A 53,228-nucleotide genomic window follows, 5' to 3' on the forward strand; every position below is an offset into this window, starting at 1 on the left:
GCACCGCCGTCGTCCTCGACGAACTCGTAGCACAGCGGGCGGGCGTTGGGGATGTTGAGCGCGGTCAGCTCGGCGTCGGTGAGGCCGTCGAGGATGGCGCAGAGCGCGCGCAGGGAGTTGCCGTGCGCGACGACGAGGACGTCGTGGCCGGCGCGCAGCTCGGTCCACAGGTCCTCCATCCACGGCTCCAGGCGTGCGACGACGTCGGCCAGGGACTCGGTGGCGACGAGCGCCTCGGCGGGGAGCCGGTCGAACGGGGCGAGCCTGGCCCACAGCTCGAGGGTGCGTCGGTCGAGTGCCGGCGGCCGGCCGTCCAGGGAGCGGCGCCAGTAGCGGAACAGCTCCTCGCCGTGCCGGGCCCGGATCTCGGACTTCAGGTGCCCCGAGAGGGCGCCGTAGCTGCGCTCGTTGAGCCGCCACGTGCGCATGACGGGCCGGTCGGGCCCGAGCGCCTCGACCACGAGCTCGGCCGTGCGCCAGCCCCGGGCGAGCTCCGAGGTGACGACGAGGTCGGGCACCATGCCGAGGCCGGCCAGCCGAGCGCCGGCGTCCCGGCTGGACTGCTCGCCGTCGGGGGTCAGGTCGACGTCGAGCACGCCGGTGAACAGCTCGCGCGCGTTGCCCACGGACTCGCCGTGCCGCAGCAGCACGAGGCTGCCCGGGATGGCCGCGCGAGCGGGGACGTCATGCACGGCCCCACTGTCGCACGCCCCGACCGTTGCCGGGACCGGCCCCACCGGCGAGGATGGGGCCCATGGTCAGCCCGACGTCGACGTCCGCCGTCGCCACTGCCACCGGCCGTACCTGGCCGGAGTGGGTGTCACTGCTCGACGACGCCGGTGCCCGCCAGATGAACCACACCGAGATCGCGCGCCTGGCGCTCGAGCTCATGCCGGAGGGGGCGCGGCAGAAGGAGTGGTGGGCGCAGGGCACCGCGGTCGCGTACGAGCAGCACGCCGGCCTGCGTGTGCCGGGTCAGACCTGCGACGGCGACTTCCAGCTCTCCACGACCCGGACGGTGCAAGGCGACAAGGACGACGCGCTGGCGGCGTGGCTCGACGCCGTCGCCGCCGGCGAGCAGCTCGGTGGCGTCCTCGTCGAGGGTCTGGCGACAACCTCCAGCACCGAGAAGTGGCGGTACTGGCGGGCGCGCCTGGCGGACGGCACCCGCGTCGCGGTGAGCATCAGCGACAACGGCGCCGGCAAGGCCTCGGTGGGCCTGGTGCACTCGAAGCTCGATTCCGCGGAAGCGATCGAGCAGTGGCGGCCCGTGTGGAAGGACCTGCTCGCGCAGCTCTGAGCGGCGGTCTGCTCATCGGCTGACAGCCGTGGGCGAACCGACCGCCGTGGCTGCCGTTTTGCTCGTCTGCTAGCATGCTCGCATGCCTGACAAGACGCAGTTCAACGTGTACCTACCGCCCGAGCTGGTGCGCGCCGTCAAGCACCGCTGCATCGACGAAGGCGTCTCGCTGTCCGCGTTCGTCGAACGCATCCTGACCGACTACCTCGCGGAGGTGGAGGAGAAGTGACCGCATCGCCGACCTACTCGGGCCCCACGCCGATCGTGCGGCCAATCCAGTTCGTCACCGACGTCGCAGCCTGGCGGGCGTTCTACGAGGACGTGGGGCTGGTCGGGACCGGCGTCGACGCGGACGGGTGGACCGTGCTGGCGGCCGACTCGGGCCGGCTCGCCCTGCACCACGCAGCGGCCGACGACCCCCTCGCCGGCAAGGCGAAGCTCAGCCTCGAGGTGCCGGACCTCGAGGAGTACCGCAAGGCGGTCGCCGCAACCGGCCTGGAGCTTCGGCCGGTGACTCTCGGACACGGCGAGGCACTCGCCGTCGACCTGCCGCACGGCCGGCTGCACATCGACTCCGCGGGACCCGGCGAGGGCGGGCGCGCCCCGGTCTCGACCGACGGGATCAACCTCCAACCGCTCGTCTACGGGCCGGTCGAGACGGTCCGGGCGGGCGCCGACGTCGCCGCCATGCTCGGCCTCACCCCGCGAGTCTTCAGCGATCGCGGCACCTGGGCGGACCTCGCGGCCCACGGCCTGATCGCCTTCCACGACGGTCCGATGTCCACGGTCGACGGCGAGGTCGGATGCGAGGTCGGCCTGGAGACCGGAAACGTCGAGGCAGTCCAGAGCAGGCTCGAGGCTGCCGGTCGCACGTCGCGGATCATCGACGAGGCATACGGCCGCACGCTGCGGGTCGACACCCCGGGCGGCTTCGAGCTGTGGGTGAACGAGTGGCAGGACGACCTCTACGGGTACCACCTGGCGCAGGCCTGACCACGCGCACCGAGCCTTCGACCCGAGTGGCCCACCCCGGGCCGCCGCGCGACGATGGTGGCGTCACCCAGTCGAGGGGGTCAGCACCATGCGCACCGGTCTCGGGCACCGTGGCAGCGGTTCTCGATCGACGGTCGACCGCGTCCGGGCGGCGATGTCCGCCGTCGACCGCCGGGCGTTCCTGCCGCGGGACCAGATCCGCTTCGCGCACGCCGACATGCCCCTCCAGATCGGGTACGGCGCGACGTGCTCGCAGCCGAGCACCGTCGCCGCCATGCTCGAGCTGCTCGATCCGGAGGTCGGCGACAAGGTCCTCGACGTCGGATCCGGATCCGGCTGGACCACGGCGCTGCTCGCGGAGCTGGTCTCCCCCGGCGGCTTCGTGCTGGGCGTGGAGATCGAGCCCGCGCTCGTCGAGGACGGTGGGGGGAACCTGCGCGCCTGGGGCGGCGCCGATGACGTCCGGGCACGGATCGAGCAGGCCGAGCCGGGCCGGGTGGGGCGCCCCGAGGAGGCGCCCTTCGATCGGATTCTCGTCTCGGCCGCTGCCCGGCGCATGCCGGAGGGGCTGCTCGCCCAGCTGGGCGACGGCGGCCGGATGGTGATCCCGGTCCGCAGCCGCATGATGGTGGTGGACCGGTCGGGCGACGAGGTCACCACGCGCGAGACGGGCTCGTTCAGCTTTGTCCCGCTGCGGGCGACGGGCGACGAGTAGCCGCGCCGCGCACGGCCTCGCCGAACCGGTCCGCGAACCGTTCCAGCGCCTCGTAGACCGCCGGGTCGTCGCAGATGACTTCGTACTCCATCTCCGGAGGGATCCACAGCAGGCCCATGAGCATCTCCGGGATACTGGCTCCGCCGAAGGGCCAGTCGACCGTGCCGCCAGGGCCTTCGGTGGCGTTCTGCGCCCACACGCCGAAGTAGTCCTTCGCCTCCGGCAGCGTGGTGTGCAGACGAGCGACGGCGGAGTAGCGCACCGAGCTCAGTGACGCATGGGCGGCCATCACGAAGTCCGCCGCATCCTCCGCGGGCAGGTCGCGGGGCTCGACCCGCACGCCGATGGCCAGGACGTTCGCCATGCGGTCCACCCGGAAGGTGCGCCAGTCCTCGCGGTTCACGTCCCAGGCCACGAAGTACCAGCGCCGATCCCGCGGCACGAGCGAGTGCGGTTCCACCAGGCGCGCGGTCTCCTCCCCCGAGCGAGCCGTGTACCGGAAGCGCAGCCGCTCGTGGTCGCGGCAGGCCAGCGCGAGCTGAGCGAGCAGGTCGGCGGCCACCCGGGCGTCGTTGCGGACGGCCGGGATGGTGTGCTCCTGCAACGCCGAGACCCGACGGCGGAGGTTCCGTGGCAGCACCTGCTCCAGCTTGGCGAGCGCGCTGAGCGAGGTCTGCTCGCCGTCGCCCACCCCCTGGACCGCCGCGGTGCGCAGACCGATGGCGATGGCCACGGCCTCGTCGTCGTCGAGCAGCAACGGGGGCACGGTGGAGCCGGACTCGAGCTGGTACCCGCCGGCGACGCCGGGCTGGGCGACCACCCGGTAGCCCAGCTCACGAAGCCGGTCGACGTCCCGGCGCAGGGTGCGCTCGGACACGCCGAGGCGGCCGGCAAGCTCCGGTCCTCCCCAGAACCGATGGGTCTGCAGGAGGGACAGCAGCCGGAGTGCACGGGCGGTGGGATCTGACATGCGTCGCAACCTAGCGAGAAAAGCGGTCAGGATCTGGCCGCGGAACGTCCTACCGTGCCGTCATGACACCAATCATCAGGACCGAAGGGCTCCGCAAGGAGTTCTCGTCGAAGGGCCAGACCGTGGTCGCGGTCGAGAACCTCACGATGGACATCGCGGCCGGTTCACTCACGGCGTTTCTCGGCCCCAACGGTGCGGGGAAGTCCACTTCGCTCCGCATGCTCACCACCCTGCTCGAGCCGACCTCGGGCACCGCCAGCGTGTGCGGGTTCGACGTCGCGCGGCAGCCGGCCGAGGTGCGCGCGCGGATCGGGTACATCGGGCAGAAGAACGGGGCCGGGCACTACCAGCGCATCCGGGACGAGCTCCTGAGCCAAGGCGCCATGTACGGCCTCGGCCGCACGGAGGCGCGGCGGCGCACCGAGGAGCTCATCGACCTCCTCGACCTCGGTGAGGTCGCGAACCGGAACACGATCACGCTCTCGGGCGGGCAGCGCCGTCGTGCCGACATCGCGCTCGGGCTGATCCCCGCGCCGAGCCTGCTGTTCCTCGACGAGCCGACCACCGGCCTGGACCCGCAGTCGCGCGCGAACCTCTGGGAGCACATCCTGAACCTGCGCAAGCAGCACGGGATGACCCTCTTCCTCACCACGCACTACCTCGACGAGGCGGACCAGTTCGCCGAGCGCGTCATGGTCGTCGACCACGGCAAGGTCATCGCGGACGACACGGCCGCCCGGCTCAAGGCGACACTCGCCGGGGACCGGATCACGGTCACGGTCGACGGCGACGCCGTCACAGCCACGGACATCGTGCGCCGCCTCGCCGTCGACTCCGGCGCGGCGAACCCCGAACCCACCGCGACCCCCGACGGCGAGGCGACCCGGATCGTCGTCGCCGTGAACGGGGGCGAGCACGTCCTGCCCCGGCTCATCCGCGAGCTGGACGCCGCAGGCTCGGAGGTCCGGACCGCCGACCTCGACCAACCCACCCTCGACGACGTCTTCCTCACCCTCACCGGCCGCAGCCTCCGCGAGGAGAACCAGGCCGCCGAGGACTCCGAGGCCGGCGCCGAGTCAGCCGCACCGAGTCCCGCAGGAGCCCCCCGATGACCACCGTCGCACCCACGACCGCCACCCAGGCACGTGCCTCCGGGCCGGTGACGGACTCGATCAACGTGTTTGTCCGCGAGCTCCGTCCGACGCTGCGGGACCCGTTCAGCCTGATCTTCTCCCTCGTCCAGCCGCTGGTGTTCCTCGCCTTCTTCGGCCCGCTGCTGGGCGGCATGATGGGCGTCCCGGTCGCCGAGGCGTTCCAGTGGTTCGTGCCCGGCCTGGTGGTGATGATCGCGCTGTTCAGCACCGGCATGACCGGCGCCAACCTGCTCTTCGAGATCCAGTCCGGCGCGCACGAACGGATGCTCGTCGCACCGGTCTCCCGCTCCGCGCTGCTCACCGGCCGGGCGCTGAAGGAGATGGTGCCGCTGCTCGTCCAGGCGCTCGTGCTGGTCGGGCTCGCCACCCTCTTCGGGTTCCGGCCCTCCGTGCCTGGCATGGTGGTCGGCCTGCTGCTGCTCGGCGTCTTCGGGGTCGGCCTCGGTTCGCTCAGCTATGCGCTCGGCATCGCCTCACGCAACCGGGACTGGATGTTCTGGGCGGTCCAGCAGGGCACGCTGTTCCCGCTGCTCATGCTGTCCGGGATGATGATGCCGCTCGAGGTCGGGCCGCGCTGGATGCAGGTCATCGCCGCGGCGAACCCGCTGAAGTACCTGGTGGATGCCGAGCGCGCGCTGTTCAACGGGCTCTTCACCGAGCCCGCCGTGTGGCAGGGCCTCATCGCCGGCTTGGCGACCGCCGTCGTCGGGCTGTGGGTCGGCATCCGGGCGATCCGGCACAGCATCTGAGCCGGATCGGCCGGTCGCCACTACCCGGCCTGCTCCGGCTGCGGGCCGTTCCAGTCGACCAGCTGGACGATGACGCCGTTGGGGTCGCGCACCTGGAAGGCGCGCTCGCCCCACTCCTCGACGGTCAGCGGCATCGTGATGGTGACGCCCTCCCCCTCCAGGCGGGCCAGCTCGCCCTCGAGGTCGTCGACGACGAACGCGAGGATCTGCCCCTGGGCGTGGACGTCGCGCTGGTCGTCCGGCAGGGTCGGCAGGCCGACCCGCAGGAAGATGACGCTCATGCCGGCGTCCGGCCGGCTGAGCGAGTGGAAGCCGTCGGCGGACATGTCCTCGGTGAACCCGAAGTGCTCGACGAGGAACCGCGCCGAGCCGGCGGGGTCGGTGACGTTGAGGCTGACGGCGGACGCGCTGATGTTCATGGGGCTCCTCCTGACTCGGATGCCGGCCTTTGCCGTACATCGTACGGCGTACAACGTACGGCGTGGGAGGATATTCCCATGAGCACCCCGACGTCGGGTGGCGGAGACCCGGCCCGCACGATCGCGCTGCTGTGGCGGCACACCGCCGCGCCGCCGTCGGCACGGCGCGGGCCGCGGCAACGGCTCGACGTCGACACGATCGTCGAGCGCGCCGTCTCCCTGGCCGACGCCGAAGGGCTGGAGGCCGTGACGATGCGGAAGGTCGCCACCGCCACCGGGACGGCACCGATGACGCTCTACACGTACGTTCCCAGCAAGGCCGAGCTGGTGGACCTGATGCTCGACCACGTCTACGGCCGCATGGCCCGCAAGGACACGACGGGCCGCCCGTGGCGGGAGCGGGTCCGGGCGGTGGCCGAGGAGAACCGTGAGCTCTTCGAACGGCACCCGTGGGCGGCGTCGGTCGTCACCACGCGGCCGACGCTGGGGCCGGGGGCGACGGCGAAGTACGACCACGAGCTCTCCGCGCTCGAGGGCCTCGGTCTCGACGACGTGACGATGGACGCCGCCGTCGACTGGGTCCTCGCGTTCGTCCAGGGCTGGGCACGTTCGGCGGCCGCCGCCGCGGCCACCCGGCGGGCCACCGCGATGGACGAGGAGCAGTGGTGGGCGGCGGCCGGGCCGCTGCTGGAGCAGGTGCTGGACGCGGACGCCTACCCGCTGGCCACCCGTGTGGGTGCCGCGGCGGGTGAGGCGCAGTCCGGGGCGTGGGACCCTGCACAGGCGTTCGCGTTCGGGCTGGGCCGGGTGCTCGACGGGTTGGCGCCGCTGGTCGAACCGGGGTAGGCCCGGACCTCAGCAGTCGAACACCGACCAGCAGATGTCGTTGCGGGCCCGCTGATCCTCGAGCACCAGCTCGCGGACCTCCGCCGGGAGCCGATCGCGCTGCCACCGGCACTCGGCCCGCCCGGCGGCGACCGCCCGTTCCGGCGGTGCCGCCGCACGGACGGCCTTGATCGCGTACGCGGCCGCGCCGAGGTCGTGCTCGGCCACGTGCGCGACCGCACCCGCCTGCCCGGCCGCGTAGGCCGCGAACCGTGCCGGCCCGCGCAGGTCGCGGGCCGCGCCCATCGCGTGACCGCCCGCCGCGCGGGACTGCATCATCCGGACCTCGCCGCGCACCCAGGCCCGGACGTGCTCGATCGCCTCGCGCGGCCGTGGGTCCTGCGGACGTTCGGCCTCGAAGAGGTCCAGCACGTGCTCGGCGCACGTGGCGGCCCAGAGCGCGAGCAGATGGTGGTCCGCATCGGTGAGCGTCCCGCCACGCCGGATCGTGACGAGCCGGGGGTCGCGGACCTTCGGGAGGATCACGACGAGGGCCCCGCCGCGTCCGGCTGCCGCAGCGACTCATCGAGCGCACTCATCAGTCGCGCCACCCGACTCGTGCCGCGATCCGCGCGCGGGTAGCGGCTCAGCACGTCGCGGAGCACGGGGCCCGCCCACCGCCGCGACCGCTCCAGGAGAGCCTCCGCGACGTCCGGGTCACCGTCCGCGCCGAGCTCCCCGACGCGTGCCGCGCTCGCGGCGGCCCGCAGGATGTGCCCCACCTGACCGGCCTGGGCGAGCGGATGAAGGTACGCGGCCGACGCGGCGTCGCCGGCCGAGCGCGCCGCCAGGCGGGCGGCCTCGGTGGGCGCGGACCGGGCCGCTCGGTGCGCGTCGAGGGACGCCACCCGCTGCCGCCGGGTGCGCCGCTCGCCGTCGATGAACGCGCGGGCGGCCTCGATCGCCTCCCGGGGTCGCGGATCCTCCGGGACGGACCGCTCGAAGACCGGCAGGACCTCCTCCGCGTGCCGGGTCACGAACCTCGCGACGGCGCGCAGCTCGTCCATCGTCAGCTCGAAGTCCCCGGACACGACCGATCCGCTCGGTCCCATGCCGGGATCGTATCCGCGGCCGGCCGCCCCGGAGCCCACGCGGGAGCACCCGGGCTCCGGCCTACGCGGTCGTGTGAAGACCTTCGTGCGTTCAACGCAGGAGTCTTCACACGAAGGGCAGGACAGCCTGGTCAATGTCACCCGGACACGAAAGGCTTGGCGCCATGGGCATCGAGTTCCGCGCCGTCGGCAAAACCTACCCGGACGGCACGGTCGCCGTCGGGAGCTTCAACCTGAGCGTGCCCTCGCACCGGACCGTCGCGCTGCTCGGCTCCTCCGGGTGCGGCAAGACCACGCTGCTGCGCATGGTGAACCGAATGGTGGAGCCGACGTCCGGCGCGGTGCTCATCGACGACGAGGACGTCCGCGAGCGGGACCCGGTCAAGCTCCGCCGGTCGATCGGCTACGTCATGCAGGCGGGCGGCCTGCTCCCGCACCGCACCGTCGAGGACAACGTCGCCACGGTCCCCGTGCTCGACGGCGTACCCCGCCGGCAGGCCCGCGACGCGGCGGCCGCGCTGCTCGAACGGGTCGGCCTGGACCCCGCGCTGGCCCGGCGCTACCCCGCCCAGCTCTCCGGCGGTCAGCAGCAGCGCGTCGGCGTGGCCCGGGCGCTCGCGGCGGAGCCGAACATCCTGCTCATGGACGAGCCGTTCGGTGCCGTCGACCCGATCGTCCGGCGCGAGCTGCAGGACGAGATGCTGCGGCTGCAGCGCGAGCTCGGCAAGACGGTGCTGCTCGTCACGCACGACGTCGACGAGGCCTTCCGGCTCGGCGAGCAGGTGGTGCTGCTCAAGCGGCACGCCGAGGTCGCGCAGATCGGCACGCCGGTCGAGCTGCTCGCCCACCCGGCCGACGACTTCGTGCGGTCCTTCGTCGGCGGGGACCGGGCCGACCGTCGCCTCACCGTGCAGGACGTCGACGGCCGGCGCGTGGCCGTCGACGGCGACGGCCGGCCCGCCGGGGTGCTGGCCTGATGACCTGGCTCTCGCACGCCTGGCCGCAGGTCATCGACCTCACCGTCGCGCACCTCCTGCTGGCGGTGCCGGCGATCGCGCTGAGCCTGCTCATCTCCGTGCCGCTCGGGCTGCTGGCCACCCGCCGGCCACGCAGCGGCGGCGTGGTCCTCGGCGGCGCGACGCTGCTGTACGCCATCCCGTCCCTGCCGCTGCTGATCGTGGTCCCCGCGGTCCTCGGCACACCGCTGCGCTCGCCGATCACCATGATCACGGCGCTGACCGTGTACGGCGTGGCGGTCATGGTCCGCACCTCGGCGGACGCGTTCGCCGCGGTGGACACCCAGGTCCGTGACGCGGCGGTCGCGGTCGGGCACTCGCCGAGCTCCGCCTTCTGGAAGGTGGAGCTGCCGCTCGCGGTGCCGGTGCTGACCTCCGGCCTGCGGGTGGTCGCCGTCAGCACCGTCGCCCTCGTGACCATCGGCGCCCTGGTGGGGATCTCCAGCCTCGGGACGCTGTTCACCGACGGGTTCCAACGCGGGATCGTCGCCGAGGTGACCACCGGCGTGATCCTCACGATCGCCGTCGCGCTGCTGCTCGACGGGCTCATCGTGGTCGGCGGCCGGCTGCTCGCGCCATGGCAGGCGCAGCAGGCGCTCGCGGCGAGGGGCAGGTGAACATGCTGGCCTCGGCCCTGCAGTGGCTCACCGCCGCGGAGAGCTGGTCCGGTCCCGACGGCATCCCGGCCCGGCTGCTCGAGCATCTCGCCGTGACGGCCCTCGTGGTCGGCGTGGCCGCGCTCGTCGCGATCCCCGCGGGGGTCGCCGTCGGGCACACCCGGCGCGGTCGCACCACGGTGGCCGCCATCGCCGGCGGCGCCCGCGCCGTGCCCACCCTCGGGCTGCTCACCCTGCTCGGCCTGGCGCTCGGCATCGGCCTGGAGGCGCCCGTCATCGCGCTCGTGGTGCTGGCGATCCCGTCGCTGCTCGCGGGCGCGTACGCGGGGGTGGAGAACGTCGACCCGGCGACGGTCGACGGCGCGCGTGCGGCCGGCATGACCGAGATGCAGATCGTCCGGCAGGTCGAGCTGCCTCTCGCGGCGCCGGTGCTCGTGGGCGGACTGCGCTCCGCCGTGCTGCAGGTGGTCTCGACCGCCACCCTCGCCGCCTACATCTCCAACACCGGGCTCGGCCGCTACCTCTACACCGGGCTGAAGACGCAGGACTACCCGCTCATGCTCGGCGGCTCGCTGCTCGTCATCGTGCTCGCGCTGGTGCTCGAGCTCGTCCTCGCGGCCGTGCAGCGGGCGGCCCGCCGTCGCGCCGACCCGGTGGCCACCGTGTCACCGACCTCTGACACCATGCAGGTCCGGACTCTCATCCCGGAAGGATCGTCATGACTAAGCAGGGCACGTTCCGCGTCAGGGTCGCCGCCGTCGCCGGCGCGGCCGGGCTCCTCCTCGCCGCGTGCTCCAGCCAGGACCCGCTCGCGGACCCGACGGAGGCGGGCGGCGACGGGGGCGACGGCGCAGGGGGCTCGGAGAGCATCGTCGTCGGGTCGCAGGACTACTACTCCAACGAGATCATCGCCGAGATCTACGCCCAGGCCCTCGAGGCGGGCGGCTACACCGTGGAGCGCCAGTTCCGGATCGGGCAGCGCGAGGCGTACGTGCCCGAGCTCGAGTCCGGCGCGATCGACCTGTTCCCCGAGTACACCGGCCCGCTGCTGCAGTACTGGGTGCCCGAGGTGGAGTCCGGCGAGGCGGAGGAGATCTACGCGCAGCTGGCCGAGTCGACCCCGGACGGGCTCCGCGTGCTCGAGCAGTCCCCGGCGACGGACCAGGACGCGTACATGGTCACCGAGGAGTTCGCCGAGCGGTGGGACCTGACCACCATCGCCGACCTCGCAGGAGTGACCGAGCCGATGACGATGGGCGCCAACTCCGAGGCCGAGTCCCGGCCGAACGGTCCGCAGGGGCTGGCGGAGACCTACGGCGTCGAGGTCGACTTCACCCCCATCGAGGACGGCGGCGGCCCGCTGACCGTGCAGGCGCTCGTCGACGGTGACGTCCAGCTCGCCATCATCTACACCGCCGACCCATCGGTGGAGGAGAACAACCTCGTCCCGCTGGAGGACACCGAGGGCCTCTTCCTCGCCTCGCACGTGGTCCCGGTGGCCAGCGACGCCGTCGACGAGGAGGCGGAGGGGATCATCAACGAGGTCAGCGCGACCATGACCGGGGACGAGCTCATCGCGCTCAACGGCCGCAGCGTGAACGAGGAGCTCCCGGCCGCCCAGATCGCCTCGGACTGGTTGGCCGAGAACGACCTCGCCTGAGGACCGGGGACGGGCCGGTCACCCGCTCAGCCGGTCGGACACACCCGCGGCCAGCCGCGGCCAGTGCGGGATGGGGCGGCCGTCGACGTTCCCGCCGGCGGAGTGCCACTCGCGCTGCGGCGAGCCCGGAAGCGCGTCCTCCCAGGGCTCCTGGCGTCCGTACGGCGTCAGGTCCATCAACGCGTAGCTGTTGTCGAGGGTCTCCACACCCCGCCTCGTGGTCCAGTACGTCTCGAAGACGCGGTCGCCGTCGCGCAGGTAGCAGATGAGGTACATCATCGACGTGTCACGCTCGACGAGGAGCGACTGCTGGGAGGCCGGCGGGACGCCGTACCAGGGGGTCTCCAGGCCGAGGAAGTCGCGGTAGCGCACGCTCTCGTCGTACGGGCCCTTGCAGAAGACCGCGAAGGTGATGTCCCGGGAGTGCAGGTAGCCCAGCTCGCGCACCTGGCTGCTGCACCAGGTGCACCCGCCGCACTGCTCGCTGGCCGGGCGGCCCGGGTGCCACATGAAGTAGTACGCGAGGAGCTGTCTGCGCCCCTCGAAGGCGTCGATCAGCGGGGTCGTGCCGTTCGGGCCCTCGAGGGGCGTCGCGGCGTCGACCTCGACCATCGGGAGGCGGCGCCGGGCCGCCGCGATCGCGTCGCGCTCGCGCGTGCTGGCCTTCTCCCGGGCTCGGAGCTCGTCGATCTCGGCCTGCCAGGCGGCACGGTCGGCTATCGGGGGCGACGGCCAGGTGGTGTCGGTCAAGGTGATCCCTCCAGGTGGTTCTTGAGCTGTTCGAGGCGCGCGTCCCAGTCCCGGGCCATGGCCGCCAGGAACTGCTGCGCCAGCTGCATCGGTGCGGTGTGGACGCGGTAGCGGATGCGCCGGCCCTCGCCGGTCTCCGCGGTGGTGAGCCCGGCCTCCGTCAGCCGGTCCAGGTGCTTGGCGACTCCTTGCCGGCTGATCGGGAGGCGGCCGGCCAGGTCGGTCGCGGTGGCGGGTCCACGGGCGGCGAGCTCGGCCAGGATGGAGCGCCGCGTGGGGTCTGCGAGTGCCGCGAACACCCGCGCCGCGGTCTCCTCGCGGTCGTCGGTCATCCCGTCGCGCGGGCGTCGGACAGGTACTCGACGAGCTCGCCGAGCTCGTTCGTCCAACCCTCGGAGTGGCTCCGGTAGGCGGACTCGTACGTCTCGTCGGGCAGCTGGGCGAAGCCGTGCTCGACCACCCGCAGCTCCGTGCCGCCGTCGACCGGGCGCAGGGTGAACTCGACGTAGGTGCGTCGCGGGTCCCCGCTCGGCAGCCCTTCGACGGGCCAGGTGAGCGCGAAGAGCGTGGGCGGCTCGACCTTCTCGACGCGCATCTCGACGGCGTCGCCGCTGCTCCACCGCAGTGTCAACGTGCCGCCCGTCCGCAGGTCGATCTCGGCCTCCTCGCCGAACCAGCTGGTCAGTCCCTCGGCCGTCGTCAGCGCCGCCCAGACGGCCTCGACGGACCGGGTGATCTGGACGGTTCGTTCGATCCGGTCCGGAAATCCCATGGCCTGCCCCTTCGCTTGTAGCAACTGAACGGTTGCAATATATCGCAACCGTTCGGTTGCGTCAACGGTCATGGGGCGACACCACAGGCACGGGCCGTCGCCCGCCGCGGTCAGCGCGAACGACTGCGGACGGCGAGTGCCGCGGCGGCTCAGCCCCTGAGGCGCTGCAGCCCCGCCGCGGCGCGCTCGAGCACGGCCGGCGACTTGACGTACGTGAACCGGACCCACGAGCGCAGGGTCCGGGACAGCTCCGAGCCCGCCGTGCAGAACGCCGTGATGGGAATCGCCACCACGCCTGCCCGCTCGGGCATCTCGCGGCACAGCGCGACGGCGTCGTCGAAACCGAGCGGTGCCGCGTCGGCCACCAGGAAGTAGGTCCCCTCGGGCACGAAGGGGGCGAACCCGACGTCACGCAGGGCGCCGAGGAGGAAGTCACGCCGTTCCCGCAGGGAGTCGCGCAGGTCGGAGACGTACGCGGCGGTACGTCCGTCGTCGTCCGCGAGCGCGTGTGCGACGGCCTTCTGCAGCGCGCCGGGCCCCACGTAGGTGAGGAACTGCTTGACGGTCCGCACCGCGGTGACCAGCTCGGCAGGCCCGTGCAGCCAGCCCACCTTCCAGCCGGTGAAGCTGAGGGTCTTGCCCGCGGAGGAGATGGTCAGCGTGCGCTCGGCCATGCCCGGGAGCGTGGCGACGGGCACGTGCTCCGCGCCGTAGGTGAGGTGCTCGTACACCTCGTCGGTGACGACCGTGACGTCGTGGGCGATCGCCTGCTCGGCCAGCAGGGTCAGCTCCTCGCGGCTGAGCACGGTGCCGGTCGGGTTGTGCGGGCTGTTGAGGAGCAGGACGCGGGTGCGCTCGGTGAACGCGGCGGCGACGTCGCCGGGGTCGAGGTGGAAGCCGGCCTCGGACGGCCGCAGCGCAACCGTGCGGTGGGTCGCTCCGGTCAGGGCGATCGTGGCGGCGTAGGAGTCGTAGAAGGGCTCGAGCGTGAGGACCTCGTCGCCCGGTCCGGCGAGCGCCAGGATCGAGGCGGCGATGGCCTCGGTCGCGCCGACGGTCACCAGCACCTCGGACGTGGGGTCGACCGCGAGGCCGTAGTGGCGCTTCTGGTGCGCGGCCACCGCCTCGCACAGCTCGGGCACACCCGCGCCCGGCGCGTACTGGTTGGGCCCCTCGCGCAGGGCGGCGACGGCGGCGTCCTTCACGTGGTCCGGGCCCTCGACGTCGGGGAAGCCCTGGCCGAGGTTCACCGCACCGGTGTGGTTCGCCAGCGCCGTCATCTCGGCGAAGATCGTGGCGGCGACCGTGCCGTCCGGTCCGAGGAGCCCGGTCGCGCGGGCGACGTCGTGCCAGCGGGACATGCCGGCCATTGTGCCCGGGCGCGCCCGGGGACGTCCGGTCCGTCTCGCTCCTCGGCGTGCCCGCCCACCCCGCTCAGCCGGCCGGGCTCGGCAGCCCGATACGGGCGCGAACCCCCGGCGAGTAGTGCACGAGCGGGTCACCGCCGACGCCCGGCAGGCCGTCCGCCGCGAGAAGCGCCCCGACGTCGACCCGTGCCTGGGCGCGCCGCAGCGGCCACGGCTCGTGCTCGACGCCGACGCGCCAGAGCCGGCCCAGCCGGCGCGTGTACGCCGCCCAGCGGCCGGTGAGGAAGTCCGTCAGCGGGTCCGGTGACAGCGGCGCGCCGAGCGTGACGTCGGCCCGCATCCCGGCCGCGCCACGACCGCGGTGACTGAGTACCCGCACCCGGTCGGTGCCCGCCAGGATCCGCGGCTGGGCGAAACGGTAGGGCAGCCCGACGGCCCGCAGGGCGGCGACCACCGGCAGCCGGGGGCACTCCAGGGACAAGAACCACAGCCCGTCGGAGCCGTCGGGCGCACGCACGTAGGTGCGGACGTTGACCTCCGGGAAGTGAGACAGGTGGGGCACGGCGGGCCCGAAGGCGGGCCGGACCTGCATGCGCAGCGGGGTGACCGTCACCCAGGCCGCACCCTCGACGACGTCGAGGACCAGGCCCGGCGGCAGCAGCGGCGAGAGCACCGGCGGCGCCACCGGCCAGTGCAGGAACACCACGTGGTCCCAGCGCTGGTGACTCACGGCGGCCCGGACGGGCCGGTCGGGGCGTCGGCCGGACATGGGCACCACATCCTTCGGGCCTGGTGCTCCTCGTGCGGTCCGAGGAATGCCTCGTGATACTGGCACGATGCCGAGGTCATCGCCCGCCGGATCGACGTTGCCCCGCCTCTCGTTCGCCGACACGGCCAGGGTGGCTGCCGGGGTGTTCGGCCCGATCCTCGCGCAGGGCGTCATCGTGCGGCGCCCGGCCGTCGTCGGGCTGGCCGAGCGGCTCGACACGCACCGGCAGGCTGCCCGCATCCTCGGCGACCTCCGCGAGCGGTACGGCCGCGGACCCGTGCTGCTGGCGATCCCTGGCCGGGACCTCGCCGTCGTGCTCGACCCCGACGACGCGGCGCGCGTCCTCGAGGAGTCCCCGCACCCCTTCACGCCGGCGAACCGGGAGAAGGTCACGGCGCTGCGGCACTTCGAGCCGCACGGCGTGCTCATCTCCGACGCGGAGCACCGGATGATCCGGCGGCCGTGGAACGAAGAGGTGCTGGACCACCGCGAGGAGCTGCACCGTCTGCACCAGCACGTCGTCCGCGTGGTGCGGGAGGAAGTGGCAGGACTGGAGGGCCTCCCGGTTCTCGACTGGGACGCCCAGGCGGCGGCGTTCTGGCGCGTGGTGCGGCGCGTGGTCCTCGGCGACGCCGCACGCGACGACCACGAGCTCACCGACCTCATGGTCGACCTGCGGGCACAGGCGAACTGGGCGTTCCTCCGACCGCGCAGCACCCGCCGGCTCCGTCGCCTCGGCGAGCTCCTGCGGCGCCACGTCGCCGAGGCCCCGCCGGAGAGCCTGGCCGCCGTCGTCGCCCGCACGCCCGGTCTGCCGGGCACCGCGCCGCTGGGCCAGATGCCTCAGTGGCTGTTCGCCTTCGACGCCGCCGGGATCGCGACCCATCGCGCCCTGGCCCTGCTCGCCGCGCACCCCCAGGTGCTGGCGCAGGTCCGCGCGGAGGACCCGTCCGCGCATCGCGGACTGCGTCCGACGGCGCGGGCCACGGTGCTCGAGTCGCTCCGGCTCTGGCCGACCACGTTGACCATCCTCCGCGACGGCGTGGCCGAGACCGACTGGTCCGGCCGCACCGCGCCGGCCGGCACGGGCTTCGCGATCGTCTCGAGCTACTTCCATCGCGACGCCGGCCGGCTGGCGTGGGCGGACGCCTTCGCGCCCGAGATCTGGCAGGACGACCGCGCGCAGACCTCCCGCGCGATCGTCCCGTTCAGTGCCGGGCCGGCCCGTTGCCCCGGCCGCACCCTGGTGCTGGACGTGACCAGCGAGCTGCTTGCCGCGACCGTGGGCCGGTTCGACGTCACGGCCGTGCCGCCGGTGCGGGTCCGGACCGGCGGTCCCGTGCCGCGCACGCTGGCGCACACCGGCCTGAGGTTCCGGCTCACGCCGGGCGCCTGAGTCCGGACGCCGCACCGGTCATATGCGGTTGCGGACCGGTGAACGCACGTTTACCATGGTGAACATGCGTTCACAGGAGGAGCTCGGTGGCACTCGGGGTCGCATCCTCGAGGCGGCGATCGAGCGCTTCGGCCGCGACGGTTTCGGCGCGAGCGTGCGGGCCATCGCGGCGGACGCCGGCGTGAGCGCCGCACTCGTCATCAAGCTCTTCGGGTCCAAGGAGGCCCTGCACGAGGAGTGCGACGAGCAGGTGCTCGCCGCCGTCCGGGACGCCAAGCGCTCGACGATCAGCAGCGCGAGCCTGAGCACGACGTTCCTGAACAACCTTGCGCTCATCGACGAGTACCAGCCGATCCTGCGGTACTGCCTGCGCAGCTTCATGACCGGTGGCACGGTTGCCCGGCACCTCATCGACCACATGGTCGCGGACGCCGTGGAGTACAGCCGCGATGCCGTCGAGGCCGGCATCATCACCCCCAGCCGGGACGAGGAGGCCCGCATCCGCTTCCTGGTCGGCGCTTGGCTCGGCAACGTCATGCTCTCGGTCACCACCGAGGAGCGTGACCTCGGCGAGGTCGGGGCGGATTTCTGGCACCGTCAGTACTTCGACATGGCCTCCCCGATGCTCGAGGTCCTCACCGAGGGCTACTTCACCGACCATTCGATCCTCGACCAGTACCTCCTCTACATCGGCGATCCCCCCGGGGCGGAGGGGCGTCCGGCCTGAGCGCCGGGTGCCCGCGCCGCGCGTGACGCCGGCACGGCGCACGCGTTCCAGTCCCCGACCACGGAAGGTCCACCATGTCCACCAGCTCCACCCGGGCGGCGACGCCCAGCCGCACCGCCACACCCGCCATCGAACTCGCCGGCGTCACCAAGCGCTTCGGCACCGTGACCGCCCTGGACGGCCTGGACCTGCAGGTCGCCCCCGGTGAGGTGCACGGCTTCCTCGGCCCGAACGGGGCCGGCAAGTCCACGACCATCCGCATCCTGCTCGGCATCCTCAAGAAGGACTCCGGCCGGGTCACCATGCTCGGTGCCGACCCCTGGTCGGACGCCGTCGCCCTGCACCGCCGCCTCGCCTACGTGCCCGGTGACGTCGAGCTGTGGCCCAACCTCACCGGCGGGCAGGCCATCGACCTGTTCGCCCGCCTCCGCGGCGGGGTCGACACCGCGAAGCGGGACGAGCTGCTGGACCGGTTCGACCTCGACCCGACCAAGAAGGGGCGGACCTACTCCAAGGGCAACCGGCAGAAGGTCGCGCTCATCTCGGCCCTCGCCAGCGACGTCGAGCTGCTGCTGCTCGACGAGCCCACCGCGGGTCTGGACCCGCTCATGGAGGCGGTCTTCCAGCGGTGCATCCGCGAGGCGAAGGCCGAGGGCCGCACCGTGCTGCTCTCCAGCCACATCCTCGCCCAGGTGGAGGTGCTCGCGGACCGGATCTCCATCGTCCGGCAGGGCAAGATCGTCGAGACCGGCACGCTGGCGGACCTGCGCCACCTCACGCGGACCACCGTCACCGCCGTCACCGACGAGCCGGTCAACGGCCTGGCGGAGATGAGCGGCGTGCACGGCCTCCACCAGGAGGGCGACCACGTGCGCTTCGACGTCGACGGCGCGGCGCTCCCCGCCGCCATGCGGGAGCTCTCCGCCCGCGGCGTCACCTCCCTCACGGCGACGCCGCCCACGCTGGAGCAGCTGCTGCTGCGCCACTACGGCGACGAGATCGACGGGAGCACCCCGTGAGCGCCGCGACCGCCGCCCCGCACCGTCCGGCGACGACCCGCCGCGCGGGCCGCGGTGGCGGAACCCTGACCGGGACCGGGACCCTCCTGCGGTTCATGCTCCGCCGGGACCGGATCCGCTTCCCGGCCTGGGCACTGAGCATGACCGCGATGGGCGCCTACTTCGGCAACCTCCTGCCGGAGGTCTGGACGCCGCAGACCCTGGAAGAGTTCACCGTGACGTTCGCCAACAGCCCCATGGCGGCGCTGCTCGGCGGACCCGGCTACGGCTTCGACGACATCACCCTGCCCCGGTTCATGGTCGACCTGTACGGCCTGTACCTGCTGCTCGCGGCCGCGCTGATGACCATCCTCACCATCTCCCGGCACACCCGCGTCGAGGAGCAGTCCGGCCGGGCGGAGCTCGTCCGCGGCAACGTGGTGGGCCGGCACGCCCAGCTGACCGCGGCCGTCATCATGGCCGTGCTGCTCAGCCTCGTCACCGGGCTGCTGGTCGGCGCGGTGCTGACCGCCTCACGGATGGCGCCGGACCCGGCCGGGGCGTTCCTGTTCGGCATGGCGTTCGCCGCGGTGGGCCTGTCCTTCGCGGGCGTGACCGCCATGACGGTGCAGCTCTCGGCCTTCTCCCGTGCCGCCTCCGGCATGGCGGGTGCGGCGCTGGGAGCCGCGTACCTGCTCCGCGCGCTCGGCGACATGTCCGAGAGCGCCGACGGTTCGCTCGGCTGGCTCTCCTGGCTCTCCCCGATCGGGTGGGCGCAGCAGACCGCTCCGTTCACCCTCGACCGCTGGTGGCCGCTGGGGCTCTGCGTGGGCTTCGCCGCCGTGACGACGGCGGTGGCCTACTGGCTGGAGTCACGCCGGGACCTCGGTGCAGGCCTGATGGCGTCCCGGACCGGGTCCGCGCGGGCTGCCGGCTGGTTGAGCAGCCCGCTGGCGCTGGCCTTCCGGCTGCAACGGTCCTCGCTCGTCGGCTGGTCGATCGCGCTGGGCGTCAGCGCCCTCGCGTACGGCGCGTTCGCCGACGTCCTGCTCGACAGCTTCGACTCCGCCCCGGACATCGTGCTGACCATGATGGGCGGCGCGGAGAACCTCCTGAACGGGTTCCTCGGCCTCATGGGGCTGATGTACGGGATCATCGTCGCGGTCTTCGCGATCCTGTCGATCCAGTCGCTGCGCGGCGAGGAGTACGGCGTGCGGGCCGAGCCGGTGCTGGCCACCGCGGTCGGCCGTCCGACGTGGCTGCTCGCGTGGACCACCGTGACGGTGCTGGGGTCGCTGTGGCTGCTCCTCGTGGCAGGGCTCGGCGACGCGCTGGGCGCCTCGCTCTCCACCGACAACTGGGAGATCTTCGGTCCCACGCTGCTCGGGCACGTGGTGCACGCCCCGGCCGCCTGGCTGCTGGCCGGCCTGTGCGCGCTGCTCTACGGGGCGGCCCCCCGCCTGCTCGGCCTGGCGTGGGCGGTGTTCGCCTACGGCGCGTTCATGAGCTTCTTCGGGCAGATCCTGGAGATGCCGGAGGCCGCGTTGGATCTCTCCGTGTTCCAGCACATCGGGCAGCACCCGCTCGAGGACGTCTCCTGGGGCGCGGTCGGCGTGCTGAGCGCGATCGCCGCCGGGCTGGTCGCCGCCGGGGCGGCGACGTTCCGGCGTCGGGATCTCGTCACGGCCTGAGCGCCGCCGAACCCCTCCCCGCGGGTAGGACGTCACCCGGCCTGGCGACGGCGGTCTCGGCGGCTTCGATGAAGCGGGTCACGGCCTCACGCTATGCGCTCGGGCCGCGCGGCGGTTGAGGTAGCGCTGCTCGGGGATCGAGGTCGTCAGGCTCGCCGCCCTCGCGAAGTCCGCGGCCGCCTCCGCAGGCCGCCCGGCCATCTCGAGGAGGTGCGCGCGGACGGCCCAGGTGCGGTGATGGCGCCGCATCGACGCGTCCGTGGTCAGCGGATCGACGACGCCGAGACCCGCCTCGGGCCCGTGCGCCATGCCCACGGCGACTGCCCGGTTGAGCGTCACGGCCGGGCCGGGGGCCACCTCCTCGAGCATCCGGTACAGCACGGTGATCTGCAGCCAGTCCGTCTCGGCGGCGGTCGGCGCCTCGGCGTGCACGGCGGCGATGGCCGCCTGCAGCTGGAACGCCCCGACCCTGCCGTGCGGCAGCACCTCCTCGACGAGCCGCACGCCCTCCTCGATGGCGGCGCGGTCCCAGCGCGACCGGTCCTGCTCTTCCAGCGGCACGAGGTCACCGTGCTCGTCGGTGCGGGTCGCCGACCGGGCGTCGGTGAGCAGCATGAGCGCGAGCGCCCCGGCGACCTCGTCGTCCTCCGGGACCAGCGTGCGAAGCTGCCGGGTGAGCCGGATCGCCTCGCGGGTGAGGGCGACGTCGACGAGCTGCGGCCCGCCGCTGGCGGTGTGGCCCTCCGTGAACAGCAGATAGAGCACCTCCAGGACCGCGGCGAGCCGGTCGGGCAGGTCGCCGGGAGCCGGCAGCTCGAACCTGGCCCCCGCACGCCGCAGGGTCGCCTTCGCCCGACTGATGCGCTGGGCCATCGTCGACTCCGGGACGAGGAAGACCGCGGCGACCTGCGCCGTCGTGAGGCCGACGACCGAGCGGAGCGTGAGGGCCACCTGGGACGGCGGGGTCAGGGCCGGGTGGCAGCACAGCAGGAGCAGCCGGAGCGTGTCGTCGCCGGCGGGATCGCCCTCGGTGAGGGGCGCGTCGGCAGCCGGTGCGAGCTCGGCATCGTCGGGCCGCGCGACGCCGACGGCCTCCTCGCGGGCGGCGCGGGCCGACTCGCTGCGGAGGTGGTCGACCAGACGCCGGGACGCCACGCGGATCAGCCAACCGCGCGGGTTGTCCGGGACCCCTTCGGTCGGCCACTGCCGCGCCGCCGCGAAGAGAGCCTCCTGGACGGCGTCCTCCGCGCCGTCGAAGTCGCCGTACCGGCGTACGAGCGCACCGAGGACGTGCGGCGTCTCGCGGCGCCACACGTCCTCGAGCTCGGTGGTCACATCGGGCCCGTCTACTGGTCCTCGCCGCCGGGCCACATGGCGGGGCGCAGCTCGACGGTCTCCCCCGGCCCGGCGAACCTCTCGACGATCTCGTGCGCCCGCTCGGGGCTCTCGACGTCGATGAGGAAGAAGCCCGCGAGATGTTCCTTGGCCTCGGAGTACGGACCGTCGGTGACGACGGCGCTGCCGGCCTCCCAGCGGTACAGGCGCGAGGTGGCGGGGTCGCCGAGCGCCTCGCCGCCGAGCAGCTCGCCGCGCTCGGACATCTCCTGCATGGCGGTCTCGAAGGCTCCGTTGACGCGGTCGCGCTCCTGCGCCGGAAGAGCGAGGTTCTCGGCGACGTAGTCGCCGGTCGGATGACCCCACGGCTGAGGGTTGGAGTGGATGAGGATCACGTACTTCACGAGGGTCTCCCTGATTCGGGATGGTGGCCCGAGGGCCCTGTCACCGGAGACGTCGGAGCGGTCGCCGCCTGCTCGACATCGTTGCCGATCCGGCCCGGGCTCCGGAAGCGTGACCCGTGCGTCCGGCCTTAGGGTCGCGGTGGACGCTTCGTGGAGTCGCTTCGTGAAAGGGGCATGGATGCACACGGTGAGAGCAGTCGTCGCACGGGCCGAGGGCGAACCGGTCGAGCTCACCACGATCAACGTGCCGGACCCGGGTCCCGGCGAGGCGCTCGTGCAGGTGCAGAGCTGCGGTGTGTGCCACACGGACCTGCACTACCGCGAGGGCGGGATCAGCGACGACTTCCCGTTCCTGCTGGGGCACGAGGCCGCCGGCGTGGTCGAGGCGGTCGGCCCGGACGTGACCGGCGTGGCGCCCGGTGACTTCGTGGTCCTCAACTGGCGCGCGGTGTGCGGCGAGTGCCGCGCCTGCAAGCGGGGCGAGCTGCAGTACTGCTTCAACACCCACAACGCCACCCAGAAGATGACCCTCGCCGAGGGGACCGACGCCGGCACGGAGCTCTCCCCCGCGCTCGGGATCGGTGCGTTCGCCGAGAAGACCCTGGTCGCCGCGGGTCAGTGCACCAAGGTCGACCCGTCCGCCCGCCCCGCCGCCGTCGGCCTGCTCGGCTGCGGGGTGATGGCGGGCATCGGCGCGGCCATCAACACCGGCGGGGTCACGCGCGGCAGGTCGGTGGCGGTCATCGGGTGCGGCGGCGTCGGCGTGGCAGCGATCGCGGGAGCCGCGCTGGCCGGCGCCAGCCCGATCATCGCCGTCGACATCGACGCGAAGAAGCTGGAGACGGCGAAGCGGCTCGGGGCCACCCACACGGTGGACTCCTCCCAGGTGGACCCGGTGGAGGAGATCCGGCGGATCGCGGGCGAGACCTACGCGGGTGCCGAGGGCGCCGACGTCGTCATCGAGGCGGTCGGCCGGCCGGAGACCTGGAAGCAGGCGTTCTACGCCCGGGATCTCGCGGGCGTGCTGGTGCTCGTGGGCGTGCCGACACCGGACATGACGGTGCCCGATATGCCCCTCCTCGACCTCTTCGGGCGCGGCGGGGCGCTGAAGTCCAGCTGGTACGGCGACTGCCTGCCCAGCCGCGACTTCCCGATGCTGGTGGACCTCTACCGGCGCGGCCGGCTGGACCTCGACGCGTTCGTCAGCGAGGAGATCGGCATCGGCGACGTCGAGGCGGCGTTCGAGAAGATGCACCGCGGTGACGTCCTGCGCAGCGTGGTGGTGCTCTGATGGGCGGGAGCACAGTGCGCATCGACCACGGCGTCACCGCCGGCACCTTCAGTCTCGACGGCGAGACTCATCAGGTCGACAACAACATCTGGGTGGTCGGCGACGACCGCGAGTGCGTGGTGATCGACGCCCCGCACGACGTCGAGGCCATCCTCGCCGTCGTCGGCGACCGGCAGGTCCGCGCGATCGTGTGCACGCACGCGCACGACGACCACGTCCGCGTGGCGCCCGAGCTCCGGCAGCGGACCGGCGCACCGATCCTGCTGCACCCGGCCGACGAGCCACTCTGGCGGCTCACCCACCCGGAGACCCGGTGGGACCAGGACCTGGCGGACGGCGAGACGGTCGAGGTCGCCGGGACGACGCTGACCGTCCTGCACACGCCGGGCCACGCACCCGGTGCGGTGTGCCTGCACGCGCCGGCGCTCGGCTGCGTGTTCACCGGTGACACGCTGTTCAACGGCGGTCCCGGCGCCACCGGCCGCAGCTACAGCGACCTTCCGACGCTCGAGGCGTCGATCGTGGCGAGGCTGTTCGTGCTGGCGGAGGAGACGGTTGTGCACACCGGGCACGGGGACGACACGACGATCGGCGCCGAGCGGAGCCGCTAGGACGACGGCGTCACTCGGGCACCACCGCTCTGCCAGCCGGACGACGTGGCCGAGCGGACGTGGCCCAGCCGCCGAAATCCCGTTGTCAGGACCGGTCGCACGCGCTGGACTGCTCCGCATGCTCACCCTGGAGGAGATCTGGCCGCCGTACGCGGTGCGCCTGACGTGCGGTGACCTCGAGCTGCGCGTCGTGCGCGAGTCCGACGTCCCGGAGCTCGTGGACCTGGTGCTCGACGGCGTGCACCCGCCCGAGGAGATGCCGTTCTACTTCCCGTGGACGGATGCCCCGCGCGAGGAGCTGCCCGCCAACTATCTGAAGTTCATCTCGGGGCTCAAGGCGAACTTCGACCACAGTTCCCCGTCGCTGGAGTTCGTGGTCCGCCGAGGCGGCGAGGTGGTCGGCATGCAGGGGTTCGGCGGGAAGGACTTCGCGGTCGCCCGCACCGGCGAGACCGGCTCCTGGCTGGCCATGCGCCACCAGGGCCAGGGCGTCGGCACCCGGACGCGGCAGATGATCTGCGCGTTCGCCTTCGACGTGCTCGGCGCGCAGGAGGTCACCTCGGCCGCCTTCGTGGACAACCCCGCCTCGCTCGCGGTGAGCCGGAAGGTCGGCTACCGCGACAACGGCACCAGGCGCCTCAAGAGGCGCGACGAGCTGGCGGTGGTGCAGGACCTCGTGCTCACGCCGTCGGACTTCGTGCGCGGCGAACCGGTGACGGTCGAGGGTGCCGAGCCGCTGCTGGAGTTCCTGGGGCTGACCGGCTGAGAGGCTGACAGCCCACAGGGAGGCGGCTCAGGCGGTCTTGGTCATCCTGGTGAGGATCCGGTTCACGGTCAGCCAGGTGCGCGTCGTCATGTCCTTCCCGAGCGTCCGCTCGAGCCAGACCATGTAGTCCGGGCTCCCGGTCGCCGTCGTGTCCGTGACGGTGAGGATGGCGCGTGCCCCGGCGTCGTACCCGATGACACGCACGCCCTCGAAGCCGGGGTCCGGTACCGTGCCCGGATCGTCGAGCGGACGCTTGAGGAAGGTGACCGTCAGGTAGGTCTCCCGACTGTGCGGCAGATCCCCGAACGGCGCGCGGTCCACGAGCTCCTGGAGCTCGGCCCGGCTGCGCACGATGGTCCCGCCCGGGATGCCGAGGTCCGCGCGGAGCGCGGCCTGGATCCGGTCCTCGAGGGCGGCCGCGTCCTGCGCGTCCGTGGAGAACACGACGTTGCCGCTCGAGATCACCGACGCGACGCCCTCGAAGCCGAGGCGCTCGAGCACGCCGCGCAGCTTCTCGTTGCGCATGTTCGGGTTGGTCGGGCCGATCCCGCGCAGCAGCGCGCAGTACGACGTCATGGCGGAACGGTAGCGGTCCACCAGGCGGCCCGCTTGGATCCGCTCGCGGCCGTCGTGCCAGCATGGCGCCCATGACTGTTCCGACGATCACCCTCAACGACGGCAACTCCATCCCCCAGCTCGGCTACGGCGTCTTCCTCGTCGAGCCGGACGAGACCGAGCGCATCGTCTCGGACGCGCTCGAGGCGGGCTACCGGCACATCGACACCGCCGCGGCCTACCAGAACGAGGAAGGGGTCGGCCGCGCCATCGCGAAGTCCGGCATCCCCCGTGACGAGCTCTGGGTGACCACGAAGCTCTGGAACGACGACCAGGGCACGCAGTCCGCGTTCGACGCGATCGACCGCAGCCTCGAGAAGCTGGGCCTGGAGCAGGTGGACCTGTACCTCATCCACTGGCCGAGCCCGCACCGCGGCAAGTACGTGGAGACCTGGCAGGCGCTCGAGCAGATCAAGGCGGCCGGCAAGACCCGGTCGATCGGCGTCTCGAACTTCCAGCCGCACCACCTGCAGGAGCTCTTCGACGCCTCCGAGACGATCCCGGCGATCAACCAGATCGAGCTGCACCCGAAGCTCGCGCAGCAGGAGGCCCGCGCCTTCGCCGCGAAGCACGGCATCGCGATCGAGTCCTGGGGCCCGCTCGGCCAGGGGAAGTACCCGCTCTTCGAGATGCCCGAGGTCACCTCCGCCGCGGAGGCGCACGGCGTCACGCCGGCTCAGGTGATCATCCGCTGGCACATCCAGAACGACCTCATCGTCTTCCCGAAGACCAACAGCCCGGAGCGGGCCCGGCAGAACTTCGACGTCTTCGGCTTCGAGCTCACGGCGGACGAGATGGCCGCCATCGACGCCCTCGACGACGGCACTCGCGTGGGGCCGGACCCCGACACCGCGACCTTCTGACGGCGCTTCCGACTCGCTCACGGGCCCACCCCGACTGGGGTGGGCCCGTCGCGTTGGGCGACGGCGCGACGTGGCCCGTCGCGCTCCGTCCCGAGGGTGACCACGGATCAGCCTTTGGGCGGATGGCAGGGCGCCCGCAGCCGCCTAACGTCGTGGCTGTGAAGGAAGAGGATCTCCCCATGGAGCGGGGCGCGGCCTGGGGCGTCGGGATAGCCGTCGGGGTGTGCGTGGGCGTCGCGGTGGGTGCCGCGGCGGACAACTTCCTGCTCGGCATCCCTCTGGCCGCCGGCATCAGCGTGGCGCTGGCGAGGATCTTCGGGCCCGCGCGGACGCGGGACTGACCCTCACCCGGCCGGAGTCCTGCCCCGGCCAGGGTGACCGCCCGGCCGCAGCCCGCTCCGAGAATTCCGTTGAACGCCCGCCGCACCCGGCACCACAGTGTCCCTGTGCCGTGAGGAAGCCCGCCCCGACCCGCCGCCACGCGCGGCATCCTCGGCGACCCCACACGGAGAGCTCATGTCCTACGGCACCACCCCTCGCCCCATCTACCAGCACCCCCTGGCGTACCTGCTCGGACTGCACGGCGTCGCCCTCATGCGCGCCTTCGCCGGTGAGCACGACCGCGAGTTCGTCCACGACCGCATCGCCGAGATGCGCCGGCTGCTCGACGCGCCGGACCACCTGGGCGACGGCCACGAGGTCCCGCCGCTGCCCGTGACCCGCGGATACGCGCACTGGGCGCCGCGGTACGACGGCCCGAACGGCTTCTGGGGCTTCGAGGAGCCACTGGTCCGGCCGCTGATGGCGAAGGTCCCGCCGGGCGTGGCGGTCGACGCCGCGTGCGGCACGGGCCGGCACACCGAGTGGCTGGTGGAGCGGGGCCACGAGGTGCACGCGTTCGACCTGTCGCCGGACATGCTGGCGATCGCCCGGCAGAAGGTGCCGGGCGCCCGGTTCGAGCAGGCGGACTTCCGCCGGCTGCCGATGCTGGACGCGTCCGCGGACCTCGTGGTCAACACGCTCGCGCTGTGCCACGTCGAGGACCTCGGGCCGGTGTTCGCCGAGGCCGCCCGCATCCTCAGGCCGGGCGGGCACCTCGTGGTCTCCGACACCCGCAGCCTCTACGTCGGCTCACCGCTCTACCCGCTCATCGAGGGCGCGGACGGCGAGATCGGGTACATCCCCGGCTGGAGCCACGAGACCAGCGACTACCTCCGGGCCGCCCTCGACCACGGCCTCAGCCCCACGTACTGCCACGAGCCGCGCAGCCGGTCCGGCGGCGGCGTCGAGCCGGCCGAACCGGCCGAACCGACCGAGCCGCGGGGGCCGGCCGACGCGAGCGACCGGCCGCCCGACGTCTGGGAGCTGATGACCTGGGCCGCAGCCTCGGCCAACGCCGCCTACGCCGGGCGACCGGTCCTCGTCATCTGGGACTTCGAGCGTCAGTAGACCGCCGGGCAGCCGCTACGCTCAACCATCACCACCGGCACCACGGGACGCCGGGGATCGGCTGGTAGTCGCCGCCGTAGGAGACCACGGTGGCCGGGAGCCAGCCCCAGCCGCTGTCCTGGTACTGCTCATCTCCCTGGGTGTAGAGCCAGATGTCGTTGCGGGCGCCGCCGTGCTGCGGGTTCTCTCCCCCGCGCTGCTGGCACACCACGAAGTTGTTCCCCGCGTACAGGTAGCCCGTGTCCGTGCTGCCGAACCCGACCACGCTGCCCTTCCAGGTCGGGCAGATCGAGGTGTCGTAGGTGGACCCCTGGTAGTCGGTGACGTTGGGCCCGTCCCAGCACGACGCCGTCGCCGTGGCCGCCGAGGCGGTCGCACCGACCGTCGGACTCGCCAGCGCCACCATCCCGGTCACCGTCGCCGCCGCCGTCACCGCGGCCGTCGTCACGAACGTCTTCAGCTTCCTGAGCATCGTCGACCTCCAGATCGTTGTGCTTCCGCTGTCACCGCCGAGTCCAGCCGGTGGAGGTTGCAGGCCGGTTGCAGCGCGGTTGCGCCCGGTGGGCGGCCGGGCTGGCGTGGCCCCGACCGGGCGGGCACGATCGGGTGGTGTGCCGCCGACACCGCCCGCCGAGGCCCCGCTGGAGGTGCAGCTGCTCGGACCGATGACCGTCCTGCGCCGCGGCCGGGACGTGACCCCACGGTCGGGCAAGCAGCGGATCGTGCTGGCGGCGCTGGCGCTGGCGGGCGGGCGACCGGTCTCGACGGACCAGCTCGTCGACGACGTCTGGGGCGAGGAGCCGGTCCCGTCCGCACCACGGACGCTGCGGGTCTACGTCGCCCGGCTGCGTGAGCTGCTCGGCGACGGCGTCATCCTCACCGCGCCCGGCGGGTACCGGCTTGACGGCGCCCGGGTCACCCTCGACGTCGAGGGGTTCGACGCCGACACGGCGGCCGCGGCCGAGGCGGAGGGCGAGGGTGACCTCGAGCGTGCCGTCGAGTCGCTGCGCGCCGCCCGCGCCCGGTGGCGCGGCGAGCCCCTGGTCGACGTGCGGTCACCGGCTCTCCGGGAGTCGCACGTGCCACGACTGACCGAGCGGCGGCTTCAGGCGACCGAGCGGCGGTGCGACCTCGAGATCACGCTGGGCCGGCCGGAGACGGCGGTCGCAGACCTGCGGGACGTCGTCGCCGAAGCCGCGTACCGCGAGCACGCGTGGGCGCTGCTCATGCGGGCGCTGTACTCCGCCGGACGGCAGGCGGAGGCCCTCGACGCCTACCGTCAGGCGGCCGGGATCCTCGTCGAGGACCTGGGGACCGATCCCGGGGAAGAGCTGCGCCGGACCCACCAGGCCGTGCTCACCGGCGAGCTGCCCACCGCTCCCCGCGCACCTGAACCACCTCCGCACCCCGCGACGGAGGTGCCGCACCAGCTCCCGGCGCGGCCCGGCGGTTTCGTGGGCCGCGACGGACAGGTCGACCAGCTGCTCGCCTGGCTCGCCGAGCCGGACGGCACGCCCGTCGTCGTGATCTCCGGCCCACCGGGCGTGGGCAAGTCGGCACTCGCGCTGCGGGCGGCCCACGAGGCCACCGACGCATTCCCCGACGGACAGCTCTTCGTGGACCTGCGCGGCTTCTCTGGCGAGCAGCGCCTCACGGCCGCCGACGCGCTGCCGCGGTTCCTGCGCGCCCTGGGCGTGCCGGGCGAGCGGATCCCGGCCGACGTCGACGAGCAGGCGGCGTTGTACCGCTCGCGGCTCGCCGGCCGCCGGGTCCTCGTGGTGGCGGACAACGCGGGGACGGCCGACGTCGTGCGGCCGCTGCTGCCCGGCGAGTCGGGCTGCGCCGTGCTCGTGACCAGCCGCGACCGGTTCGTGGAGCTCGCCGCGAGCGACGCGGCACGTCTGCTGCCGTTGGACCCGCTGGCCCCGCAGGACTCGGCGCGCGCCCTCGCCGCCCAGATCTCGCACGAGCGGGTCTCGCGCGAGCCCGACGCCGCCGCCCGGCTGGCGCAGGCCTGCGGCGGGCTGCCCGTGGCGCTGCGGATCGCCGGAGCGACCCTCGCGGCCCGTCCTCACCTCGGGCTGGAGGACTACCTCGCGGAGCTGCAGGCGGACGAGAACCGGCGGTGGGAGGGTGTGGACCGGGCGCCCGTGGCCGCGGCGTTCGCGAGCTCCTGCGCGACACTGGCTCCTGAGGTTCGGCGGGCCTTCCGGCTGCTGGGCCTCGTCCCGGGACCGGACTTCACCGTCGACGCCGTCGAGGCGCTCACCGGCCGGCAGGACGGGCGTCCGGTCGTCGCGGCGCTGACCAGAGCGAGCCTGGCCGAGGAGCACGCGCCGGGCCGCTTCCACCTGCACGACCTCGTCCGCGCCTACGCCCGGCACCGCGCCGAGCAGGAGGACGAGGACCGGGACGAGGCACGGAGCAGGTTGTTCGACTGGTACGTCACGATGACCGACGCGGCGCTGCTCCCGCACTTCGCCTACCGCTACCGCCTACCGCGCCCCGAGCCGTCGGACGACCTGGTCGAGGCCGTCGGCCCGAGATGGGTGGACGCGGAGCTGCCCAACATCGTGGCCGCTGCGGTCGACTGCCGGGAGCGGGCCGACCTGAAGCATCTCTGGCACCTGGCCGACGCACCCCGCAGCTACCTGGTGAGCACCGGCCACCACAAGGAGTGGGCTCGGCTGCTCGAGCTCGCGGTGCCGGTGGCCGAGGAACGCGGCACCGAGCAGGTGCTCGGCGCCCTCCGGGTGAACGAGGCGCATCTGTGCCACGTCCGCGGCGACCACGACCGTGCCGCCCGGCTCACCGAGGAGGCGCAGGCCCTGTTCGCCGCGGCGGGTGACCTCGGAGGAGAGGCGACGGCGTGGAACAACCTCTGCCACTGGCTCACGAGCCTCGGACGGCCCGCGGAGGCACTCCGGGCGGCCGAGCGGACCCGTGAGCTGCGGTATCGGTTCGCCGGTCCGCCTGCCCTGCTGACCACCGTCGAGACGCTGATCCGCACGAAGGTGCCGCTCGGCGAGCTGCACTCGGCGCTCTTCGACATCGACGAGGCCCGGAACCTCGCCGAGAAGGTGGACGACGGGCTTCGCCGGGCGTACTGCGAGGCCACCGCCTCGCTCGTGCACCGCCGGCTCGGGCGTCTGCGGGAGGCGATCGACGCGAATCGCCGTGCGGCCGCCGCCCTCGCGGCCGCCGGGGACGACCTCGGAGACGCGGACATCCGTGCCGACCTGTCACGGTGCCTCGTCGACGCCGGGGACTACCCGGCCGCCCGGGACGAGGCCGAGCGGTCCCTGGCGCTCGTGCGGGCGCACGACCTGCCGAACGCCGGGATCGAGGCGCGGCTCACGTTGGCGGAGATCGACCTGCGCACCGGCGCGGCCGCCCGCGCCGCCCATGACCTGACGGAGCTCGCCCAGCTCGCGGCCACGCTGGGCCGGCCACGGATCGAGGTGCGGGCACTCACGCTGCAGGCGTCGGCGCACGTGTCCTGCTCCGACGGCGCGGCGGCGCTCGCGGCCGCGGAGCGGGCCCGCTCGCTCGCCACGGACCGTGGGCTGTGGCTCGGGCGGGACTCGGCGCTCACCGCCGTCACGGCAGCGCTGCTGTCCCTCGGCCGCGCCGCCGAGGCGCTGGAGACCGGGTCGGAGGCTCTGGACCGGCACCGCGGCACCGGCTACCGGCTGCGCGAGGCACGCACCGCGTGCCTGCTCGGCGACGCCCACGCGGACCAGGGCGACCGGCGCGCGGCCGAGCAGCACTGGCGGGACGCCTACGAGGTCTACGCCGCGATCGGCACCGCGGAGGTCGACGAGGCCGCGCGGCGTCTCGGCCGGGGCCAGGACCTCTCGCGGTAGGCGACAACCCTCGGGAGGCCGGGCAGACTCCGCCCGGGGTGCTCAGGTCTGGCGGCTCACGTCGGACGCGCCGGGCGCTGCATCTGCGCGGCCAGCCGCTCCGGCGCCTGCAGGCAGAAGGAGTCCACGAGCATCTCGGCGAGCTCGTCCCAGTCGGTGCCCTCGTCCAGGACGATCCCGACGACGTTCGCTCCCCAGTCCGTCTTGAAGTACGGCTCGCCCATCTGCCGGAACGCCTCGACCTCGTCCGGCTCGGCGCGGAAGGTGATCCGGAACAGCCCGTCCTCACCACCGAAGACGTGCGCGACCGTCGCCTGCCGCACCCGCCAGCGCACGCCGACCCACGCGTCCTCCTCCCGGCACTGCGGGAGCCGCTCGAAGACCGCGGCCAGGCGCTCGATCCACTCCAGGGGCACGTCCGGTCGCTCGGGCACGGTCGTAGTGTGCTACGCGGCGCCGACACGCTTGGCGTCACGGCGCGAGCACGGTTTGCTGGTCCCGTGCGAGCGGGGCGCTTCTTCGACCTGGACGACGGCGGACCGCTGCGGCTGGAGCTGCGCAGCATCGATGGGCACGACTTCACGCTGCTGCGACAGTTCGGCTACCGCACGCGTGGGTACGACGAGCCGTTCGTGGTCCCGGCCGATCTGGCGGGCTTCGCCACGGACCTGGCGTCCGTGCCCGGCGTCTTCACGTGGCTCGTGCCCCGCAGCGGCGACTTCCTGCCCGCCGCGATCCTGCACGACGCTCTGGTGGACGGGGCGCACCGCGGGCCCCGGGTGGACCGCGTCGAGGCAGACCGGCTGTTCCGCACGGCCATGGCGGGGCTCGGCACCGGGCGGGTGCGGGCCTGGCTCATGTGGGCGGCCGTCTCGACCGCGACCATGTGGCACACCGGGCGGCTCGCCGTCCGCGTTGCGCTCGTCGGGCTCGTCGGCGTCGTCGTCGCCATCGGGGCGCTCGCCACGCTCGATCTGCTCGACGTGTGGAACCACCTGCCCTGGATGGGCCGGCGGAGCCTGCCCGCCGAGCTGCTCGGCGGCGCCGCGGCGGCCGTGGCGATCCCCACCGTGCTCTCGTTCTCCTGGGGTCGGCTGTGGCGGGCGGGCGCCATCGTCGGCGTCGCGCTCGCCCTGCTGCTGCACGTCACCGTCGCCGTCGCGCTGCTCTTCGGCGTCTACCGCCTGCTGGAGCGTCTGGTCAGCGGCCCTGCCGACCGTTCCGGGCGCCGCGTGCGTGACCGGGTGGACCGCGCCGGGACCTGACCACGGTCCACCGAGGGGTGGAGCCGGAATGTCCTCCTCTCGGGGGATGCCAGGGGTTCGTGCCGTCACTAGCGTGACGGTCATGTCCGAGAAGGCGCCCGTTCCTGCGGGCTCCGAGTGGGGCGTCGGCATCGCGCTCGGCGTCGGGGTGGGCGTCGCCCTGGGCGTCGCCGTGGACAACCTCGCGCTCGGCCTCGTCATCGGCGTCGCGCTGGGGGCCGCGATGGCCGGCTCGTTCGGTGCGGCCTTCCGCTCGGGGCGGGGCCGTGGGGGTCCGGGCAGCACGGACGGCGGCAACTCGGGGCCTGACGAACGCCCGCCGCGCTGACCCGCCGGGGCTCCCCGCCTGACCCGGTCCGTCAGGGCAGGCTTGGTCCCATGACGGGCACAACCTCGACGCGTCCCCGCACGGTCCTTCAGCTCCCGCTGGACCTGGTGCGGGGCTTCCTCATCGGGCTCGCCGAGCTGGTCCCCGGGGTCTCGGGTGGCACCATCGCGCTGGTCACCGGCGTCTACGAGCAGCTCATCGGCTCCGCCTCGCACGTGCTCGCCGCCGTTCGGCGCCTCGTCACCGGGCCGGACCGGCGCGCCGGAGTCGCCACGGAGCTGCGCCGCACGGACTGGCGCCTCGTCGTCCCGGTGCTGCTCGGCATGGCGACGGCGGTCCTCACCGTGGCGGGCACGATGGAGCATCTCGTCACCGAGAACCCGGAGCATGCCCGGGGGCTGTTCCTCGGGCTCGTCGCCGCGAGTCTCGCGGTGCCGATCCGCCTCCTGCCGCCGATCGAGCGACCCGGGGCGGGCGTCGTTCGTGACGTCCTGATCGTTCTCGTGGCCGCGGCCGTCGCCTTCTGGCTGGTGGGCCTGGCCGACGGCGCCGCCGTCGCCAACCCGTCGATGCCGGTGGTGTTCCTCGCGGCGTGCGTGGCGATCTGCGCCCTGGTGCTCCCAGGTGTCTCGGGCTCGTTCTTCCTGCTCGCCGTCGGGCTGTACGCGCCCACGATGCAGGCCGTGGACGAGCGTGACCTCGGCTACGTGGCGGTGTTCGGCGCCGGCGCCGTGGTGGGGATGGCCTCGATCGTGCGCGTGCTGCGCCACCTGCTCACCCACCGGCGCCGGGTCACGCTGCTGGCGATGACCGGGCTCATGCTCGGCTCGTTGCGTGCCCTGTGGCCGTGGCAGTCCGGCTCCGGCAGCGAACCCGGCGACCTCGTCGCGCCCTACGCCCCGGTAGGCGGCCCGGGGCTGCTCGTCCTGGTGGGTGCCGTCGTCGTGATCGCGATGATCGTCCTCGAGGACGCGGTGGCGAGGCGGCACGCGGCGTGAGTCACCGGTCGCGGGACCACCGGGCCATCCACCGGTAGTGGCCTCCCGCGGCGACGGCGAGCACCAGCAGCCCGATGAGCATCCCGGCGGTCCCGCCGGCAAGCTGGCCCCCGCGCACGATCCCGACGGCTCCCCACACGAGCGCCGTGGCGGCCAGGACGACGGCGAGGCGGGGCGCGTACCGCCGCGCGAGCGACGCGGGGAGCCGGGCGGCCACCGGCACGCCTGCCGCGAGCGCGGACGCGGCGTGCACCACGAGCAGGCAGGCAGCGCCGAGGAGGCTCCACGGGGTCCACGGCTCGGTCACGGTGAGCGCCCACAGACCCACGAGGTAGACGACGAGCAGCGTCGGGAGACCGGAGTGCGGGTGCGCCGCGGCGAGCAGCCCCAGCAGCGGGGCGACGACCATCAGCCACGGGTCCCAGGTCACGCCGCCCGCGAGCGCCAGGGCGAGGGCGAACACGACGGTCGCCACGACGACGGCCGCACGGACGATGAGCTGCGCGCGTGTGGCGGCCAGCAGCTCCTCCCACTGCTCCTTCACGTGCGCCCCACCGCCGTCCGGCCGCGGCGGACCAGCCCGCGCAGCACGAGGTCGAGGCTTCCCGGCCCGGCCCACGGCACCACGGGGACGCCCATCTGCTGGATGCGCCGGACCTCCCGTTCACGTTCGAGCATCCGGATGCGCCAGGCGAGCTGGTCGAGCGGGTCCCAGTCCGCCGGCAGCGCGAAGCCCTCGCCCAGCACGTCCACGACCACGACCGTCAGGCCGCCGCGGGCCAGGGCCGCCACCTGCGCCAGGGCCGCCGGCGAGACCAGCGCGGAGACCATGACCACGAGCGCGCCGTCACCGAGCCCGAGCCGGAACCGGCGCGGGAGGTCGGCCGGGCGGGCGCCGGCGCTGACCCGGCTGAGCACGTCCCGCACCCGGCGGCCCTGCCGCATGCCGGTGCCGGGGCGCAGCCGCAGCGGGGTGGTGCCCGAGGCGACCTGGAGGCTGACCCTGTCGCCCTGGCGGACGAAGTGCTCCGCGAGGGCCGCGGCCGCGCGCACGGACCGGTCCAGCGAGCTCGCCGCCCCGGTGAGGCCTTCGGAGCGGCCCACGTCGATGTGTGCGTCGACGAGCAGGGCCAGATGCGTGTCCTGGTCCGCGTAGCTGGTGGTCACGTGCAGCTCGCGGGACCGCAACGAGCGGGCCCAGTGGATCCGCTTGAGCCGGTCGCCCCACTGGAACGGCCGGACGGAGGCGAACTCGGTCCCTTCCCCCGGCCGGAGCGAGCGGTGCTGACCGACCAGACCGCGCGGGTGCGGCGCGGGGGCGGTGAGCTCGAAGGCCGCAGGCGTCGGGAGCACCCGGACCAGGCGCTCGGGCAGTGGCACCGGGCCCCAGCGGAACGCGGCCCACGGTGTGCAGGCGCCGACGAGCAGCGGCCCGACCTGGTGCCGGCCCCACCGCTGCGGGTCCGCACCGGTGGGGATGCGGATCTCGCCGCGCGCGACGTCGTCGGTGTCCAGGAGCCGGGCCTGCGCGCCGTGGCGCGGCCGGCGCGTGATCCACGGTGCCGGCGCGAGGGAGGTGCTGACGAGCTCGGTACCCTCCGTCGTGCTCACGCGCACCACCACCGCCTGCCGGTCGCCCTCGGTGACCACGCCGCGCGCGAGGCGCGCCCGGGCGGTCGGCCGTCCGTGCGGCCTGGTGACCACGGACCACACCGCCACCACCGCCAGCGGGGTGACGAGGACGAGCAGGTCGGGCCGCTGGAGCAGCACGCACAGGACCGCGCCCAGCCCAGCGGCGAGGACCGCTCGGACGTGGGCGTGGGTGACGACCCATCGGTTCTCCGCACGGCCCTCGGCGGTGACCTCCCCGGGGGAGGTGAGGTCCGCCGTCGTCATGGGCGGCCTGCGGCGGCCTCGCGGGCGGCCGGGACGGGCACCTGCCCCAGCACCGAGTCGACGACGGCGGCGCCGGTCACGTCGGACATCCACAGCTCGGGCCTGAGGACGATGCGGTGGTCCAGCACGGCGTGGGCGACCGCCTTGACGTCCTCGGGGACGATGAACGACCGGCCCTGCACGACGGCGTGCGCACGGGCCACCAGGACCAGCGCGAGCGATCCGCGCGGCGACGCGCCGACCTGGACGGCCTGGTGCTGCCGGGTGGCGCCGGCGAGGGCGACGCAGTACGCGGTGATGTCCTCCTCGACCGGGACGGTCTCGACCGCCCGCTGCATGGCGAGCAGCCCGTCGGCGTCCGTGACGGCGTCGAGGTGGATGTCCTCCTGCCGCCGGGCCAGGCGGCGCAGCAGGACGTCCCGCTCCTCCTCCTCGGTCGGGTAGCCGAAGGAGAGTCGCAGCAGGAACCGGTCGAGCTGGGCCTCGGGCAGCGGGTAGGTGCCCTCGTACTCGACGGGGTTGGCGGTCGCGAGCACGTGGAAGGGGCGGGGCAACGGGAAGGTCTGGCCCTCGACGGTGACCTGGTGCTCCTGCATCGCCTCGAGGAGCGCGGACTGGGTCTTCGGCGGGGTGCGGTTGATCTCGTCCGCCAGCAGCAGCCCGGTGAACAGCGGTCCGTCACGGAACTCGAACGTGCCGGAGGCCTGGTTGTAGACGAACGCGCCGGTCAGGTCCGCGGGCAGCAGGTCCGGGGTGAACTGGGCGCGGGCGAAGTCCAGGCCGAGGGTCTGCGCGAAGGACCGTGCGGCGAGGGTCTTGCCGAGTCCGGGCAGGTCCTCCAGGAGCACGTGGCCGCCGGCCAGCAGGGCGGCGAGCAGCAGCGTCAGCGGTTCACGCTTGCCGACGACGGCCTGCTCGACACGGTCCAGGACGGCGTTCGCCCGGCGGGTCGCCTCCTCGACGCTCGTCTCCTGGTGCGGCTCGGGTGTGGTCGTCACAGCTCCTCGATTCGTCGGACGACGTCGGACAGTCGCCGCCTGCCGACCGGCTCGGTGCCGTGGGGCTCGGTGGCGAGGTAGGCGTACAGGCCGGGGTGGACGGCGGCGCGGACGGCCGCCGGATCGGCGGGGTCGACGCCCCGGGCCGCGAGGCGTTCGGCGGTGAGCTCGCGCAGCAGGTCGTGGACCGCGTCCGGACGGTCGTCCCGTTCGACGGTGTCCCGCAGCAGGTGGCGGATGCGTCCGAGCCGGTGGTCGAGACCGGCGCGTGCGGGGGGCGGCGGCACGTCCCGGGCGCCGAACCAGGAGGCGGGCACGAGCTGGTCGAAGGCCTCCGTGAGTGCCCACGCCGTCAGGAAGGTGACCAGGCCGATCAGGACCGAGGTCAGCAGCCCGGCCTGCCAGGGCGCGGGCATGACGCCGACCTGCCAGAGGACGACGAAGAGCACGCCCGTGGCCCCGGCGGCGACGAGCACGCGGCGCGGCCAGGAGGTCATGCGGGTACCTCGCTGGCCCGGCCGAGGATCGCGCCGTGGATGCGCTCGAGTGCAGCGACGGCCCGGGCGCGGTCGGCCTCGGCGACGGGTTGCCGGGAGAACCGTGCGGTCCGGTAGAGGTCGGCGAGCTCGGCGATCGTCGCGGCGTCGACCTGCCAGTGCGCGAGCACCCGGGCCGTGAACTCGTCCGCCGTCTCGGCGGGGTCGCGCGTCAGGCCCGCACCCTCGGCGGCGTCCTCCAGCGCGACCCAGCAGGCCACGATGGCGTTGCGTGGGTCGCCGGCGGCGGCACGCCGCTGCGCGTCGGTTCCGGTGGCCCGCAGCAGGAGGTCGGCGTCGACCTCCTCGTCGTCGGGGAGGGTCGTGTCCACCTGGCGCCGGCGCCACCAACGCCACAGCCGCCAGGCGAGCAGGAGCGCGACGGCGGCGATCAGCAGGCCGGCAGCACCGGCGACGAGGTCCCACCGCACGACGACGTCCGCGCCGGGCCCCTCGACCGTGGGTGGCGGCGCCGTGGCGGTCGCGTCGCCGGTCGGTAGCCCGGTGGGCAGCTCCGGCGGCGTGCGGTCCTCCGCGTCGGCGTACGGGTCGAGGACGGCGACCCGACCGCTGGAGGACCAGACCAGGACGAGGAGCACCAGCGCGGTCAGCACCGCGGCGGCCACGCCTCGTCGTCGCATGGACAAAGCCTACGGAGGGGTGCGGCCGGACCGAGGTGCCCCGCACCCCGGCGGGCAGCCGGGCACCGCTGTGATGTGGCTCACACATCGCCCGATCTATTGACTGGTCCAATGACTCATTGGTTGGGTCATTGCGCATGTCGAGCCCGCTCGCGGCACATGCCCGGATCAGGGGTGATCTGGAGCGCGCCATCCGCGCCGGTCAGTACCCGGCAGGGAGCACGATCCCGACCGAGCGGGTGCTCGCCGAGCAGTACGGCGTCAGCCGCGCGACGGTGCAGCGCGCCGTCACGGACATGGCACGCGCGGGACTCGTCGTCCGACGCCGGAGGGCCGGGACCGTCGTCGCCCCGGGCGGCGCGGGCGCCAATCTGCTGCACTTCACGAACCTGGCCGCCGAGGGGCCGGAGGTCCACGGCGGGCACCGGGTGGTTCGCGCCGAGGTCGTCCCACGCGAAGACATCGCCGAGGAGCTGCCCGGGGTCGCGCCGAACGCCGCGGTCGTGGTGATGGAGCGAATCAAGGAGGACGAGCACGGAACTGCGAGCGCCGTGGAGCGGTCCTACATCCCCTTCGAGGTCGCGCCCCGTGTGCTCCGGGAGGACCTCGGCACGCTGACGACCCTCGCCTACTTCCGCCGCGCCGGGATCGCGGTCGCACGCTCGCGGCTGTACGTCACCCCGACCATCGCCGGCGCCGAGGACGCCGCGAGCCTGGCGATCGAGCCCGGGCGCCCGCTCTTCCACCTCCGGCGCGAGACCTATCTCGCCAACGGCCGCATCGCGGAGGTCCTGAGCTGCGCGCTCTCGCCCGACAGCTTCCGGCTCTTCGTGGAGCAGACGCTCGACCCGACCCCCACCGAGGAGACCACATGAGCCGCAGCACCCCCACCGTCGCCGTCGTCGGTACCGGAGCCGTGGGTGCCATGGCTCTCTGGCATCTCGCCGAGCGCGGCATCCGCGCTACGGGTTTCGACGCCTTCGCACCGGGCCACGACCGGGGCGGGTACGGAGGCCAGTCGCGGATCTTCCGGATGGCCTACCGGGAGGGGGCGGAGTACGTCCCGCTCCTGCAGCGCTCCCTGGAGCTGTGGCGCACCCTCGAGCGCGAGACGGGCACCGCGCTCCTGACCACGACGGGGGGCCTGACGATCGCGCCGACGGGGCATCCCGACCTGGAGATGGTGCGCCGGTGCGCGGCCGAGTTCGACCTGCCGCACGAAGACCTCGGCCCGGCCGACGCCGCCGACCGGTTCCCGCACCTGCCCGTCGAGGACGGCGAGGAGGCCCTCCTCGACCACACCGCGGGCGTGCTCCGCCCCGAGCGCGCGGTCATCGCAGCCGCAGGACGCGCACGGTCGCTCGGCGCGCAGATGCACCGCTACTGCCCGGTGAGCCGCATCGAGCCGAGCGCCGGTGGTGTCCGGCTCACGACACCGCGGGGCCAGGAGACCTTCGACCGCGTGATCCTCGCTCCGGGACCGTGGGCACGGGAGGTGGAGGGGCTCGCGGACCTGCCGCTCGAGATCCACCAGATCACCACGATGTGGTACCAGCCACGCCACCCCGAGCGGTTCCTGCCCGACCGCTCACCGATCGTGATCCGCTCCGGACCGATCGCCTACTCCACCTTCCCCGCGGTCGACGGCGAGACGGTCAAGGTCAGCCTGCACAGCCTGCCCCGACCGCACGTGCCGAGTGCCGATCACGTCAGCCGCAACGCCAGCCCGGAGCTCCTGGCCGGCCTGCACGAGGCGGTGACGCGCTTCCTGCCCGATCTCCACCCGGACCCGATCCGCACGGGCGCCTACGCCGACTGTTTCACCACCGACGGCCATGCGATCGTCGGCGAGCTCCCGTCACTGCCCGGCGTCACCGTCCTGACCGGCTTCTCCGGTCACGGCTTCAAGATGTCCCCCGTCCTCGGCGAGATCGCCGCCGACCTCGCGCTCACCGGCGCCACCGTGCATGACGTCACGCACCTCACCCCCGCCCGATTCCTCCCCTGACCTCGGGAGTTCGCCATGAGCTCGAGCAACATCGTCCCCCTCCTGATCGCCAGCACCCTCGTCCTCGCCGCGGGCGCGGGCGTCGCCATCTACACCGGTCGGCGCACGAATGCGGCGGGCGACTGGCTCGTGGCCGGCCGTTCCCTTCCGCTGTACGTCATCGTGTTCACCCAGTTCGCCACCGCGGTCGGCGGCGGTGTGCTCGTCGCGCACGTCGGTCTCGCGTACAGCTTCGGCTGGGCGTACTTCTTCTACCCCGGGTTCGTGCTGCTCGGGTTCCTCCTGCTCAGCCTGATCGCCACCTGGTTGCGGCGGCAGGAGTTCTCCACGATCCCGGAGATCCTCGGACGTCTCTACGCCAGACACCCGGTCATCACGGTGCTCGCCGCACTGGCGTCGATCGTCGTGCCCTTCGGCTGGCTCGCCACGCAGTTCGTGGCGTTCGCCTCGCTGTTCTCGACGATCACCGGGGTCTCCACGCACTGGCTGACGCTCATCATGTGCGCCGTGACGCTGGTCTTCGTCCTGCCCGGCGGCCTGCGATCCGTCGCCTGGAGCGACTTCCTGCTCGGTGTGGTCATGCTGGTCCTGTCCCTCACCGTCGCCGCGTACGTGCTCAACATGGCGGGAGGATGGAGCGGCATCACCTCCTCCGTGCCGGACGCGGTCACGTCGCTGCCGTCGGGCCTCGGGACCGCCGGCACCACGACCGTGCTGCTCTGGTTGTTCGCGATCATCCCGGGCACCCTCACCAACCAGCTGTACTTCCAGCGCATCTTCTCCATCCGCGACATCGGGCAGGCGCGCAAGAGCCTCGTGATCAGCGGCCTGCTCGTGCTCGTGTCGGGCGTGTACGCGTTCGTCATCGGCCTCTCGGCCCGGGCGCTGAACCCGGAGTTCGTCAGCGGCGACCCCGAGGCCGCCCCCGGCTGGCTGCTGACCCAGCTGCCCACACTCCTGCTGGCTGTCTACGCGGCCTTCCTGGTCGCCACGATCGTCTCGACGACCGGCAGTGCCCTGCAATCGGTGACGACGAACGTGGTGAAGGACCTCTGCGTGAACGTGCTCGGCAGGAGCGAGGGCCCAGGACTGGTGCGCGTCTCACGGGTCGTCTCGGTCGTGGCGGCGATCCTCGCCGCGGCGCTGGCGATCGCCTACCCGACGGCGCTCACGTGGCTGGTCGCCACCTATGCGTACTCCGCATCGATCCTGGCCGCGCCCATCTTCATCGGGTACTGGCTGCACCGGCGCCGTGGCCGGCTCGAGGCCACGACGGCGGTCGCGGGCATGCTCGGCGGGCTCGTCGGGTGCACCGCCGCCCACATCGCGGGCACCACGGTGCCGTACGCCGTGTTCGGCATCGTCTCCAGCGTCATCGTCATGCTCGTGGCGCATCTCCTCAACCCCGGTCGTCGCAGCGAGCCCCAGGGCAGCGGAGTGTCCACCACCACCGCAGGAGGGAACTGATCGTGCACGTCGTCGTCATCGGGGCAGGGGTCGTCGGCACCTCGGTCGCCGCCGAGCTCGCGGAACGCGGCACCCGGGTCACCGTCCTCGAGCGTGACCTGCCGGGAGGAGGCACGTCGGCGACGTCGTACGCGTGGGTCAACGCGAACGGCAAGGAGCCCGAGCCGTACTTCCGGCTCAACCATGCCGGCGTTCGCGCGCACCACGAGCTCGGCGGCAGCGGCACCGAGTGGTTCGCCCCGCGGGGTCATCTCGAGGTCGCGGCGGACGAGGCCCACGAGCACCACCTGGCGCGCCGCGTCGCGAGCCTGCGGGAGCGCGGCTATCCCACCGAGGAGGTCCCGCTGCGTCGGGTGCAGGAGCTCGTGCCGGACCTCGTCCTCCCGGACGATGCGCGTCTGGCGGTCCTCTTCCCCGAGGAGGCGCACGTCTTCCCGCTGCCGTACCTGGGCATGATGCTCGGGCGGGCACGCCGCGCGGGCGCCGAGATCCGGACCGGTGCCGAGGTCACGGCTCTCGAGCCAGCCGGCACGGGTGGCCGGGTCCGCACCGCGGACGGTTCCACGATCGCCGCCGACGCCGTCGTCCTCGCCACCGGCCGGTGGACCGGGGAGGTGGCGCAGTCCGCGGGCACCACGGTCCCGCTGATCGACTACGGGGCGCCCGGGGACATCACCGTCGGCTTCCTGGCCGTGACGAATCCGCTGCCGACCTCCGTCGACCGTCTGCTCACCACGCCCTGGCTCAACGTGCGGCCCGCCGGTGGCGGACGCCTGCTCCTCCAGGCGCTCGACCTCGACAAGGAGGCAGCCCCGGACTCCGTCCCGGCGCCCACCTCACCGCTCGCGCAGGAGTTCCTCCGGCGCCTTCGCACGGCGCTTCTGGGCACCGAGGGCGCACGGATCGAGCAGCTCGTCGTCGGCCGACGCGTCATGCCGGCGGACGGGTTGACGATCGCGGGCACGACCCCCGAGCAGCCCTGGCTGTACGCCGTCGCGACACACAGCGGCGTGACGTTGGCCCCGTTCCTCGGCAAAGCGGTGGCCGGCGAGGTGCTCGGCGAGGAGGAGCCGCGGCTCGCACCGTTCCGGCCGGGCCGGTTCGCGGCCGGGATGACCGGCCCCGGGCCACGCAGCCCTCGTAGGCCGGGCGAGCAGTAGCCGCAGCCGCCGCACCGACCGCCCGTGGACGACGTCACCCGGCGAGCGACTGCAGCAGCCGGCGGGTCTCGTCGTCGGCGGGGAAGAACGACTCGATCGCGATCTCCTCGAGCGTCACGTCTCGCGGTGCACCGAAGACGGAGAGCACGTAGGACAGGCGCAGCTCCCCGTACGGGGTGGCCAGCACCAGCGGAACGACCACACCGTCCGAGTCGGCCGGCCCGGCCGCCTCGCCCGCTCCGTCCGGCGCCGGGTACGACTCGAGCTCCGCGAGCAGCTCGGCGAGACCCTCGGCAGCCGTTCGCTCCAGCTGACGGCGGACGCGGCGGAGCACATGGGCCCGCCACTGTCCGTAGTTCCGCAGCTGGGGGGCGAGCCCGTCCGGGTGCAGGGTCGCCCGGAGTATGTTCAGGCGCGGCTGCCGCAGCCGGTCGGGCACGGCGCCGAGGAACCGGGACATCGACTCGTTCGCGGCGAGCAGCTCCCAGCGCACGTTGACCGCGACCGCCGGATAGGGCTCGTGACCTGCGAGCACGGCGTCGATGGCGGCACGCGCGGCATCGAGATCCTCGAGCGGGCGCTCCTGGTGGACGGGTGCGAACCCGGCGGCGAGGTGGAGGACGTTGCGCTCCCGCAACGGGACCTCGAGCTCGTCGCAGAGTCGTTCGATCATCTGCCGGCTCGGCGCGGACCGGCCGGTCTCGACGAAGCTGAGGTGCCGCGTGGAGACGTCGGCGGCGATCGAGACGTCGAGCTGTGAACGGTGCCGCCGCTCGCGCCACTGCCGCAACAACGTCCCGACCGACTCCTGAGCCACCGTCATGCCCGTCAGCGTGCCCGTGGGCGTGCGGCACGGCAATGACCTCCGACGTCATCGACACGGTGCACGGACCGGGCGGATCGTCGAGGCAGCGCCGAGAGCCGGCGCCCCGCATCGACGAAGGAGCACCCGTCATGAGCACCACCACGACCCCGACCACGGCCCAGGAGTACGTCCGGTTCTGGAATCTCCCGCCGCAGGAGCAGCGCAGCCTCGGCCGCTCGCTCTTCACCCCGGACGTCCTGCGCACCACGCCCGTCGGCGTCGGCACGGGCGTGGAGGACATGGTCGACTTCAGCACGCAGTTCGCGACCCACGTCGGCGACTACGAGTTCCGGAGCCGGGCCGAGCCCGACGCGCACCACGACCGCGTCCGCGTCCCCTGGGAGCTCCTCGCGGGCGGCGGATCGTTCGCCGAGGGCACCGACGTGCTCACCCTGGACGACGCCGGCCGCATCACCACGATCGTCGGCTTCCTGGACCGTGCGCCCGAAGGGTTCGACCACCACGCCCACGAGGAGGGCTGACGACTCCGGGCCTGTGACCGGCCACCGCCCGGCCCGAGCGGCGTCGCCACGGCCCGTCCACGGGCGGGTCGTGGCGACCTGGGTCGTGCGCCGATCACGTAGCACCTACGTTGGATCCATGGCCAACCACCTGGCCGGCGCCACCTCGCCCTACCTGCTCCAGCACGCGGACAACCCCGTGCACTGGCAGGAGTGGGGTGAGGACGCCTTCGCCGAGGCCCGCCGGCGGGACGTGCCGGTCCTGCTCTCGGTCGGGTACGCCGCGTGCCACTGGTGTCACGTGATGGCGCACGAGTCCTTCGAGGACCAGCAGGTGGCGGCCGCCATGAACGAGGGCTTCGTCCCGGTCAAGGTCGACCGCGAGGAACGGCCCGACGTCGACGCCGTCTACATGGCCGCCACGACCGCCATGACCGGTCAGGGCGGGTGGCCGATGACGTGCTTCCTCACGCCCGACGGCGAACCGTTCTTCTGCGGCACCTACTACCCGAAGCCGCACTTCCTGCAGGTCCTCGCCGCGGTCCGGGACGCCTGGCGCGACCGCCGCACCGAGGTGCTCCGCTCGAGCGCGTCGATCACCGGCGCCCTGGCCCGGATGTCCGTCTCCGGCCCGGCCGACGCGCTCGATACGGACGCACTCGCCGATGCCGTCGCCACGCTGGGGCGGGAGTTCGACCCCGTGAACGGCGGCTTCGGGACCGCCCCGAAGTTCCCGCCGTCGATGGTCCTGGAGTTCCTGCTGCGCCATCACGCGCGGACCGGCGACGCGGACGCCCTGCGCATGGCGGAGGAGACCTGCACGGCGATGGCCCGGGGCGGCATGTACGACCAGCTCGCCGGCGGGTTCGCACGGTACTCGGTGGACGCCGAATGGGTGGTGCCGCACTTCGAGAAGATGCTGTACGACAACGCCCAGCTGCTCCGGGCCTACCTGCACCTGCACCGCGCCACCGGCTCCGACCTCGCCGAACGCGTGGCCCGCGAGACCGCGGACTTCCTCCTGGCGGACCTGGGCACCCCCGAGGGCGGCTTCGCCTCCGCGCTCGATGCGGACGCCGAGGTCGACGGGCGCGGCGTGGAGGGCCACACCTACGTGTGGACTCCCGACCAGCTCGCCGACATCCTCGGACCGGACGACGGTGCACGGGCGGCCGAGGTCCTGTCCGTCACCCCGGCGGGCACGTTCGAGCACGGCGCCTCCACGTTGCAGCGGCGCGCGGACCCGGACCCGCGGTGGTGGTCCGACGTGCGGGCACGCCTGCTCGCCGCCCGCGCCGAACGCCCTCAGCCGGCCCGTGACGACAAGGTGGTCACCGCGTGGAACGGCCTGGCGATCAGCGCCCTTGCCGAGGCCGGGGCGCTGCTGGAGGAGCCCCGGTACCTCGACGCCGCCGTCGCCTGCGCGGACCTCCTGCTGAGCACGCACCTGGTCGACGGCCGGCTGCGTCGTGCCTCCCGTGGTGGCGTCGTGGGCTCGGCGGCGGGCGTCGCCGCCGACCACGGCGACCTCGCCGACGGGCTGCTGACGCTGCACCAGGCGACCGGCGACGCCCGGTGGCTGGAGGCCGCCGGCCGACTGCTCGACGTCGCGCTCGAACGCTTCGGAGACGGTGCCGGCGGGTTCTTCGACGTCGCCGACGACGCCGAGCGCCTCGTCACCCGCCCCAAGGACCCGACCGACAACGTCGAACCGTCCGGGCAGTCCGCGCTCGCCGGTGCGCTGCTGACCTACGCGGCACTCACCGGCTCGGCGCGGCACCGAGAGGCGGCCGAGGCCGCGGTCGCCGCGGCGGGCCGGCTCGCCCGGCAGGCGCCGCGCTTCGCCGGCTGGACGCTCGCGACGGCCGAGGCGCTGTTCGCCGGCCCGCTCCAGGTCGCCGTCGTCGGCTCGGGCGACAGCGCAGCCGACCTGGTGCGGACCGTCCGCCGTGCGACGTCGCCGGGTCTGGTGCTGACTGCCGGCGAGCCGGACGCGCCGGGCATCCCGCTGCTCGCCCACCGCCCCCTGGTCGAGGGGCACGCGGCCGCTTACGTGTGCCGAGGCTTCGTCTGCGACCGTCCGGTGACCACCACCGGTCAGCTCGAGCAGGCACTCCGAGCGACGGTGGCGCCATGACCCGTGGCACCCGCGAGGTCCTCGAGTCCCACCTCGCGCACCGCGAGGACGGCGACCTTGAGGGCGACCTCACCGAGAACTACCACCCCGACGTCGTGCTGCTGTCCTGGGGCGAGGGCACCGACCGCGGGCACGACGGGGTCCGGCACCGCGCCGAGGTGCTCTCCTCCTACCTCGGCCACGGCGCGTTCCGCTACGAGGAGCTGCTGGTCGAGGGCGAGATCGGCATGCTCCGCTGGAGCGGCGAGGCCGACGAGGTCCGGGTCCGCCACGGCGTCGACAGCTTCGTGGTGCGGGACGGGCGCATCGTCGCGCAGACGATCTACTACGTCGCCGGAGACCGGCCCGGCGGCGACGAGCACGCGTAGCAGACCACGCGCCGGCGCCCAGCAGCCGGTCACCCGCGGCACATTGCCGGGCCAAACCGCGGTCGCGTGCGCCGCCGGACGAGTACCGTCCACGCTTGCAGGGGTCGTCAGGAGGTGACGGCCGTGGATGCGTCGGTGCCGGTCATGCTGGTCGCGACCATCGACCCGGAATCTCGCGGCATCCTCGGCGACGCGCTCCGCAGCCGGTACGGCGCCGAGTACGAGGTCCTGGTCCACGCCGACCATGCCGGCGCGAGCGCCGCCCTGGAGGCACTCCGGGACCAGGGGCGGCCGGTCGCCGTCGTCGTCGCGTGCTACGGCCCGGAGGACCGGGAGGGACTGGCCTTCCTGCGTCGCGCCTACGCCGCCCAGCCCGCAGCCAAGCGGGTCGTCGCGGTCACCTGGGGCGACTTCGCCAGCGCGCCGACCGTGTTCGACGCCGTCGCCCACGGCCACGCCGAGCTCTTCGTGGTCCGACCGGAGGGTCCTCGGGACGAGGAGTTCCACGGCGCGATCACCGACGCCCTCGACGACTGGCACCTGGCGCAGGGGACGGGTTTCGAGGCGGTCCGGGTGATCGGGGAGCAGCGCGACGGACGGACGCACGCCCTGCGCGACACGTTCGGCCGGAACCACATCCCCGTCGGGTTCCACCCCGCCGGCGAGGACGCCGCCCGCCGCATGCTGGAGAGCCTGCACCTGCGCGAGCCCCAGCTCCCGGTGGTGGTGCTGCAGTTCACCTCGCCGCCGACTGTCCTGGAGAACCCGACCAACCTGCAGATCGCGGACGCGTTCGGGCTCACCCGCCCGCAACCCGCCGGCAAGGTCTTCGACGTCGTGATCGTGGGCGCCGGGCCCTCCGGCCTGGCGGCGGCCGTGTACGCCTCCTCCGAGGGCCTCTCCACGCTCGTGGTCGAGCAGCAGGCCGTCGGTGGCCAGGCGGGCACCAGCTCACTGATCCGCAACTACCCGGGCTTCTCCCGCGGCGTCAGCGGCGCCCACCTGGCCTACCGGTCCTTCCACCAGGCGTGGACGTTCGGGACCGAGTTCCTCTTCATGCGGCGGGTCACGGCGCTGGGCACCGACGGCGACCTGCGCACCGTGTCGCTGTCCGACGGCAGCGTGGTGCGCGGCCGGACGGTCATCGTCGCCACCGGTGTCGACTACCGGCGGCTCGGCGTGCCTCAGCTGGAGGAGCTGGTCGGCCGGGGCGTCTTCTACGGCGCGGCGGTCTCCGAGGCGCCGTCGATGGCCGGGCAGTGCGCCTGCGTCGTCGGGGGCGGCAACTCCGCCGGCCAGGCCGCGTTGCACATCGCCAAGTACGCGGACCGCGTGTCGCTGCTCGTGCGCGGACCGTCGCTGGCGGCGAGCATGTCGGCGTACCTCGTCGCCCAGCTCGAGGCGACGTCGAACGTCAGCATCCGCTACTCCACCGAGGTCGTGGACGGGCGCAGCGTCGACGGCTGTCTCCGGTCCGTCGTCGTCGCGCCAACCGGCGGTGCCGACAGCGAGCACACCGAGGAGATCGAGGCCACCGGGCTGTTCGTGCTCATCGGCTCGGCACCGCGGACGTCGTGGCTGCCGGCGGAGGTGCGGCGCGACGATGCCGGATTCCTGCTGACCGGCGGCCCCCGGGACCGCGAAGACGGCGACGACGACGACCCGACCGCCGGGCCGGCCAGGTCGGGCATGTCCCTCGAGACGAGTCTGCCGGGCGTCTTCGCGATCGGCGACGTGCGCGCCGGGTCGATCAAACGGGTCGCGACCGCGGTCGGTGACGGCGCCGCGGTCATCTCCATGGTCCACGGCTACCTCGCCGCGCACGCACACGCCGGACTGGTCGAGCATGGTCACCACGACCGGTGACGCGTCCCTGACCCCGTCGATGCGGCGGCTGCTGTACGTCGCCGCGGTGCTGGTGTTCCTCGCCGGTCTGCAGCTGTTCGTGTTCCCGCTCCGGACGGCGGACTGGTTCGCGTGGACGATCGACCCGCCGATGACCGCCGTGTTCCTCGGGGCGGCGTACTGGTCCAGCGCGGTGCTCGAGGTGGCGGGGGCACGATCGGCCCGCTGGTCCCGTGCCCGCCTGTCCGTCTGGACGGTGTTCGTCTTCACCACGCTCACCCTCGCCGTGACGCTGCTGCACCTCGACCGGTTCCACCTGTCGGCGGAGCATCCGCTCGGCGCGCGAGTCGTGACGTGGTGCTGGCTGGCGATCTACGTCGTCGTGCCGATGGCGATGCTCGTGATCGCCCGGCTCCAGACCCGGCCGCGGCGTGCGCCGCGGACGTCCGAGGCGGCGGCGCGCGCCTTGCCGGTGGGGCTGCGGCTGCTGCTGGTGGCGCTCGCCGTCGTGCTCCTGCTCGCCGGGGTCGCGCTGCTGGCGGTGCCGGCGCGGGCGGCGGAGCTGTGGCCGTGGGCGCTCACCGAGCTCACCGGCAGGGCGGTCGGGGCGTGGCTGGTCGGGCTGGGGTGGGCGGGCGCGCACGCCCTGCTCGGCGGCGACGGCCGCACCGTGCGGCCGCTGGGACTGACGGCGCTCGCCTTCGTCCTGCTGCAGGCGGTCGCGCTGCTGCGGCACGGGGGCGACCTGACGTGGGCCGGACCGGCGTTCGGCTACCTGGTGGTGCTGCTCACGATCGGGTTCGCCGGCCTGTGGATGCTCGCGCTGGACCGGGCCAAACGGCCTCGACCGGCCGGGCGGGAGCCGCAAGACTGACCGGATGGACCTCCTGAGCCTGCTGTCGGCGCCGGTGGCGGTCGTCTCGACCCTGGTCACGGCCCTCCTGCTCGGTCTGGCGGCTCAGCGACTGCTCGGCATCCGCCTGGGCGCGGTGCGCCTGCTGGCCACCGGGTTGTTCGCCGCGACGGCGTTGCCGCTCATCGGGCTCGCCATGACCCGGATCCCCCGCGACGCCGAGGGGCTCGGTCCGGACGGCTGGGTGGAGACGTGGTTCGTGCTCCTCGCTGCGATGTGCACGTTGCTGGCGTCCATGGCGTTCATCGTCGTCGTCGAGGCGTTCGCGCCGCTGGGCTCCATCCCACCCGCCACCGTGTGGGGCCGCGGCCTGCGCGGCCGCTGGATGCGGGCGCGGCGGACCTGGCAGGTCGTCGGCATCGCCGTGCGCCACGGTTTGGGCCCGTACCTGCGGCGACGCTCGGCAGGTGCCCTGGACGCGCCGTCGTCCCGCGCGCAGCTCGGGCGTGCGCTCCGGGAGACGCTGAACGCGTGCGGTGCCACGTTCGTGAAGATGGGCCAGGTCCTCTCCACCCGCGCGGACCAGCTGCCGCCGGAGATCGCCGCGGAGCTCGCCGTGCTGCGGGACGCGGCGGAGCCGGTTCCGTGGCCCGAGATCGAGCAGGTCCTGCTCGACGAGCTCGGCGTCCCGGTCGGCGAGGTGTTCGCCGAGGTCGACCCGGTCCCGTTGGCCGCCGCCTCGATCGGCCAGGTCCACGCGGCGCGCCTGCGCTCTGGCGAGGAGGTCGTCGTGAAGATCCAGCGTCCCGGGATCCGGCCGGTGGTCGAACGGGACCTGGACATCGCGCTGCGCCTCGGCGAGCGCCTGGAGCGGACGACGGCGTGGGGCCGCAGCCTGCGTACGCGCGCCCTGGCGGAGGGCCTGGGGGCCGCGATCCGGGAGGAGCTGGACTACCGGATCGAGGCCGACAACATCCGCACGATCACGGCCGCGCGACCGGCCGGGTCCGTGGTGCGGGCGCCGCGGGCCTACGACGAGCTGTCGACCGAGCGGGTCCTGGTCATGGAACGCCTCCGGGGTCGCCCGATCTCGGACGCGGAGCCGCTGATCGAGCAGCTCGGTCTGGACCGGGAGGAGCTCGCCCACGCCGTCCTGGACGCCCTGCTGCGGCAGGTGCTGGTGGAGGGCGTCTTCCACGCCGATCCGCACGCCGGCAACATCTTCGTCCTCGAGGACGGCGGCATCGGGCTGCTCGACCTCGGCTCGGTGGGCAGGCTGGACTCGCAGCTGCGGGAGGCCCTGGAACGTCTGCTGCTGGGCTTCGACCGCGGCGACCCGCTCGCCGTGACCGACGCGCTGCTCGAGCTGGCGCCGGCGTCGGACCGGATCGACGAGGAGCGGCTCGAGCGGGAGATCGGCCGGGTCATCGCCCGGTACGGCGGCGGCGCCGGTGCGCGGGGCGCCCAGATGTTCGGCCAGCTGTTCGCCGTCGTCTCGCGGTACGGCCTGGAGGTGCCGCCTGAGATCGCCGCGGTCTTCCGCAGCATGGCGACGGCGGAGGGCACGTTGCGGCAGCTCGCGCCGGGGTTCGACCTGGTCGGCCAGGCGAAGGACCTCGCCACGGGGTACCTCTCGGACCGGGTCACGCCCGCCGAGCTGCGGCGCGGCGCGTCCGAGGAATTGGTGGCGCTCCTGCCGATCCTGCGCCGCCTGCCGCGCCGCATCGAACGCATCGCGGGCGCCGCGGAGCACGGGCGTCTCGGCGTCAACGCCCGGATCTTCGCGGACGAGCGCGACCGTGCGTGGATCACCCGGCTGCTGCACGACGTCCTCGTCACCGCACTCGCCGGAGTCATCGGGCTCATGGCCGCCGTCCTGCTGTGGTCCGACGGCGGCCCGGTGGTGCGCGACACCGTCCACCTGCACTCCCTCATCGGGTACAACCTGCTGGTGATCAGCGCGATCCTGGCGCTCCGGGTGCTCGTGCAGGTCTTCCGGCGCCGGCCGGTGCCGGAGTCGCCGTGACCCCCTACCCCACCGCAGTCAGGTCCGCACTGACGCGCACAACACCTGGGCCGTACTCGGCGTCGAGCTCGTCCTGGAGCGTGCCGTCGTCGTGCACGACGTGCAGGTCGAGCACGTTCTCGGGACTCAGGACCGAACTGTCGAGGTAGCCCGGCATGTCGCTCACCGCGTCCTCGATGTCGCGGAGCTCGGCCTCGGTCCGCTCCGCCGTGGAGACGCACAGGGCGCCTCCCCACACCTCGCGCAGGCGCTCCTCGGCGACGGCCGGGGCACCGGTGACCGCGACGTTGAAGACGAGCTGCGTCGGGTCGTTCAGCAGCCTGGCATGCTCCTCCTCGCCCAGGTCCTGCCGCTCGAACGCCGGGTTCGTCGAGACGTCCGTCCACGAGCCCGCGTAGCCCTCCAGGCCGCGCGCGACCCATCCGACCTGCTGGAGGGTCTCCTCGGTGGTCAGGGCCGGGTCCTGTACCTGCCAGCCGCCTGCGGGTTCCGGGCACGGCGTCGAGAAGTCCCGCGAGTGATCCGGATACTCGCCGTCCCACTCGTCCTGCGGGGTCACCTCCCGCACGGTGAGGCTCGAACCGTCGTACGTGCCGACCACGACGAACAAGCCCTGCCGCACCCCGCCGACCTCGGCGAAGTCGCCGTCGTGATCGGCCCAGTCCCAGCCCACCAGGCGCGGCCCGCTGCACCCGGCCGGAACGGACATGGTGATCGGGCCGACACACAGCTCGGCGCCGTCCCCTCCGTCGCTGACGAGCGCCGGGGTGGTCGTGGTGACGAGACCGGTCCCGCCGTCGCGGTCAGGCCGGTCCGTCCCCGCCGTCGCGGCGGCACCGCATCCGGCCAGCGTCAACGCTCCGATCGTGCCGGCCAGAACCGCGACGGTGCGCCTCATGCTCGGACAACGCACACCCCACGAAGGCGGTTCCATCAGGCCAGACCCGAGCGGTCTCGAGGCCACCGGTTGCCGAGCCGCCGGTTCACCCGCACAGTGGCGGGACCGGAGGGAGGGCTATGAACCAGCACGGCCGGAGGACCCGCAAGGCGGAGTCGCCGACGGACATCAAGGGTTCGTCGTGGGGCTACACCGCCCGGAAGGCGGTCAGCGAGTTCCTCGACGACGACTGCACGGACCTCGCCGCGGCGCTCACGTACTACTCGGTCCTGTCGATCTTTCCGGCGCTCATCGCGCTCGTGTCGCTGCTGAGCCTCGTGGGGCAGGGCGGGACCACCGACACGCTCCTGTCGATGGCCCGGGACCTCGTGCCCGCCACGGCGATGGGCACGCTCGAGCCGGTCATCGAGTCCCTGACCACGGCACCCGCGCCCGGAATCGGCCTGGTCATCGGTCTGCTCGTCGCGTTGTGGACCGCCTCCAACTACGTGGCGGCGTTCTCCCGGGCGATGAACCGGATCTACGAGATGCCCGAGGGCCGCCCCTTCTGGAAGCTCCGTCCGGCGATGTACCTGCTGACCCTGGCGATGCTGCTGCTCGTGGCGGTCGCCGCGGTCATCCTCGTGGTCTCCGGCCCGGTCGCCGAGTCGATCGGTGGCCTCATCGGGCTCAGCGGCGTCACCGTGACCATCTGGAACATCGCGAAGTGGCCGGTGCTGCTGCTCGTCGTCATCATCGCCGTCGGGCTGCTCTACTGGGCGACGCCGAACGTCCGGCAACCGTCGTTCCGGTGGGTCTCACCGGGCGCGGTCATCGCCATCGTCGTGGCCCTCGTCGCCTCGGTGGCGCTGGGGTTCTACGTCGGCAACTTCGGCAGCTACGACCAGACCTACGGGTCGCTGGCCGGCGTCATCATCGCGCTGCTGTGGATCTGGGTGATGAACCTCGCGCTGCTGTTCGGAGCGGAGTTCGACGCCGAGCTGGAACGCGCCCGCGAGCTGCAGGCCGGCATCCCCGCCGAGGAGACCATCCAGCTGCCGGCCCGGGACACGAAGGCGAGCGAGAAGAAGGCCGAGAAGGTCGCCGAGGACGTGGCCCGGGGCCGTGCTCTGCGCGAGTCCCGCGGCCAGACCCACGACCCGGACGAGGTCTGACCCGGCTCACAGGTCGTCCGGGTCGACCACCACGATCCGGTCGACCGGCCGCACCGGCTCGCCCCACGCGTTCTCGGACGTGAGCAGCCACAACCGGCCGGCGGCGTCCACCTCGACGGCCCGC

Annotated in this window: 59 protein-coding genes (2 of these 59 cut by a window edge); 36 read left to right on the forward strand and 23 right to left on the reverse strand. The window is 73.3% G+C overall.

The features are described from left to right. Window positions 1–692 carry the 5' portion of a 2,3-bisphosphoglycerate-dependent phosphoglycerate mutase gene (locus ACFQQL_RS00805; RefSeq protein WP_382390269.1) on the reverse strand. Its footprint begins 91 nt before the window's first position, so 692 of the gene's 783 nt are visible here — the first part of the coding sequence; the start codon lies at window positions 690–692; its stop codon lies beyond the left edge, outside the window. Between the two features lie 62 nt (window positions 693–754). On the opposite strand from ACFQQL_RS00805, the gene ACFQQL_RS00810 reads away from it, so the two are divergent. From ACFQQL_RS00810 to ACFQQL_RS00825, 4 genes are all read left to right on the forward strand, one after another. Next, window positions 755–1,300: a hypothetical protein gene (locus ACFQQL_RS00810; protein WP_382390271.1), complete on the forward strand. Its 546-nt coding sequence runs from the start codon at window positions 755–757 to the stop codon at window positions 1,298–1,300. Between the two features lie 82 nt (window positions 1,301–1,382). After that, window positions 1,383–1,529, forward strand: coding sequence for a ribbon-helix-helix domain-containing protein (locus ACFQQL_RS00815; protein ID WP_382390273.1), 147 nt, complete (start codon window positions 1,383–1,385; stop codon window positions 1,527–1,529). Then, on the forward strand, window positions 1,526–2,293 hold the full coding sequence (locus tag ACFQQL_RS00820) for a VOC family protein (RefSeq protein ID WP_382390275.1): 768 nt from the start codon (window positions 1,526–1,528) through the stop codon (window positions 2,291–2,293). Before ACFQQL_RS00815 ends, ACFQQL_RS00820 begins: the two co-directional genes overlap by 4 nt. Window positions 2,294–2,381: 88 nt before the next feature. Further along, a complete protein-coding gene (locus ACFQQL_RS00825; protein WP_382390277.1) occupies window positions 2,382–3,008 on the forward strand; it encodes a protein-L-isoaspartate O-methyltransferase family protein in 627 nt (208 codons plus the stop codon). Here the strand turns inward: ACFQQL_RS00825 and ACFQQL_RS00830 are convergent. Then, window positions 2,971–3,978 (reverse strand): helix-turn-helix transcriptional regulator, encoded by a 1,008-nt coding sequence (locus ACFQQL_RS00830; protein ID WP_382390279.1) that lies wholly within the window; start codon window positions 3,976–3,978, stop codon window positions 2,971–2,973. The genes ACFQQL_RS00825 and ACFQQL_RS00830 overlap by 38 nt on opposite strands. A gap of 62 nt (window positions 3,979–4,040) precedes the next feature. Between ACFQQL_RS00830 and ACFQQL_RS00835 the strand changes: the two genes are divergently transcribed. After that, a complete protein-coding gene (locus tag ACFQQL_RS00835) occupies window positions 4,041–5,090 on the forward strand; it encodes an ATP-binding cassette domain-containing protein (RefSeq protein WP_382390281.1) in 1,050 nt (349 codons plus the stop codon). Continuing rightward, window positions 5,087–5,881: an ABC transporter permease gene (locus tag ACFQQL_RS00840; RefSeq protein ID WP_382390283.1), complete on the forward strand. Its 795-nt coding sequence runs from the start codon at window positions 5,087–5,089 to the stop codon at window positions 5,879–5,881. Before ACFQQL_RS00835 ends, ACFQQL_RS00840 begins: the two co-directional genes overlap by 4 nt. Window positions 5,882–5,901: 20 nt before the next feature. On the opposite strand, the gene ACFQQL_RS00845 is transcribed toward ACFQQL_RS00840, so the two are convergent. Continuing rightward, window positions 5,902–6,300 (reverse strand): VOC family protein, encoded by a 399-nt coding sequence (locus ACFQQL_RS00845; protein WP_382390285.1) that lies wholly within the window; start codon window positions 6,298–6,300, stop codon window positions 5,902–5,904. Window positions 6,301–6,378: 78 nt separating this feature from the next. Between ACFQQL_RS00845 and ACFQQL_RS00850 the strand changes: the two genes are divergently transcribed. Then, window positions 6,379–7,146 carry a TetR/AcrR family transcriptional regulator gene (locus tag ACFQQL_RS00850; RefSeq protein WP_382390287.1) on the forward strand — a complete coding sequence of 256 codons (768 nt, stop codon included), beginning with the start codon at window positions 6,379–6,381 and terminating at the stop codon, window positions 7,144–7,146. Window positions 7,147–7,155: 9 nt separating this feature from the next. Here ACFQQL_RS00850 and ACFQQL_RS00855 read toward each other — a convergent pair whose 3' ends face one another. Further along, on the reverse strand, window positions 7,156–7,671 hold the full coding sequence (locus ACFQQL_RS00855) for a putative immunity protein (protein WP_382390289.1): 516 nt from the start codon (window positions 7,669–7,671) through the stop codon (window positions 7,156–7,158). Then, window positions 7,668–8,237 (reverse strand): putative immunity protein, encoded by a 570-nt coding sequence (locus ACFQQL_RS00860; RefSeq protein WP_382390291.1) that lies wholly within the window; start codon window positions 8,235–8,237, stop codon window positions 7,668–7,670. Before ACFQQL_RS00860 ends, ACFQQL_RS00855 begins: the two co-directional genes overlap by 4 nt. Before the next feature lie 164 nt (window positions 8,238–8,401). Here ACFQQL_RS00860 and ACFQQL_RS00865 point away from each other — a divergent pair, with 164 nt between their 5' ends. Genes ACFQQL_RS00865 through ACFQQL_RS00880 form a run of 4 tightly spaced genes read left to right on the forward strand, consistent with a single transcriptional unit; the run spans window position 8,402 to window position 11,530 of the window. Continuing rightward, entirely contained in the window at window positions 8,402–9,214 is an 813-nt protein-coding gene (locus tag ACFQQL_RS00865) for an ABC transporter ATP-binding protein (RefSeq protein WP_382390293.1), read from the forward strand. Further along, the gene (locus tag ACFQQL_RS00870) at window positions 9,214–9,870 is read left to right on the forward strand and encodes an ABC transporter permease (RefSeq protein ID WP_382390295.1); all 657 of its coding nucleotides are present in this window, start codon (window positions 9,214–9,216) and stop codon (window positions 9,868–9,870) included. The genes ACFQQL_RS00865 and ACFQQL_RS00870 overlap by 1 nt, the downstream gene beginning before the upstream one ends. Beyond that, window positions 9,831–10,592, forward strand: coding sequence for an ABC transporter permease (locus ACFQQL_RS00875; RefSeq protein WP_382390297.1), 762 nt, complete (start codon window positions 9,831–9,833; stop codon window positions 10,590–10,592). Before ACFQQL_RS00870 ends, ACFQQL_RS00875 begins: the two co-directional genes overlap by 40 nt. After that, window positions 10,589–11,530 (forward strand): ABC transporter substrate-binding protein, encoded by a 942-nt coding sequence (locus tag ACFQQL_RS00880; protein ID WP_382390299.1) that lies wholly within the window; start codon window positions 10,589–10,591, stop codon window positions 11,528–11,530. The genes ACFQQL_RS00875 and ACFQQL_RS00880 overlap by 4 nt, the downstream gene beginning before the upstream one ends. A gap of 18 nt (window positions 11,531–11,548) precedes the next feature. On the opposite strand, the gene ACFQQL_RS00885 is transcribed toward ACFQQL_RS00880, so the two are convergent. From ACFQQL_RS00885 to ACFQQL_RS00905, 5 genes are all read right to left on the reverse strand, one after another. Beyond that, window positions 11,549–12,286 carry a DUF899 family protein gene (locus tag ACFQQL_RS00885; protein WP_465254008.1) on the reverse strand — a complete coding sequence of 246 codons (738 nt, stop codon included), beginning with the start codon at window positions 12,284–12,286 and terminating at the stop codon, window positions 11,549–11,551. Continuing rightward, window positions 12,277–12,612 carry an ArsR/SmtB family transcription factor gene (locus tag ACFQQL_RS00890; protein ID WP_382390303.1) on the reverse strand — a complete coding sequence of 112 codons (336 nt, stop codon included), beginning with the start codon at window positions 12,610–12,612 and terminating at the stop codon, window positions 12,277–12,279. Before ACFQQL_RS00890 ends, ACFQQL_RS00885 begins: the two co-directional genes overlap by 10 nt. Continuing rightward, complete coding sequence (locus ACFQQL_RS00895; protein WP_382390305.1) at window positions 12,609–13,052, reverse strand: SRPBCC domain-containing protein; 444 nt, start codon at window positions 13,050–13,052, stop codon at window positions 12,609–12,611. The genes ACFQQL_RS00890 and ACFQQL_RS00895 overlap by 4 nt, the downstream gene beginning before the upstream one ends. A gap of 149 nt (window positions 13,053–13,201) precedes the next feature. After that, a complete protein-coding gene (locus tag ACFQQL_RS00900) occupies window positions 13,202–14,413 on the reverse strand; it encodes an aminotransferase class I/II-fold pyridoxal phosphate-dependent enzyme (RefSeq protein WP_382390307.1) in 1,212 nt (403 codons plus the stop codon). A 73-nt stretch (window positions 14,414–14,486) separates the two neighbouring features. Beyond that, entirely contained in the window at window positions 14,487–15,188 is a 702-nt protein-coding gene (locus tag ACFQQL_RS00905; protein ID WP_382390309.1) for a YqjF family protein, read from the reverse strand. A 67-nt stretch (window positions 15,189–15,255) separates the two neighbouring features. On the opposite strand from ACFQQL_RS00905, the gene ACFQQL_RS00910 reads away from it, so the two are divergent. The 4 genes from ACFQQL_RS00910 (at window position 15,256) to ACFQQL_RS00925 (ending at window position 20,000) form a co-directional block, all read left to right on the forward strand. After that, the gene (locus ACFQQL_RS00910; RefSeq protein ID WP_382390311.1) at window positions 15,256–16,584 is read left to right on the forward strand and encodes a cytochrome P450; all 1,329 of its coding nucleotides are present in this window, start codon (window positions 15,256–15,258) and stop codon (window positions 16,582–16,584) included. A gap of 64 nt (window positions 16,585–16,648) precedes the next feature. Next, window positions 16,649–17,311, forward strand: coding sequence for a TetR/AcrR family transcriptional regulator (locus ACFQQL_RS00915; protein ID WP_382390313.1), 663 nt, complete (start codon window positions 16,649–16,651; stop codon window positions 17,309–17,311). Window positions 17,312–17,385: 74 nt separating this feature from the next. Then, a complete protein-coding gene (locus ACFQQL_RS00920; protein ID WP_382390315.1) occupies window positions 17,386–18,330 on the forward strand; it encodes an ABC transporter ATP-binding protein in 945 nt (314 codons plus the stop codon). Then, window positions 18,327–20,000 carry an ABC transporter permease gene (locus ACFQQL_RS00925; protein WP_382390317.1) on the forward strand — a complete coding sequence of 558 codons (1,674 nt, stop codon included), beginning with the start codon at window positions 18,327–18,329 and terminating at the stop codon, window positions 19,998–20,000. The genes ACFQQL_RS00920 and ACFQQL_RS00925 overlap by 4 nt, the downstream gene beginning before the upstream one ends. Before the next feature lie 78 nt (window positions 20,001–20,078). On the opposite strand, the gene ACFQQL_RS00930 is transcribed toward ACFQQL_RS00925, so the two are convergent. Both ACFQQL_RS00930 and ACFQQL_RS00935 read right to left on the reverse strand, forming a co-directional pair. Further along, on the reverse strand, window positions 20,079–21,335 hold the full coding sequence (locus ACFQQL_RS00930) for an RNA polymerase sigma factor (RefSeq protein ID WP_382390319.1): 1,257 nt from the start codon (window positions 21,333–21,335) through the stop codon (window positions 20,079–20,081). 11 nt (window positions 21,336–21,346) lie between these two features. Beyond that, window positions 21,347–21,739 (reverse strand): YciI family protein, encoded by a 393-nt coding sequence (locus tag ACFQQL_RS00935; RefSeq protein ID WP_382390321.1) that lies wholly within the window; start codon window positions 21,737–21,739, stop codon window positions 21,347–21,349. A gap of 178 nt (window positions 21,740–21,917) precedes the next feature. Here ACFQQL_RS00935 and ACFQQL_RS00940 point away from each other — a divergent pair, with 178 nt between their 5' ends. The 3 genes from ACFQQL_RS00940 (at window position 21,918) to ACFQQL_RS00950 (ending at window position 24,407) form a co-directional block, all read left to right on the forward strand. Beyond that, on the forward strand, window positions 21,918–23,030 hold the full coding sequence (locus ACFQQL_RS00940; RefSeq protein ID WP_382390323.1) for an S-(hydroxymethyl)mycothiol dehydrogenase: 1,113 nt from the start codon (window positions 21,918–21,920) through the stop codon (window positions 23,028–23,030). Continuing rightward, window positions 23,030–23,641, forward strand: a complete 612-nt coding sequence (locus ACFQQL_RS00945; RefSeq protein ID WP_382390325.1) for an MBL fold metallo-hydrolase — start codon at window positions 23,030–23,032, stop codon at window positions 23,639–23,641. Before ACFQQL_RS00940 ends, ACFQQL_RS00945 begins: the two co-directional genes overlap by 1 nt. Window positions 23,642–23,759: 118 nt before the next feature. Beyond that, window positions 23,760–24,407, forward strand: coding sequence for a GNAT family N-acetyltransferase (locus ACFQQL_RS00950; protein WP_382390327.1), 648 nt, complete (start codon window positions 23,760–23,762; stop codon window positions 24,405–24,407). 27 nt (window positions 24,408–24,434) lie between these two features. On the opposite strand, the gene ACFQQL_RS00955 is transcribed toward ACFQQL_RS00950, so the two are convergent. Beyond that, complete coding sequence (locus ACFQQL_RS00955; protein ID WP_382390329.1) at window positions 24,435–24,983, reverse strand: DUF1697 domain-containing protein; 549 nt, start codon at window positions 24,981–24,983, stop codon at window positions 24,435–24,437. Between the two features lie 71 nt (window positions 24,984–25,054). Here ACFQQL_RS00955 and ACFQQL_RS00960 point away from each other — a divergent pair, with 71 nt between their 5' ends. The 3 genes from ACFQQL_RS00960 (at window position 25,055) to ACFQQL_RS00970 (ending at window position 27,334) form a co-directional block, all read left to right on the forward strand. After that, window positions 25,055–25,885, forward strand: coding sequence for an aldo/keto reductase (locus ACFQQL_RS00960; protein ID WP_382390331.1), 831 nt, complete (start codon window positions 25,055–25,057; stop codon window positions 25,883–25,885). Window positions 25,886–26,043: 158 nt separating this feature from the next. Beyond that, window positions 26,044–26,226 carry a hypothetical protein gene (locus ACFQQL_RS00965; protein ID WP_382390333.1) on the forward strand — a complete coding sequence of 61 codons (183 nt, stop codon included), beginning with the start codon at window positions 26,044–26,046 and terminating at the stop codon, window positions 26,224–26,226. 175 nt (window positions 26,227–26,401) lie between these two features. Next, complete coding sequence (locus tag ACFQQL_RS00970) at window positions 26,402–27,334, forward strand: class I SAM-dependent DNA methyltransferase (RefSeq protein WP_382390335.1); 933 nt, start codon at window positions 26,402–26,404, stop codon at window positions 27,332–27,334. 28 nt (window positions 27,335–27,362) lie between these two features. Here ACFQQL_RS00970 and ACFQQL_RS00975 read toward each other — a convergent pair whose 3' ends face one another. Then, on the reverse strand, window positions 27,363–27,806 hold the full coding sequence (locus ACFQQL_RS00975; RefSeq protein WP_382390337.1) for a hypothetical protein: 444 nt from the start codon (window positions 27,804–27,806) through the stop codon (window positions 27,363–27,365). 139 nt (window positions 27,807–27,945) lie between these two features. On the opposite strand from ACFQQL_RS00975, the gene ACFQQL_RS00980 reads away from it, so the two are divergent. Continuing rightward, complete coding sequence (locus ACFQQL_RS00980) at window positions 27,946–31,200, forward strand: AfsR/SARP family transcriptional regulator (protein WP_382390339.1); 3,255 nt, start codon at window positions 27,946–27,948, stop codon at window positions 31,198–31,200. A 56-nt stretch (window positions 31,201–31,256) separates the two neighbouring features. Here ACFQQL_RS00980 and ACFQQL_RS00985 read toward each other — a convergent pair whose 3' ends face one another. After that, window positions 31,257–31,634, reverse strand: coding sequence for an MmcQ/YjbR family DNA-binding protein (locus ACFQQL_RS00985; protein ID WP_382390341.1), 378 nt, complete (start codon window positions 31,632–31,634; stop codon window positions 31,257–31,259). Window positions 31,635–31,700: 66 nt separating this feature from the next. Between ACFQQL_RS00985 and ACFQQL_RS00990 the strand changes: the two genes are divergently transcribed. From ACFQQL_RS00990 to ACFQQL_RS01000, 3 genes are all read left to right on the forward strand, one after another. Continuing rightward, window positions 31,701–32,465 (forward strand): DUF1353 domain-containing protein, encoded by a 765-nt coding sequence (locus ACFQQL_RS00990; protein ID WP_382390343.1) that lies wholly within the window; start codon window positions 31,701–31,703, stop codon window positions 32,463–32,465. Between the two features lie 82 nt (window positions 32,466–32,547). Next, entirely contained in the window at window positions 32,548–32,793 is a 246-nt protein-coding gene (locus tag ACFQQL_RS00995) for a glycine zipper domain-containing protein (protein ID WP_382390345.1), read from the forward strand. Window positions 32,794–32,843: 50 nt separating this feature from the next. Beyond that, on the forward strand, window positions 32,844–33,791 hold the full coding sequence (locus ACFQQL_RS01000; RefSeq protein ID WP_382390347.1) for a DUF368 domain-containing protein: 948 nt from the start codon (window positions 32,844–32,846) through the stop codon (window positions 33,789–33,791). Window position 33,792: 1 nt separating this feature from the next. On the opposite strand, the gene ACFQQL_RS01005 is transcribed toward ACFQQL_RS01000, so the two are convergent. The 5 genes from ACFQQL_RS01005 to ACFQQL_RS01025 are packed head-to-tail and all read right to left on the reverse strand — an operon-like array spanning window position 33,793 to window position 37,862. Beyond that, window positions 33,793–34,335: a hypothetical protein gene (locus ACFQQL_RS01005; protein ID WP_382390349.1), complete on the reverse strand. Its 543-nt coding sequence runs from the start codon at window positions 34,333–34,335 to the stop codon at window positions 33,793–33,795. Then, window positions 34,332–35,687 (reverse strand): DUF58 domain-containing protein, encoded by a 1,356-nt coding sequence (locus ACFQQL_RS01010; protein WP_382390351.1) that lies wholly within the window; start codon window positions 35,685–35,687, stop codon window positions 34,332–34,334. The genes ACFQQL_RS01005 and ACFQQL_RS01010 overlap by 4 nt, the downstream gene beginning before the upstream one ends. Beyond that, window positions 35,684–36,685 (reverse strand): AAA family ATPase, encoded by a 1,002-nt coding sequence (locus tag ACFQQL_RS01015; RefSeq protein ID WP_382390353.1) that lies wholly within the window; start codon window positions 36,683–36,685, stop codon window positions 35,684–35,686. Before ACFQQL_RS01015 ends, ACFQQL_RS01010 begins: the two co-directional genes overlap by 4 nt. Then, window positions 36,682–37,182 (reverse strand): hypothetical protein, encoded by a 501-nt coding sequence (locus ACFQQL_RS01020; RefSeq protein WP_382390355.1) that lies wholly within the window; start codon window positions 37,180–37,182, stop codon window positions 36,682–36,684. The genes ACFQQL_RS01015 and ACFQQL_RS01020 overlap by 4 nt, the downstream gene beginning before the upstream one ends. Further along, the gene (locus ACFQQL_RS01025; protein ID WP_382390357.1) at window positions 37,179–37,862 is read right to left on the reverse strand and encodes a DUF4129 domain-containing protein; all 684 of its coding nucleotides are present in this window, start codon (window positions 37,860–37,862) and stop codon (window positions 37,179–37,181) included. The genes ACFQQL_RS01020 and ACFQQL_RS01025 overlap by 4 nt, the downstream gene beginning before the upstream one ends. 137 nt (window positions 37,863–37,999) lie before the next feature. On the opposite strand from ACFQQL_RS01025, the gene ACFQQL_RS01030 reads away from it, so the two are divergent. The 4 genes from ACFQQL_RS01030 to ACFQQL_RS01045 are packed head-to-tail and all read left to right on the forward strand — an operon-like array spanning window position 38,000 to window position 42,497. Next, a complete protein-coding gene (locus ACFQQL_RS01030) occupies window positions 38,000–38,737 on the forward strand; it encodes a GntR family transcriptional regulator (RefSeq protein WP_382390359.1) in 738 nt (245 codons plus the stop codon). Further along, window positions 38,734–39,870, forward strand: coding sequence for an N-methyl-L-tryptophan oxidase (gene solA / locus ACFQQL_RS01035; protein WP_382390361.1), 1,137 nt, complete (start codon window positions 38,734–38,736; stop codon window positions 39,868–39,870). Before ACFQQL_RS01030 ends, solA begins: the two co-directional genes overlap by 4 nt. 15 nt (window positions 39,871–39,885) lie before the next feature. Further along, entirely contained in the window at window positions 39,886–41,337 is a 1,452-nt protein-coding gene (locus ACFQQL_RS01040; RefSeq protein WP_382390363.1) for a sodium:solute symporter family protein, read from the forward strand. A gap of 2 nt (window positions 41,338–41,339) precedes the next feature. Continuing rightward, window positions 41,340–42,497: an NAD(P)/FAD-dependent oxidoreductase gene (locus ACFQQL_RS01045; protein WP_382390365.1), complete on the forward strand. Its 1,158-nt coding sequence runs from the start codon at window positions 41,340–41,342 to the stop codon at window positions 42,495–42,497. A gap of 34 nt (window positions 42,498–42,531) precedes the next feature. Here ACFQQL_RS01045 and ACFQQL_RS01050 read toward each other — a convergent pair whose 3' ends face one another. Further along, entirely contained in the window at window positions 42,532–43,320 is a 789-nt protein-coding gene (locus ACFQQL_RS01050; RefSeq protein WP_382390367.1) for a helix-turn-helix domain-containing protein, read from the reverse strand. 131 nt (window positions 43,321–43,451) lie between these two features. Between ACFQQL_RS01050 and ACFQQL_RS01055 the strand changes: the two genes are divergently transcribed. The 6 genes from ACFQQL_RS01055 to ACFQQL_RS01080 all read left to right on the forward strand — a co-directional run bounded on the left by ACFQQL_RS01055 (window position 43,452) and on the right by ACFQQL_RS01080 (window position 51,052). After that, entirely contained in the window at window positions 43,452–43,844 is a 393-nt protein-coding gene (locus tag ACFQQL_RS01055; RefSeq protein WP_382390369.1) for an isomerase, read from the forward strand. Window positions 43,845–43,962: 118 nt separating this feature from the next. Beyond that, window positions 43,963–45,960: a thioredoxin domain-containing protein gene (locus tag ACFQQL_RS01060; protein WP_382390371.1), complete on the forward strand. Its 1,998-nt coding sequence runs from the start codon at window positions 43,963–43,965 to the stop codon at window positions 45,958–45,960. Then, complete coding sequence (locus ACFQQL_RS01065; protein WP_382390373.1) at window positions 45,957–46,328, forward strand: nuclear transport factor 2 family protein; 372 nt, start codon at window positions 45,957–45,959, stop codon at window positions 46,326–46,328. Before ACFQQL_RS01060 ends, ACFQQL_RS01065 begins: the two co-directional genes overlap by 4 nt. Window positions 46,329–46,451: 123 nt before the next feature. Continuing rightward, window positions 46,452–48,194 (forward strand): NAD(P)/FAD-dependent oxidoreductase, encoded by a 1,743-nt coding sequence (locus ACFQQL_RS01070; protein WP_382390375.1) that lies wholly within the window; start codon window positions 46,452–46,454, stop codon window positions 48,192–48,194. Continuing rightward, complete coding sequence (locus ACFQQL_RS01075; RefSeq protein ID WP_382390377.1) at window positions 48,175–49,047, forward strand: hypothetical protein; 873 nt, start codon at window positions 48,175–48,177, stop codon at window positions 49,045–49,047. The genes ACFQQL_RS01070 and ACFQQL_RS01075 overlap by 20 nt, the downstream gene beginning before the upstream one ends. Window positions 49,048–49,051: 4 nt before the next feature. Continuing rightward, window positions 49,052–51,052, forward strand: a complete 2,001-nt coding sequence (locus ACFQQL_RS01080) for an ABC1 kinase family protein (RefSeq protein ID WP_382390379.1) — start codon at window positions 49,052–49,054, stop codon at window positions 51,050–51,052. Window positions 51,053–51,056: 4 nt separating this feature from the next. Here ACFQQL_RS01080 and ACFQQL_RS01085 read toward each other — a convergent pair whose 3' ends face one another. Then, window positions 51,057–51,950, reverse strand: a complete 894-nt coding sequence (locus ACFQQL_RS01085) for a hypothetical protein (protein ID WP_382390381.1) — start codon at window positions 51,948–51,950, stop codon at window positions 51,057–51,059. 119 nt (window positions 51,951–52,069) lie between these two features. Here ACFQQL_RS01085 and ACFQQL_RS01090 point away from each other — a divergent pair, with 119 nt between their 5' ends. Further along, window positions 52,070–53,104, forward strand: a complete 1,035-nt coding sequence (locus ACFQQL_RS01090) for a YihY/virulence factor BrkB family protein (protein WP_382390383.1) — start codon at window positions 52,070–52,072, stop codon at window positions 53,102–53,104. A gap of 6 nt (window positions 53,105–53,110) precedes the next feature. Here ACFQQL_RS01090 and ACFQQL_RS01095 read toward each other — a convergent pair whose 3' ends face one another. Then, window positions 53,111–53,228, reverse strand: partial view of a PQQ-dependent sugar dehydrogenase gene (locus ACFQQL_RS01095; protein ID WP_382390385.1) — the 3' end only. 1,070 nt of this gene lie beyond the right edge of the window; 118 of the gene's 1,188 nt are visible here — the last part of the coding sequence; its start codon lies off the right edge, out of view; its stop codon occupies window positions 53,111–53,113.

Origin of the sequence: Georgenia alba, from assembly GCF_042665525.1 — a bacterium.
GTDB lineage: Bacteria > Actinomycetota > Actinomycetes > Actinomycetales > Actinomycetaceae > Allobogoriella > Allobogoriella alba.

What these genes read in the sequence shown, in the direction of transcription:
- ACFQQL_RS00835 (WP_382390281.1), top strand. Translation starts at nt 4,041, where the DNA reads ATGACACCAATCATCAGGACCGAAGGGCTCCGCAAGGAGTTCTCGTCG.
- ACFQQL_RS00900 (WP_382390307.1), bottom strand. Translation starts at nt 14,413, where the DNA reads ATGTCCCGCTGGCACGACGTCGCCCGCGCGACCGGGCTCCTCGGACCG.
- ACFQQL_RS00915 (WP_382390313.1), top strand. Translation starts at nt 16,649, where the DNA reads ATGCGTTCACAGGAGGAGCTCGGTGGCACTCGGGGTCGCATCCTCGAG.
- ACFQQL_RS00850 (WP_382390287.1), top strand. Translation starts at nt 6,379, where the DNA reads ATGAGCACCCCGACGTCGGGTGGCGGAGACCCGGCCCGCACGATCGCG.
- ACFQQL_RS01050 (WP_382390367.1), bottom strand. Translation starts at nt 43,320, where the DNA reads ATGACGGTGGCTCAGGAGTCGGTCGGGACGTTGTTGCGGCAGTGGCGC.
- ACFQQL_RS01075 (WP_382390377.1), top strand. Translation starts at nt 48,175, where the DNA reads ATGGTCACCACGACCGGTGACGCGTCCCTGACCCCGTCGATGCGGCGG.
- ACFQQL_RS01010 (WP_382390351.1), bottom strand. Translation starts at nt 35,687, where the DNA reads ATGACGACGGCGGACCTCACCTCCCCCGGGGAGGTCACCGCCGAGGGC.
- ACFQQL_RS00940 (WP_382390323.1), top strand. Translation starts at nt 21,918, where the DNA reads ATGCACACGGTGAGAGCAGTCGTCGCACGGGCCGAGGGCGAACCGGTC.
- ACFQQL_RS01030 (WP_382390359.1), top strand. Translation starts at nt 38,000, where the DNA reads ATGTCGAGCCCGCTCGCGGCACATGCCCGGATCAGGGGTGATCTGGAG.
- ACFQQL_RS00945 (WP_382390325.1), top strand. Translation starts at nt 23,030, where the DNA reads ATGGGCGGGAGCACAGTGCGCATCGACCACGGCGTCACCGCCGGCACC.
- ACFQQL_RS00815 (WP_382390273.1), top strand. Translation starts at nt 1,383, where the DNA reads ATGCCTGACAAGACGCAGTTCAACGTGTACCTACCGCCCGAGCTGGTG.
- ACFQQL_RS00960 (WP_382390331.1), top strand. Translation starts at nt 25,055, where the DNA reads ATGACTGTTCCGACGATCACCCTCAACGACGGCAACTCCATCCCCCAG.
- ACFQQL_RS00910 (WP_382390311.1), top strand. Translation starts at nt 15,256, where the DNA reads ATGCCGAGGTCATCGCCCGCCGGATCGACGTTGCCCCGCCTCTCGTTC.
- ACFQQL_RS01055 (WP_382390369.1), top strand. Translation starts at nt 43,452, where the DNA reads ATGAGCACCACCACGACCCCGACCACGGCCCAGGAGTACGTCCGGTTC.
- ACFQQL_RS00865 (WP_382390293.1), top strand. Translation starts at nt 8,402, where the DNA reads ATGGGCATCGAGTTCCGCGCCGTCGGCAAAACCTACCCGGACGGCACG.
- ACFQQL_RS00860 (WP_382390291.1), bottom strand. Translation starts at nt 8,237, where the DNA reads ATGGGACCGAGCGGATCGGTCGTGTCCGGGGACTTCGAGCTGACGATG.
- ACFQQL_RS01080 (WP_382390379.1), top strand. Translation starts at nt 49,052, where the DNA reads ATGGACCTCCTGAGCCTGCTGTCGGCGCCGGTGGCGGTCGTCTCGACC.
- ACFQQL_RS01065 (WP_382390373.1), top strand. Translation starts at nt 45,957, where the DNA reads ATGACCCGTGGCACCCGCGAGGTCCTCGAGTCCCACCTCGCGCACCGC.
- ACFQQL_RS00830 (WP_382390279.1), bottom strand. Translation starts at nt 3,978, where the DNA reads ATGTCAGATCCCACCGCCCGTGCACTCCGGCTGCTGTCCCTCCTGCAG.
- ACFQQL_RS01085 (WP_382390381.1), bottom strand. Translation starts at nt 51,950, where the DNA reads ATGAGGCGCACCGTCGCGGTTCTGGCCGGCACGATCGGAGCGTTGACG.
- ACFQQL_RS01040 (WP_382390363.1), top strand. Translation starts at nt 39,886, where the DNA reads ATGAGCTCGAGCAACATCGTCCCCCTCCTGATCGCCAGCACCCTCGTC.
- ACFQQL_RS00810 (WP_382390271.1), top strand. Translation starts at nt 755, where the DNA reads ATGGTCAGCCCGACGTCGACGTCCGCCGTCGCCACTGCCACCGGCCGT.
- solA (WP_382390361.1), top strand. Translation starts at nt 38,734, where the DNA reads ATGAGCCGCAGCACCCCCACCGTCGCCGTCGTCGGTACCGGAGCCGTG.
- ACFQQL_RS00880 (WP_382390299.1), top strand. Translation starts at nt 10,589, where the DNA reads ATGACTAAGCAGGGCACGTTCCGCGTCAGGGTCGCCGCCGTCGCCGGC.
- ACFQQL_RS01025 (WP_382390357.1), bottom strand. Translation starts at nt 37,862, where the DNA reads ATGCGACGACGAGGCGTGGCCGCCGCGGTGCTGACCGCGCTGGTGCTC.
- ACFQQL_RS00870 (WP_382390295.1), top strand. Translation starts at nt 9,214, where the DNA reads ATGACCTGGCTCTCGCACGCCTGGCCGCAGGTCATCGACCTCACCGTC.
- ACFQQL_RS01060 (WP_382390371.1), top strand. Translation starts at nt 43,963, where the DNA reads ATGGCCAACCACCTGGCCGGCGCCACCTCGCCCTACCTGCTCCAGCAC.
- ACFQQL_RS00950 (WP_382390327.1), top strand. Translation starts at nt 23,760, where the DNA reads ATGCTCACCCTGGAGGAGATCTGGCCGCCGTACGCGGTGCGCCTGACG.
- ACFQQL_RS00890 (WP_382390303.1), bottom strand. Translation starts at nt 12,612, where the DNA reads ATGACCGACGACCGCGAGGAGACCGCGGCGCGGGTGTTCGCGGCACTC.
- ACFQQL_RS00875 (WP_382390297.1), top strand. Translation starts at nt 9,831, where the DNA reads ATGGCAGGCGCAGCAGGCGCTCGCGGCGAGGGGCAGGTGAACATGCTG.
- ACFQQL_RS00920 (WP_382390315.1), top strand. Translation starts at nt 17,386, where the DNA reads ATGTCCACCAGCTCCACCCGGGCGGCGACGCCCAGCCGCACCGCCACA.
- ACFQQL_RS00825 (WP_382390277.1), top strand. Translation starts at nt 2,382, where the DNA reads ATGCGCACCGGTCTCGGGCACCGTGGCAGCGGTTCTCGATCGACGGTC.
- ACFQQL_RS00970 (WP_382390335.1), top strand. Translation starts at nt 26,402, where the DNA reads ATGTCCTACGGCACCACCCCTCGCCCCATCTACCAGCACCCCCTGGCG.
- ACFQQL_RS01020 (WP_382390355.1), bottom strand. Translation starts at nt 37,182, where the DNA reads ATGACCTCCTGGCCGCGCCGCGTGCTCGTCGCCGCCGGGGCCACGGGC.
- ACFQQL_RS00840 (WP_382390283.1), top strand. Translation starts at nt 5,087, where the DNA reads ATGACCACCGTCGCACCCACGACCGCCACCCAGGCACGTGCCTCCGGG.
- ACFQQL_RS00955 (WP_382390329.1), bottom strand. Translation starts at nt 24,983, where the DNA reads ATGACGTCGTACTGCGCGCTGCTGCGCGGGATCGGCCCGACCAACCCG.
- ACFQQL_RS00905 (WP_382390309.1), bottom strand. Translation starts at nt 15,188, where the DNA reads ATGTCCGGCCGACGCCCCGACCGGCCCGTCCGGGCCGCCGTGAGTCAC.
- ACFQQL_RS00895 (WP_382390305.1), bottom strand. Translation starts at nt 13,052, where the DNA reads ATGGGATTTCCGGACCGGATCGAACGAACCGTCCAGATCACCCGGTCC.
- ACFQQL_RS01090 (WP_382390383.1), top strand. Translation starts at nt 52,070, where the DNA reads ATGAACCAGCACGGCCGGAGGACCCGCAAGGCGGAGTCGCCGACGGAC.
- ACFQQL_RS00845 (WP_382390285.1), bottom strand. Translation starts at nt 6,300, where the DNA reads ATGAACATCAGCGCGTCCGCCGTCAGCCTCAACGTCACCGACCCCGCC.
- ACFQQL_RS01000 (WP_382390347.1), top strand. Translation starts at nt 32,844, where the DNA reads ATGACGGGCACAACCTCGACGCGTCCCCGCACGGTCCTTCAGCTCCCG.
- ACFQQL_RS00975 (WP_382390337.1), bottom strand. Translation starts at nt 27,806, where the DNA reads ATGCTCAGGAAGCTGAAGACGTTCGTGACGACGGCCGCGGTGACGGCG.
- ACFQQL_RS00995 (WP_382390345.1), top strand. Translation starts at nt 32,548, where the DNA reads ATGTCCGAGAAGGCGCCCGTTCCTGCGGGCTCCGAGTGGGGCGTCGGC.